This is a genomic window from Blattabacterium cuenoti, assembly GCF_014252335.1.
Taxonomy (GTDB): Bacteria; Bacteroidota; Bacteroidia; order Flavobacteriales; family Blattabacteriaceae; genus Blattabacterium; species Blattabacterium cuenoti_AL.
Map to the genome: position 1 here is coordinate 57,672 of NZ_CP059218.1, position 53,493 is coordinate 111,164.

Consider the following 53,493-nt stretch of genomic DNA (forward strand, 5'->3'; position numbering starts at 1 on the left):
TTATCTAATATTTATGGAATATGGTATTTTTTAATGCATATAGATATAAATAAAGGATATAAACCAATACAACCAATTTATTTTTCTCATAAAATACATTCTGGTATTAATAAGATTGATTGTCAATATTGTCATTCTTCAGCAAAATATGGAAAAGTTGCTGGAATTCCTTCTACAAATATATGTATGAATTGTCATAATATTATTCAAAAATATGAAGGAAATTATATTGAAAAAGGAAAAAGTCAACAAGAATATAATAACGAAATACAAAAAATTTATTCTTCAATAGGATGGAATCCAAATATAAGAAAATTTTATAAAAAATCCCAACCCATTAAATGGATTAGAATTCACAATATGCCTGATTTTGTCAATTTTGATCATTCTCAACATATTATTAGTGGAGAAAAAATGATTAAAAAATTTAAAAAAGTCAATATAACTTGTACCGCTTGTCATGGAGAAGTAAAAAATATGGATCAAATAGAAATGGCAAATGATTTTAGCATGGAATGGTGTATCTCTTGTCATCGAAAAATAGAAATTAATAAAAAAAATCAATATTATGATCAATATTTTACAAATTTTATACAACAAAATAAAAATATAACAGTTGATATGACTGGTGGGATAGAATGTGCTAAATGTCATTATTAATGACTGTTAAACAATATAATTATTATAATGATAAATAATAAAAAAAAGAAAAATAATTCTAAAAAAGAAGAAAAAAATATAATAAAAAATATTCTTAATCAAAAAACTTCTAGACGTGATTTTTTAAAATGGATAGGATTTAGTACAGCATCAGCAACATTAGCTGCATGTAAAGGACCAGTTATAAAATCCATACCTTATGTTGTTAAGCCAGATATTATTACTCCTGGTATTCCAACTTATTATGCATCTACTATGATGGATTCTTTTGATATTGGATGTGTATTAGTCAAAACAAGAGAAGGTAGACCAATAAAAATAGAACCAAATTTTACTTCTAAATATTTGAATACAACATCGGTTAGAATTCAATCTTCTATATTATCTTTATATGATGAAAAAAGATTAAAAAATCCATTTTTAATGGGAAAAGCATCATCATGGGACAAAATAGATGATTTTGTCATAAATCATATGAATAAAATTTCTCAACTTAATAAAGATATAGTTATACTTTCTTCATCTTATCCTAGCTATTCTACAAAAAAATTATTTAAATATTTTCAAAAAATTTATCCAACTACAAAATGGATTACTTATGATGCTATTTCTTATTCTATAGCTTTAGATGCAGCAGAACAAATATTTGGTATTAGAGCTTTTCCATACTTTGATTTATCAGAAATAGAATTAATTATTTCTTTTGATGCAGATTTTTTATCTAATTGGAGTCCTATTAGTCTTAGTAAATCTTATTCTATGAATAGAAGTCCAGGAAAACAAATGTCGCAACATATTCAACTAGAAAGTAATATGACATTATCTGGAGCTAATGCAGATATTAGAATGCCAAAAACTCCATCTGATATAAAACATATATTATTTGAAATTTATCAATCTATTTTTTTTAACATAAAAAGTAAAAATAATGTTTCAAAAACCATAATAGATTTAATTAAACAAAAAAAATCTAAAAGTGTTATTTTAGCAGATGGAGATAAAGAATCTTATATATTATCATTTTTAATTAATTCTAAAATTAATAGTAAAGCTTTAAAAACAAAAAAATTTATTTTTTCAAAAGAAAGTAATGATAAGAAATTTCAAAACTTCATCAATGATGTAAAAAACAACAAAATTGGTATTTTATTAATTCATAATACTAATCCATTTTATAGTTTTCCATTATTTAATAAAATTAAAAATAATATTCCAATATCTATTTATTTTACAATTACAAATAATGATACTAGTCAAAATACAGATATTTTACTTCCTATTCCACATTGGTTAGAAAGTTGGGGGGATTCACATCCAATAACAGATTATTACACATTAATGCAACCTACTATACATCCTATATTTAATACTAGACAATTTCAAGATTCATTATTAATATGGAGTAAAAATAAAAAATATAATAATTATTATAATTTTTTAAAAAAAATTTGGGAAAAAGATATTATTCCAAATTCTAATGTTTCATCATTTAATGAAGCATTATTTCATGGAATTGTGAAAAAAAAAGATGATTTTAATATAAAAAATAAATTTTATACATTTTCCTCTTCTTCACTAAATACGATGCCAATAATTAAATCTAATTTATTCGAACTTAGATTATATATTAAAATTGGAATTGGCGATGGGACTCAATATGATAATCCATGGTTACAAGAGTTTCCTGATCCTATTACTCGTACAACTTGGGAAAATTATTTAACCATTTCACCTTTTGATGCAAATAAATTAGATATTAAAAATTGGATTACTACATCTGGCGCTATGAATGGACATTGTGTTAACTTAATTAAAAATGATAAAATACTCCTTCATAATATTCCCGTTTATATACAACCAGGACAAAGTATAGGAACTATAGGATTATCTTTTGGATATGGACAAACAATAGGTAAATTGTCCAAAATTTGTACAGGAACAAATGCATATAAAATATATAAAAATTTTAATATTATACAATTAGATATACAAGTATTGAAATCAAGCAAAATACATAAATTTTCTTGCGTACAAGTTTACAATTATACAGAAGAAAGAAATATTATAAAGAATACTGATTTAAATACATTTTTAAATCAATCATCACATATATGGAATGAAAAAGAAAAAAATATAAAAACTTATGTAGAAAAACAAAATTATGAAAAAAATGGACATCATTTTCAATTGGCTATAGATTTAAATTCTTGTATTGGATGTGGATCATGTGTTATTGCATGTCATTCAGAAAATAATGTACCTATTGTAGGTAAACAAGAAATTAGAAAATCTAGAGATATGCATTGGATAAGAATAGATAGATATTATTCTTCTTATTATAATAAAAAAAAATCAAATTATTTATTTAATCCAAATGTTTCTTTTGTACCTTTAATGTGTCAACATTGTGAAAATGCACCTTGTGAAACCGTTTGTCCAGTTGGAGCCACTACTCATGGGACACAAGGCCAAAATATGATGACTTATAATCGTTGTGTAGGTACACGTTATTGTGCTAATAATTGTCCTTATAAAGTTAGAAGATTTAATTGGTTTAATTACGTCAATAATCACAATTTTGATTTTAATATGAATAATAGTTTAGGTAAAATGGTGATTAATCCTGATGTTGTAGTAAGAAGTAGAGGGGTAATGGAAAAATGTTCAATGTGTATACAAAGAACACAATATGTTATTGGAATGGCTAAAAAAGAAAATAGAACAATAAAAGATGAAGAATTTGAAACTGCATGTAGTATATCTTGTCCAACAAATGCTATTATTTTTGGTGACGTGAATGATCCAAATAGTAAAATTTCTAAAACTATAAAAGATAATAGAAATTATAAAATTTTAGAATTCTTAGGAATTAATCCAAATGTTTCTTATAATCTTAAAGTAAGGAATAAGTAAGAAATTTAAACTAAGTTATTAATATGTTAAATAATTATGAAAATGATAAACCAATTAAATCAGCATTAATTACAGGAAAAAAAAACTATCAAAATATTACAAATGATACCTTGAATCCTATTATAAATAAAGCTGGTAATTTATGGTGGATTTTTTTTATAATATCTTTATTATCTTTTTTATGGGGTCTAATTTGTATTTTATATACTATTGGAACAGGAATTGGAGTATGGGGTATTAATAAAACTATTAATTGGGCTTGGGATATTACAAATTTTGTGTGGTGGGTAGGTATTGGACATGCTGGTACATTAATATCAGCAGTTTTATTATTATTTCGTCAAAAATGGAGATTATCAATTAATAGATCAGCTGAAGCAATGACGATATTTGCAGTTATACAAGCAGGATTATTTCCAATAATTCATATGGGAAGACCATGGAATGCATATTGGGTTATACCAATCCCTAATCAATTTGGTAGTTTATGGCCTAATTTTAATTCTCCTCTTTTATGGGATGTATTTGCAATTAGTACTTATTTCTCTGTATCTACAGTGTTTTGGTTTATTGGATTAATTCCAGATTTTGCAATGATAAGAGATAGAATAACTAATCCAATACAAAAAAAAATTTATAGTATTCTTAGTTTTGGTTGGGGTGGAACATCAAGTGAGTGGCAAAGATTTGAAGAAATATCTCTTGTGTTAGCTGGATTATGTACACCATTAGTTTTTTCAGTTCATACTATTGTTTCTTTTGATTTTGCTACATCTATTATTAAAGGATGGCATAGTACAATTTTTCCTCCTTATTTTGTTTCAGGAGCTATATTTTCTGGATTTGCTATGGTACAAACCTTATTAGGAGTAACTAGAAAAGTTCTTTCTTTAGAAAATTATATTACTAGAGATCATATTGAATATATGAATAAAATTATTCTTTTAACTGGTGGAATTGTATCTTTAGCTTATATATCAGAATTTATTCTTTCTTGGTCATCAAAAGATCCTTTTGAAAAATTTATTTATTTTTCTTTAAAAGCTGCTACTGGGCCTTATTGGTGGGCTTTTTGGATTTTAATTTTATGTAATGTTATTATTCCACAATTATTATGGATTAAATTTATAAGAAGAAGTTTTTTTTGGTCATATATAATAGCTATTATTATTAATATTGGAATGTGGTTTGAAAGATTTGATATTATTGTTTTAAATTTAAGTCGTGATTATCTTCCATCATCATGGACTGGATTTGTTCCAACTTTTGTAGATGTTGGCATATTTATTGGAACAATTGGATTTTTTTTCTCTATTTATTTATTATATATACGAGTATTTCCAGTAATTTCGCAATCTGAATTAAAAACTTTAATTCCTTGTCAAGGAAGTAAAAAAAAATTATAAACAAAATGTTATCTAGTAATAGTCGATGTCGATGTAGAACACCTAATGTTATTCATGCATTATACAATAATAAATATTTAATGATTGATAGTATTAAATTACTTATTAAAAATAAAAATATAAAAATCAAAGAAGTATATTCACCTTTTCCAATACATAATTTAGACAAATTATTAAAACTTAAACCAACTAATTTATCGATTTATGCCTTTATATATGGATTATTTGGTTTTTGTTTTTCAAATTGGATGATTTGGTATATTATGATTTATGATTGGCCTCAAAATATTGGAGGTAAACCCTCTTTTTCATGGATTCAAAATTTACCTTCTTTTATACCTGTTATATTTGAATTATCTATTTATTTTTCTGCACATTTTATGTGTATTACATATATGTTTCAATGTAAATTATTTCCATGGAAAAACTCAAAAAATCCAGATCCTAGAACAACAGATCATCTTTTTTTGATAGAAATTGATTATTACAATAATAACAGATATTCTATACTTGATGTTTCGTATATATTACAAAAACAAGGTGCAATAGAAGTACATTTTAAATAAAAATATAGTAATGACCAAATATTATTATAGAATTTTAATAATTTTATTGTTTTCAATTACTTGTAATTCTTGTTGGTTCAATAAAAAATATCCTAATATCGTTTATATGCCTGATATGTATTATTCAGATGCATATGAACCATATTCTGATCCATATCCATATTATAAATCTTCTGTTAAGAAAATTAAAATTAATCCGTTTATAATGGATCAAACATCATCACTTACTTCTGTACAGGGGACTATTCCAAGAAATTATTATGAATCATTTTCAATATATACACAAAATAATACAAATAATGGATATATTAAATCAAAAAATATTATTGAATCTCCTTTAAATATAAATAATATAGATAATAAAGCTATGAATAATATATTACAAGATGGAAAAAAAATATATACAATTAATTGTGCTATTTGTCATGGAAATTTAGGAGATGGAGAAGGAACTTTAGTAAAGTCAGGCAAAATATTAGGTATTCCTAATTATAAAGATAGGGATATTACTGTTGGTAGTATTTATCATGTAGTTACATATGGAAAAAATAATATGAGTTCTTATGCATCTCAACTTAATAAGTTAGATAGATGGAAAGTTTCAGAATATGTTATGTTTTTAAAAACTAAATTAAATAAATAAAATGTATAATTATTCTAAAAAAAAAAAATTAATTATATTTTGTTTGATAATCGGTTTATTATTCATTGTTTTTGATCTCATTAAATATGATTATTCATTTCCTGAAAAATTACATTATATTATTATTATTACATATACAAATATTTTATATTTTACTTTAATTTCTTTAGGAATTTTATGTTTTTTAACAATTCAATATGTATCTAACTCAGTATGGTCTGTTATTATTTATCCTATTATGGAAATGTTATCATCATTTTTACCTTATGGATGTATATTAATTTTTATAATATTTGTTTTTAACTCTATTAATATAATACAATTATTTCCTTGGATGAATATAAACGTTTTTAATCAAAATTCTATATTATATGATCAAATTATTGTGAATAAAAAAGAATTTTTAAATATTCCATTTTTTTTAATTAGAAATATATTATACATGATTGTGTGGAATATTTTTTATTGGAAAATTACAACAACATCATTGATGTTAAATAAAAATTATTCTATTAAATTATATGATAAATTATATTTTTTATCCGTCAAATTTATTATATGTTTTGCGATTACTTCTATATTTATGGGATGGGATTGGATTATGTTTATAAATCCACATTGGATTAGTACAATATTTAGTTGGTATTTATTGAGTAGTTATTTATCTGCAGGAATTGGATTAATTATTATAGTTTCTATTTATTTAAATAAACTAGGATATTTATCATATTTTAATGAACATCATTTACATGATTTAAGTAAATATTTATTTTCAAGTAGTTTATTATGGACTTATTTTTGGTTTGCACAATTTCTTCTTTATTGGTATGGAAATATTCCAGAAGAAATGATTTTTTTTATAAAAAGAACTATTCTATATAAGAATATTTATATTTATATGTTAATGTTTAATTTTTTACTTCCTTTTTTTGGATTACTTAGTAGTAAAAATAAAAAAAATCCATTAATAGTATCAATTATTTCTATTATGATCTTTATAGGTCATTATTTAGATATGTATCATTTAATAATACCAGAAATAAGTTTATTTAAATATAATTTTATATTTTTTGATATAGGAGTATTATTAATTATAGGATCTATTTTTTTATATATTATATTTTATAATGTTAATAAAAATAAATTTCAATATCTTGGACATCCTTATTTTAAAGAAAGTCAAAATTATAAATATCCCTATATGTAATTATTAATATGAATATGATGGATGTATAATATTTTCTTGTTTTATAAAATGTATAATAGATTGTTTTTTACCAAAAATAGTTAATATATCTCCATTTTGTAATACTGTTTTTTCATTTACTAATCCAATAACTTGTTGAGTATCTATTTTATTTTGTTTATTAAATAATAAATTTAATTTTACATTTCTTATTATAGTAATCAATAAAATAGAATATTTTTGCATTAATTGTAACATTTGAACAGATTTTCCATTAAAAGATGATGGAGAAAATACTTCTGCAATAGAATATTGATTATCTATTTTAAAATAATTTAAAGTATAATTGAAGGATATTTGTTGAGTTAATCTAAAAGCTGCATCTTGTTCTGGATGAATAATTTCATTAATCCCCATAGCATTTAATATGGTATCATGTATTTGTGATAAAGATCTACTGATTATTCTAAGATTTTGATATTTTTTAAGTATAGCTGTTGTAACTATTGACGATCCTTCATTTTCTCCAATTGCAACAATTCCTAAATTTGCTTGTTGTATAGGAATAATTTTATAAGCTTCTTCATTATTTGCATCCATGCATATTACATTTTCTATATGATCTTTTAATAAATTTACTTTTTCCATTTTATTATCTATTCCAAAAACTTCATGCCCATTTTCTGTTAAATTTAAAGCTAAAGATCTGCCAAAATTTCCTAGTCCAATGATTATAATTTTCAAATTATATAAATATTTTTTATTTTAATTTATCATAATAAATCCATTTGGATATCTATAATAATCGTGAGAAATTATTTTATTTTTTTTAAACAAACCAAACATAATATTTAAACAACCTATCCTTCCTAAGAACATTAAAATAATTAATACTAATTTACTTCCATATGATAAACTTTGTGTAATACCTAAAGATAATCCTACTGTTGAAAATGCTGATACCACTTCAAAAATAATGTAAAATAATTTTTGTTTTGGATCTAAAAATAAAATAATTAAAATACTTAAATATGTAATAATAAAAGAAAAAATAATAATTGCAAAAGAAAGTTGAATACATTCATAAGATATTTCATTTTTTTGAATTTCTAATCTAGTTTTTCCTGTTGATAAAGAAAGAATATTCATTAATGCTAATACAAATGTACTGGTTTTAATACCTCCACCAGTAGATCCTGGAGATGCACCAATCCACATTAATAAAATAGTCACTAAAATAGTAATTGGAGTCCAATAATGCATATTTAGTACTTGAAATCCAGCTGTTCTTGATGTTACGGAAGAAAAAAATGAAGAAATTAATTTTCCAGTATAAGACCTATGTTCTAATAAAGAATGATTAAATTCAAAAGTAAAATAAAAAATAGTTCCAAAAAAAATTAAATATATTGTAGAGAATATGACAATTTTTGTATGCAAAGTTAAAATATGTGCTGGATTTATAATATTTTTATGTTTAAATTTTTTATAAACAAATTGTTTCATTGTTAACCAAATATATGTAAAGAAATTAAATGAACTATTAAATCCTATTCCACCCAAAATTATTAAACTTGCTATTATAATTTGTAATACATAATTATGTAAGACTGCTATAGAATATAATCCTTGGTTTAAAATAGAAAATCCTCCATTACAAAATGCCGAAATTGAATGAAAAATAGCGAAAAATAAAGGATGATCAGATACATGTTGTTTTCTAATGGATAAAAAAATTAAAATTGCACCTATAGATTCTATTATTAAAGTAAACAATACAACTTGTGCAGCTAAACTAAGAACATTGTTGGTTGTTGTTGTATTTAAAAAATTACTAATATAATTTCTTTCTCTAAAAGAGAATCCATCACTAAAAAAATAGCTTAAACAAGAAGTAATAGTTAATATTCCTAATCCACCAATTTCTATTAAAATTAATATTATCCATTGACCTAAATAAGTCAAATCTTTAGAAATATTTAATACTGATAGCCCAGTGACACATACTGCACTAGTAGAAGTAAATAATGCATCTATAAATGATATTTTTTTAACAGTAGAAGTAGGAATTAATAATAATAATGTACCAATGAAAGATAAAACAATAAAACTAATAATAAAAATAATCATTGGATTATGAATTTTAATATATATATTACGTATTAAATACGTAATTATAATTAATAAATATAGAGTTAAACTCACTAATAATGATATTGTGATTAATTCATTTTCTTTTTGAATTAAATAATTTACAATACAAAATATCAATGAAGAAATTAGAACAATAAAAGATAAAAATAAAACTGACTTATGACGTTTGTTTAAATGTTTTATTAATAATAAAGACGTACCATGTAATATAATTAATGTTATAACTAATCCAAGTAAGATAGTAATATTTATAATTGGATTTATTTTCGAACTCCATACTAATAAAAATATTAAATAAAAAACAACAAATGAAGTTAAAATAGATAATACGTATCGTAATATTTTGAATTTTTGTATCATATTACAAAATAAATTTTCAATCTAATAAAAAGGTATTAATTTTGTAATATTTTCAAATTTTTTATTACAAAATTGTATATAAGATAGATTGGACATTTCCATTGAAGATGGATAAATCATATATGGAATATATGGCATATAATGTAATGAATTAATTATACAATTAATATTATATCCAAAATAATATGCTTTATTTTTTTTTTTCATAAAATTTTTAAAAAAATTTATCATACAGTCGTTTTTATTTTTATAAATAGGAGTTATTCTTTTTTTTAATTTATTAAAAATAGATGTATAACAATAATTTGATTTTTGACATATAATAGGAATTAAAAATTCTGATTTTATATTGTTAATTTTATGACACATAATTGTTAAAGAGTCTAAAGATAATAATGGTATATCTAAGGAATTACACAATCCTTTCGCAGCTGACATACCTATTCTTAAAGAAGTATATAATCCAGGACCTGTACTGATACATATAGATTTTAATTGATGAATGCATATTTTAGATATATCTATAGCATATTGAATAAATAAATGTAATTTATCAGAATGTATTGGTGGATCTAAATATTCTTCTATCATAATTAAGCATTTTCCCTTATTTGCTATACTTATTGAACAATTATTAGTAGAAGTTTCTAAATTTAGAATTAAACTCATTGAGTGTTTTTAATTTTTTTATAAACAATCATATACATGATACATTCAAAACTCATAATTAATTATATTATTACTTGGTTGAAAAAGTACATAAAAAAATCCAAATCGAATGGATTTATTCTTGGAATATCCGGTGGAATTGATTCTGCATTAACTTCCACATTAGTTGCAATGACCAAAAAACCCACTTTAATCTTAGAAATGCCAATTTTAGATAAAAAAAATAATTTATCTAAACAACATATACAATTTTTAAAAAAAAAATTTGAAAATATTTATCACTTAGAAAAAAACTTATACCAATTATATATTTTATTTTCTGAAATAATGGATGAACCAAATCAAATTAAACAACAAAAATATTTATTAGCATTAGCTAATTTGCAATCCCGTTTAAGAATGATCACATTATATTATTACGCAAATATTCATAATTATTTAGTAGTAGGGACTGGAAATAAAATAGAAGATTTTGGAGTAGGATTTTTTACAAAATATGGAGATGGTGGTGTAGATATACTGCCTATTGGAGATTTGACTAAATCTGAAGTGAAAATATTATCTAAAGAACTTAATATTATTTCTTCTATACAAAATGCTATTCCTAAAGATGGATTATGGCAAGATCAAAGATCTGATGAAGATCAATTAAATGCTACTTATAAAGAATTAGAATGGGCAATGAAAAATGATAAAAATCATATTCGTATAACAAATAAAAAATATAATATTATTAATATATATAAAAATTTACATCAAAAAAATCAACATAAAATGATCTCTATTCCAATTTGTGTAATTCCTAATACTTTCAAATATTAAAATTAAATATTATACAAATTTATGTTTATACTACTATCTTTATAATATTTATTTTTATTAGTCTACTCTACACAAAATAATCAATACCATTCATGTGAATATAATAAATTATAGGCATCAACATAATATAAAAATTTATAATTCTTTAACTGGAACAAAAGAATTATTTATACCACTGAATAAAAAATATATTGGTATTTACGTTTGTGGACCTACAGTGTATAATTATATTCATTTAGGAAATTGTAGAACTTTTATATTATTTGATTTCATTGTAAGATATTTTAAACATTTAAATTATAAAATTCGTTATGTAAGAAATATTACAGATGTAGGTCATTTAGAAGAAAATGATGAAGATAAAATATCTATACGATCTAGAATTGAAGGGCTAGAACCTATGGAATTAGTTCAAAAATATACGATTTTTTTTCATAAAATTTTACAACTATTTAATTTATTGCCTCCAAATATAGAACCCATAGCAACTGGCCATATAATAGAACAAATTGATATAATAACACAATTACTCAATAACAACATAGCTTATGAAAAAAATGGTTCTGTGTATTTTAACATAGAAAAATATAATCAAGAATTTTCTGATTTATATGGTCCTTATGGATCATTAAGTAATAATGATATCAATCAATTAATTAATAAAAATTATCATTTTTTAACTGAAAAAAAAAAATTTCATGATTTTGCTCTTTGGAAAAAAGCAAAATATAATCATATTATGTATTGGAATTCTCCATGGGGGAAAGGATTTCCTGGATGGCATATAGAATGTACTACAATGAGTACGAAATATTTAGGAACACATTTTGATATTCATGGTGGAGGAATAGATTTAAAATTTCCTCATCATGAATGTGAAATAGCACAAGCAATAGGAATAAATAAAAAAATGTTATCTCGTTATTGGATTCATACTAATATTTTAACTTACCAAGGTAAAAAAATGAGTAAATCAAAAGGAAATGTGGTTGATATTAATAATTTATTAAATAATAACAAATTTCATCCTACAATCATACGATATTATCTTTTAACATATCATTATAGAAGTATTTTAAATTTTTCTGAACAAGGAATCAAAAATTCAGAAAAAGGATATTTGAAATTAATGCGCACAATTAACATAATTGATAAAATCTTACATACTACTACTACTACTACTACTACTACTACTACTCATACTCATCATACTATTCCTATTCATTCTAATAATAATACAAATACATTAAATTTTGATATTCTACAATGGATCAAAGATTGTTATTATGCTATTGATGATGATTTTAATACTCCTTTATTAATTTCTCATTTATTTAAAATATATAAAATTACACATTGTGATTATATTTATAATATAAAATTATCAGATATACATTTATTAAAAATGTATATGCATTATTTTTTATTCGATATTATGGGATTAGAAATGATGAATAAACAAAATCTTGATAAAACATCTAAAAATATACATAAAATTATAGAATTTTTAATAGAATTAAGAATAGAAGAAAGAATAAAAAAAAATTGGATAGTATCAGATAAAATACGTTATCTCTTATCTTTAATAGGAATTAAATTACAAGATAAAAAAATTAACTAATCAATTAAAGCATTATCAATATCCTCTATTAGATCATCTATATTTTCTATTCCAATAGATAATCTAATCAGAGACTCTTGAATCCCATTTTTAATTCTAATATCTAATGGAGTAGATTTATGTGTCATAGTAGATGGATGACAAATTAAGCTTTTTGTTCCTCCTAAACTTTCTGCTAGTTTAAATAATTTAGTAGAAGTTACTATTTTTTTTGCAGCATCTAATGTATCATTTTTTAAACTAAAAGATACAATACCACCAAAATATTTTTGTTGTTTTTTAGCTATATTATAATTTTTATGACTTATTAATCCAGGATAATAAATTTTATCAATAATTTTTTTGTTTTTTAAAAAATAAGCCATTTTCATAGCATTTTTAGATTGTTGTTTGATTCTAAGATATAAAGTCTGACAACCTCGAATAGTTAACCAAGAATCAATCGGGGATAATATTCCTCCAGTTGAATTTTGAATATATTTTAATGTATCATATAATTTTGGATTTTTCACGATAATTAATCCTGCTAATACATCTGAATGTCCAGCTAAATATTTTGTTGCACTGTGAATCACTATATCTGATCCTAAATTTAGTGGTTTTTGAATAATAGGAGTAGCAAATGTATTATCTACTACTATTAAAATATTTGAATTAATTTTTTTGACATTACAACTAATTTTTTGTATATCTGATATTTTTAATGTAGGGTTGGTTGGAGTTTCTAACCATATCATTTTTGTTTTTGAAGAAATATGTGGTAATATATTAGTTAAACAAGAAGTATCTACAAAATGAGTGTAAATGCCTAATTTTTTATATAAATTTAATAACCTAAATGTTCCACCATAAATATCATCAACAGCAATAATTTCATCTCCATTACTTAATAATTTGACTGTAGCATCTATAGCAGCTAATCCCGAAGCAAATGCTAATCCTGCATATCCTACTTCTAAATTTTTGATTATATTTTCTAATACTTTTCTAGTTGGATTATTAGTTCGTGTATAATCATATCCTTTATGAATACCTGGTTCTTGTTGAACAAAAGTAGAAGTTTGATATATGGGAGTGGAAATTGCCCCAGTAAGAGGATCTGATAAAATATTTTGAATTAATTGTGTTTCTTCCTTCATCATAACATTGTTTTAGCATAATTTTTATCAAATTGCAGATAAATAAAATGAATATTTATATGCAAAAATAAAATTTATTATATTATATATATCATTAAAAGTTAAATTAATTTGTTAAAAAAATTATTAAAAATTTTATTATCTCTTTTAATTATCATACCAATAACTTCTAATTGTTCCCATTACCATAATAATAATAGATTAGATATATCTAAAATTATTTTAGAACACATATTAGATTCTCACGATTGGCATATAGTAAATAATAAAATTATTTTACCACTACCAATTATTTTATTAAATAAAAATAAAAAATTAGAAATCTTTACATCAAATCAATTTTATAATGGAAAATTAGTGAAAGGAAAAAATAATTTTTATAAAATGTTTAAAGAACAAATATATATTACTAATTATAAAGGAGAATTAAAAATGAATAATAAAGGAAGTCCAATCAATGATATACCAATATTAGATTTATCTATTACCAAAAATATTGTATCTATAATATTATCTATTATAATATTATTTGTAATTTTTATAAAAATGGTATATAGTTATAAAAGTTTTCATAATACATGGTCTTTAGGCATTTTATTAGAATTTTTAATATTATTTATTAGAGATGAAATAGTTATTCCAAATATTGGAAATACAAAATATAGAAAATATTTACCTTTTTTATTAACTCTATTTTTTTTTATATTAATTAATAATTTAATTGGATTAATTCCTGGATTTCCAAATGTTACAGGAAATATTAATATAACCTTTGTACTTTCTGCAATAGTTTTTTTTATAATGAATTTATCTTCTAATAAACATTATTGGAAACATTTATTATGGATGCCTAATGTTCCAATTTTGATTAAAATAATATTGGCACCAATAGAATTTATAGGAATATTTATTCGTCCTATGACTTTATGTATTCGTTTATTTGCTAATATTACAGCAGGACATATTGTTATTTTAAGTTTTATTTGTTTAATTTTTATTTTTAAAAGTTTGTGGATTGCAAGTTTTTCTATTATTTTTGGTTTTTTCATATTTTTACTAGAAATAATGGTTTCTTTTTTACAAGCATTTATATTTACTAATATATCTGCATTATTAATAGGATCTGTTATTAATCATTCATCAAAAAAATAATAATTATCATATGATAGATTTAATTTATTCAGGATTAGCAGCTTTAGGAGCTGGATTAGCGGTACTAGGAGCTGGATTAGGAATTGGAAAAATTGGAAGTTCGGCTATGGATGCTATATCTAGACAGCCAGAATCTTCAGAAAAAATACAAAATGCCATGATTATAGCAGCTGCTTTGATTGAAGGTGCTGCTTTATTTGGAATAGTTACTGCCTTATTAGCTGTATTTAAATAGTTATCAATATGGTTGTGGATTTAATGTCTCCTTCTTTTGGATTAATTATATGGCATATTATCATATTTTTATGTACAATGTATTTTTTATCTAAATATGCATGGACTCCTATAATAAAATTTATAGATAATAGAGAAAAAACAATTCTAATTTCTATCAAAAATGCAAAAAAAATTCAAGAAGAATTAATATTATTGGATAAACAAAAACAACAAATTTTAAAAGAAGCAATCAATAAAAGAGATTCGATTATCAAAGAAGCAATGCAAATAAAAAATAATATACAACAACAAACAATCCAAGATAGCATATTAGAACAAAGAAAAATTATGCATGAAACAAAAAAAATGTTAAGAATAGAAAAAAAAATAGCTATTCAAGAAATAAAAAATAAAATAGCTTCTGTTTCTATTACAATAGCTGAAACTATACTAAAAAAACAACTTAATCAAAATGATTCTTATCAAGAAAAATTTATAGAAAATGTTATAAACAATTTATAAGAATTAGTGATTATATTAATTATGTTGAATCCAAAAATTATTAATAACTATGCTAAAGTGTTGTTTGAATATTCTATAAAACATGAAAAAAATAGTTGTTTATTTTATAAAAAAATAGAAAAATTATATAATTTTTTACTTATAAATTTTGAATTTCATCAAATGTTTATTTCTTCAATCATTTCAAAAAAAACCAAATTAAAAATTATAAAAAAAATTTATTATGATCATGAATTACTCATTTATAAATTTATAAAACTTTTAATTATACGAAATAGAGAATTCTTTCTGAAAAAAATAATTTATGAATATATAACTATATATAAAAAACACAAAGGATTAATTAATTGTTTATTTATATCATCCACTTATATTAATAAAAAAATACAACAATACGTACTTCAAAAAATATTGAATAAAACAACTTATAATATTATTAATAAAATTGATCCATATATTATAGGGGGATTTATACTTCAAATAGAATGGCAAGAATGGGATTTTAGTGTTAAAAGACAATTATTTAATATTAAAAATAAATTTATAAATAATAATATTGATTAATATCATCATATGTCAGATATAAAATATTCTGAAATTCCTTCTATTTTAAAAGAACAATTATCAGATTTTAAATATCAAAAACAATTATCAGAATTTGGAATTGTTATTCAAATAGGAGATGGAATTGTTAGAGCAATTGGATTGACTACAGTATTTTATGGAGAAATAGTAGAATTTCAAAATCAAACTATAGGAATTGTATTAAATTTAGAAGACTACTATGTTAGTATAGTTTTATTATCTTCTTCACAAAATATTAAAGAAGGAGATAAAGTGATTCGTACAGGAAATTTTTTTTCTATTAAAGTAGGTAAAAAAATGTTAGGAAGAGTTATTAATACACTAGGAAATCCTATTGATGGAGAAGGGCCTATATATGGAACATTATTGAATATGCCATTAGAAAGAAATGCTCCAGGAATTATATATAGAGAACCAGTAACAGAACCACTACAAACTGGAATTAAATTAATAGATGCAATGATTCCTATAGGTAAAGGACAAAGAGAATTGATTATTGGAGACAGACAAACAGGTAAAACTACAATAGCTCTTGATATTATTATTAATCAAAAAGAAACATATGAAACTAATCATCCAGTATATTGTATTTATGTTGCTATTGGACAAAAAGGATCTACTATAGCAAGAATTAAAACATTATTAAAAGAAAAAGGTGCATTATCATACACAATTATATTAGCTGCATCAGCATCAGAACCTGCTGCAATACAAGTATATGCACCATTTGCAGGGACCGCTATAGGAGAATATTTTAGAGATACTGGTCATTCTGCTGTTGTTATATATGATGATTTATCAAAACAAGCAGTAGCTTATAGAGAAATTTCATTATTATTAAGAAGACCACCTGGAAGAGAAGCATATCCAGGAGATATATTTTATCTACATTCACGTTTATTAGAAAGATCAGCTAAAATTATTACAGATCAAAATATTGCTAAAAATATTAATAATCTTCCAGAAGATTTAAAAGATAAAGTCAAAAGTGGAGGCTCATTGACTGCTATTCCTATTGTTGAAACTCAATCTGGAGATGTATCATCTTACATTCCAACTAATGTTATTTCTATTACTGATGGACAGATTTTTTTAGAAAAAGATTTATTTAATTCTGGTATACGTCCTGCAATTAATGAAGGAATATCGGTATCTCGAGTTGGAGGGGCAGCACAAATTAAATCAATGAGAAAAATTTCTGGGACTTTAAAACTCGATCAAGCACAATTTAGAGAATTAGAATCTTTTTCCAAATTTTCATCTGAATTAGATCCACATACCATGGCAATAATAGAAAAAGGAAAAAGAAATATGGAAATTTTAAAACAATCACCATATTCTCCATATAATATATCTGATCAAATAGCTATTATATATGCAGGTACTACAAATCTTTTAAAAAAAATTCCTATTGATAAAATTTCTTCTTTTGAAAAAGAGTATCTTTTTTATTTAAATGAACAATATAAAGATTTATTACACAAACTAAGATTAGGAATTATTAATGAAGACATTACGAATACATTAAAAAATGTTGTTACAGAATTAAGTACAAAATATTTATCATCTTAATCTAGAATGATTAATCAAAAAGAAATAAAAAAAAGAATTCAATCCATGAATTCTTTAATAAAAACAACAGACGCCATGAAAATGATTTCTGTTGTAAAATTAAGAAAATGCAAAACACAAAAAATACATATTAATATGTATTTTAATGAAATAAAAAATATTTTGAAAAATTTTATTATTACAAAATGTCAAAATTATAAATTACATTTTTTAAAAAACAAAAAATATTTTTTATTTGATCATAATAACAAAAATAAAAAAACATTATTTATTATAATAACTTCTGATCGTGGATTATGTGGATCGTTTAATTATTCAATATTTAATAAAATTAATACTATTATTGATACTAAATTTTATAAAGAAAATAAAGAAAAATGTTTATTTTTTTCTATAGGAAAAAAAGGAATAGATTTTTTGTTAAAAAAACAATATCATTTATATCATCATACTAAATTATATAGTAATAATTGTAATAATCACAATATATTATATTTAATACAAAAATTAATTAAAGATTTTATTAATAACCAAATTTATGCTATATATATAATTTATAATAAAATACAAAAACATATTTTTTATAAAACAAATTATGAATTATTTTTACCCATTATTGATTCTGATATTTTACAAATTAACGAAAAAAATTTATTTTCTATAAAAAATGATTTTATTTTAGAATGTTCTACAAAAAAATTTTTAAATTACCTGATACCAAATTTTTTAAAATTTAAATTGTTAACAAGGATATTAGATTCTTATACTTCAGAACATACATCTAGAATGATTTCAATGCATAAAGCAACAGAAAATGCTTATAAAATTAAAGAAGATCTTATATTAAATTATAACAAAGAAAGACAAACTGCTATTACAAAAGAAATACTTGAAATTATTAGTGGAATAGACACATTCTAATGAATCTTCAGCAAAAAAATTATATAATAATAATTATGAAAAAAAGAATATTAACTGGAATTCAAAGTACTGGTATTCCTCATTTAGGAAATATTTTAGGGGTTATTATTCCTTCTATAAAACTATTTCAAAAATATGTAAATACAAAACAATTTGTATTTATAGCTGATTTACATTCTTTAATACAAGAAAACGATTTAAAAAAAATTCAAAATAATACTTATTATATAGCAGCAGCATGGCTCTCTTTTGGATTAAATATAGAAAAAACTCTATTATATAGACAATCAGATGTTTCATCAGAAGTTACAGAGCTTGCTTGGTATATTAATTGTTGTTACCCATATAATAGATTAATTTTATCTCATTCTTTCAAAGAAAGAAATAAACAACATGATCAAACCAAAATTAATGTTGGATTACTGACTTATCCTATTTTAATGGCCGCTGATATATTGCTTTATAATGCTGAAATTATTCCTGTTGGCAAAGATCAATTACAACATATAGAAATTACAAGAAATGCAGCACATAAATTAAATAAAAAAATAGGTAAAAAACTCTTTTTATTACCGATACCATATTTTCATAAAACAACCATGTTAATTCCTGGAATAAATGGATATAAAATGAGTAAATCCAAAAATAATTATATTAATATTTTTTCTTCAGATGATAATTTAAAAAAACAAATAATGAGTATTAAAACCGATAATAAATTATTTAAAGATAAAAAAAATCCTGATCAAAGTATTATTATATCATTATATAAATTAATAGCTGATAAAAATCAAGTAGAAAAAATGAAAACAAAATATTTAGAAGGACAATATGGATATTTAGAAGCTAAATTAACGTTATATAAATGTTTGATAGAAACGTTTTCATTGGAAAGAAAAAAATTTGCATCTTTCATAAACAATAAAGCATTATTAGATAATATATTATATTCAGGTGCTAAACAAGCAAAAGTTATAGCTAATCAAAGATTAAATAAAATTAGAAAACATTTTAGATTCAAAAAAATTTTTAATATATAATATGTTACATAATATATAGCAAAAATTTTGCTTGATTATCATTATTAAATTATTCATTTTAAGATTAAAAATATTTTTTTGTTATGAATATAAAACAAGAAAATTCTGAAAAACAAAATTCTAAAAATATGAACAAATTATCTAATTGTTCATGTAAACCACAAACAAAACAAGACAATCATAATACCATAAATGTAAAATATAAAGAAGAATTTATTCTTCTACAAGAACAATTTAAAAAAGAAAAAGACAAATTTCTGCGAATTTTTGCAGAATTTGAAAATTATAAAAAAAGGATTCAAAAAGAAAGAATAGAACTATTTAGAATCACTAATCAACAAATGATGATAGATTTAATTCCTATATTAGATGATTTTGAACGAAGTATAAAAGAATTGAAAAAATATAAAGAAAATATTTTACTAAAAGGTGTTTTACTAATACAAGAAAAACTAATAAACATTTTAAATCAAAAAGGTCTTAGTAAAATTCAAATTAAACAAGGAGATGATTTCAATACAGATTTTCATAATGCAATTAACCAAACTACAGTTTTAAAAGATAATTTAAAAGGAAAAATTATAGAAATTGTGGAAGATGGTTATTTATTACAAGACAAAGTCATACGACATGCTAAAGTTATTACTGGAAAATAAAGTAAAAAATAAAAAAATTTTTTCATGGTAAAACGAGATTATTACGAAGTATTAGGAGTACCCAAACATGCTACTTTAAATGATATCAAAAAAGCCTATCGAAAATTAGCAATTAAATATCATCCTGATAAAAATCCAAAAAATCAAAAAAAAGCAGAAGAAAAATTTAAAGAAGCAGCAGAAGCCTACGAAGTATTAAGCAATGATAAGAAAAAACAACGCTATGATAAATTTGGACATACAGGTATGAAAGGATCTTATACCAATATGAATATGGACGATATTTTTACAAATTTCGGTGATATATTTGCAGATGCATTTGGTAGTGGATTTACTACTGGTAGTTTTAGTTTCGGAAAACATTCCAGAAATGAAACTATAATGAAAGGAAGCAATCTTAGAATTAGAGTAAAATTATCTTTAGAAGAAATAGCAACTGGAATATCAAAAACAATTAAGGTACTCAAAATGAAAATCGCTGATGGATTGAAATTTATTCAATGTAAATTTTGTAATGGAACAGGACAAAAAATTCGTATTACTAATACAATTTTAGGAAAAATGCAAACTGCTACTCAATGTAATATATGTGATGGAATTGGTAAACAAATTGAAAATATTCCATATGGAGCTAATAAATATGGCTTAATTCAAAAAGAAGAAGTAGTAAATATAAAAATTCCTGCTGGATTAACAGAAGGAATTCAATTAAAAGTGTCAGGAAAAGGTAATGATGCTCCATTTAATGGAATTTCTGGAGATTTAATAATATTAATTGAGGAATTACCTCATTCTAAATTTAAAAGAGAAGGTAGTAATCTTCATTATAATTTATATATATCTTTTTCTGATGCTGTATTAGGTGTGTATAAAGAAATCCCTACTCTTAACGGAAAAGCAAGAATTAAAATTGCATCTGGAACACAATCTGGAAAAACATTAAGATTAAAAAATAAAGGAATTCCAAAAATTGAAGGATATGGTATAGGTAGTCTATTTATTCATGTAAATGTTTGGACTCCAAAAAAAATGAATGAAGAACAAAAACAATTTTTTGAAAAAATGAGAAAAAATGAGAATTTTTTACCACCTACTAATAGTTCTGTAAAATCTTTTTTTGATTATGTAAGAGATATTTTTTCTTAAAATTTAGTTATCAACATTGTTAATGTATAAATATAAAGTAGTAGTAGCCCTGTCAGGTGGAGTAGATTCTAGTGTAGCAGCTTTAATCTTAAAAAAACAAGGATATAATGTAATTGGATTATTTATAAATACTTGGGATAATCATGATGATGATTGTAATATGTTGACATGTAATTGGAAAGAAGATAGTATATATGCAATGTTAGTAGCAAATAAATTAAATATTCCATTTCAAATAATAGAAATGAAAAATGAATATAAACAAAATATTATCAATTACATGTTTAAAGGATATAAATCAGGTATTACTCCTAATCCTGATATTATGTGTAATAGTAAAATAAAATTTGATTGTTTTTTAAAACAAGCTATGAATTTAGGAGCAGATTTTATTGCAACTGGACATTATGTAAATAAACAATATATTATCAAAAATAATAAAATTATTTATAGATTATTAATTGGAACAGATTCTAATAAAGATCAATCTTATTTTTTATGTCAACTAAAACAATATCAATTATCAAAATCTATTTTTCCTTTAGGTAAATTAACAAAAAAAGAAGTTAGACAAATAGCTAATAAAAGTGGATTATGTAATGCAGATAAAAAAGATTCTCAAGGTTTATGTTTTTTAGGAAAAATTAATTTATATCAATTTTTACAACAAAAAATACCAAAAAAAACAGGTGAAATCATCAATATTGATTCAAATGCTTCTTGTATTGATAATCATAATAACATTAATAGACAACCAAAATATTGTAAATCAGATGGAAAAATAATAGGATATCATAATGGATATCAATTTTTTACAAAAGGACAAAGAAAAGGATTATCTATAGGGGGATTGAAACATCCTATTTTTGTTATTGAAACAGATATAAAACACAATATTGTTTATACAGGAATGGGAAGACAACATCCTGGATTATATGATAAATCTTTATTTATTAAACAAAAAAATATTCATTGGATAAGAGATGATTATACTATGTTAGATGGAGATATAATGAAAGTTCTTTGTAGAACTCGTTATAGACAACCTTTACAACAAGCTATTCTAAACAAAATTCCAAATGGAATGTTAATCGAATTTAAAACTATGCAATTTGCTATTACTAAAGGACAATTTGCGGCATGGTATATAAACAAAGAATTAATAGGATCTGGTATCATATCATGAAAAAAAAATACAAAATTCTTTTATATCACCTATTTTTTTCATATTTTTATATACTTCTTCGTATTCGTATTTCTATTTATCTGTCTAATCTATATAGATTAGATTTATAAAATCTTTCATGGAACAAAAAATTAACAAGTTTAGCAAACAAATTACAGAAAGAGATGATTTACCTGCCTCTCATGCTATGTTATATGCTATTGGAATTAAAGATTCCGATTTTCACAAGGCACAGGTAGGAATTGTAACTAATTGGTATGATGGAAATCCTTGCAATATACATTTAGATAAATTAGGAAAAATTGTAAAAAAATCAATTAAAAATCATAATAATTTGAATGTATTTCAAATTACCACCATTGGTGTCAGTGACGGACTTACAATGGGAACATCAGGCATGAGGTATTCTCTTCCATCTCGAGAATTAATAGCAGATAGTATAGAAACTGTTATTAATTCGCACCATTATGATGGTGTTATAGCCATTCCAGGATGTGATAAAAATATTCCAGGAGTGATGATGGCATTATTAAGATTAAATAGACCATCTATGATTATTTATGGTGGTAGTATATCTTCTGGATTATACAATAAAAAAAAATTGGATATTGTGTCTGCTTTTGAAGCGTTTGGAGAAAAAAATATTGGTAAAATATCTCAAGAAGAATATATACAAATTATTAAACATTCATGTCCAGGTGCTGGATCTTGTGGGGGAATGTATACTGCAAATACTATGGCTGCCGCTATGGAAACTATAGGTATGACATTGCCATCTTCATCATCATATCCTGCAACAAGTCAAAATAAAAAAATCGAATGTCAACATTCAGAAAAATATATTTATAATTTATTGAAAAATAATATTAAACCTAAAGATATTGTTACACCTACTTCTATAGAAAATGGAATTAAATTAGCAATATCTTTGGGAGGATCTACAAATTTAATTATTCATTTTCTAGCTATTGCAAAATGTGCAAATATTAAATTAGAATTAAAAGATTTTCAATATTTAAGCTCTACAATTCCTGTAATTGGTAATTTAAAACCTAGTGGTAAATATTTGATGGAAGATATACATAAATATATTGGAGGTATGCCAGTAATTATTAAATATTTAATTAATGAAGGTATACTCAATGGAAATTGTTTAACTGTTACTGGAAAATCATTATATGAAAATGTAAAAAATATTCCAAACATAAATTTTAACAATCAAAAAATTATTTATCCTGTAGACAATCCTATTAAAAAAAATGGTCATATCAAAATTTTATATGGTAATCTAGCTACAAAAGGTTCAGTGGCAAAAATAAGTGGAAAAGAAGGATTATATTTTCGTGGTAGAGCAAAAGTATTTAATTCGGAACAAGAAGCAAATATTGCTATATTAAATAATAAAATAACAAAGGGTGAAGTAATAGTAATTAGATATGTTGGTCCTGCTGGTGGACCAGGTATGCCAGAAATGTTAAAACCAACATCTTATATTATGGGAGCAGGATTAAGTAAATATGTAGCACTTATTACAGATGGTAGATTCTCTGGTGGATCACATGGATTTGTAGTTGGACATATTACTCCAGAAGCATATTATGGAGGAGTTATAGCTTTCATTCAAAATGGTGATGTCATTAAAATAGATTCAGAAAATAATACACTAACTTTAGAAGTTGAAGAAAACGAAATACAAAAAAGAAAAAAAATTTGGAAGCCTTATAAATCTAAAATACAAAAAGGATATTTATATAAATATATGAAAACTGTTTCTTCTGCTTCTGAAGGATGTATAACTGATCAATAATAATGTTTTTTGATGTTTGGGTTCTATAATTTATATGATAATAAAAAAACAAGAAAAAAAACTATTAGGCTCTGAAATTGTAATAAAAACGTTGTTACATGAGAAAGTCAAATATATATTTGGTTATCCGGGTGGAGCAATTATGCCTATTTATGATTCACTTCATAATTATTTAAATGTGGTATCACATATTTTAATGCGTCATGAACAAGGAGCTATACATGCGGCACAAGGATATGCTAGAGCTACTGGTAAAACAGGAGTTTGTTTTACTACATCTGGTCCAGGTGCTACTAATTTAATTACTGGACTAGCAGATGCATTAATAGATAGTACACCTATTGTTTGTATTACTGGCCAAGTAACTTCTTCATTATTAGGAACAGATGCATTTCAGGAAACTAATATTATAGATATATCTGTACCAGTCACTAAATGGAATACTCAAATTTTGGATGCTAAAGAAATTTTTGCATCTATTAAAAAAGGATTTTTTATTGCAAAAAAAGGAAGACCTGGTCCAGTTTTAATAGAAATAACTAAAGACGCACAATTTCAAAAATATATTTTTAACACAAAAAATATATTTTATTATAACAACATTAAAAATTTTAGACCGTATCCATATATAGAAGAAAAAAATATACAACAAGCAGCAAATTTAATAAATACTGCTAAAAAACCGTTAGTACTTGTTGGACAAGGAATTATTTTAGCCAAAGCTGAACATGAATTTAAACAATTTATTGAAAAGACTGGCATGCCCACAGCAAGTACTTTATTAGGATTGAGTATATTAGAAAGTAGTCATCCTTTATATGTTGGAATGTTAGGTATGCATGGTAATTATGCCCCAAATATATTAACAAATCAATGTGATTTATTAATAGCTATTGGAATGAGATTTGATGATCGTGTTACCGGTAATGTCCAAAAATATGCTACACAAGCTAAAATTATACATTTAGACATAGATCCTTATGAAATTAATAAAAATATATTATGTCATATACCTATTTTAGGAGATTGTAAAGTTTCTTTACAAAAATTAATATTTTATGTGAAAAAATCTTCTCATAAAATATGGATAAATCAATTTTATAAATTAAGAAAAAAAGAAGAACTTTATGTTATACAAGAAGATTTAAATCCTTTAAAAACAGGAATTACAATGGGAGAAGTAATTAAATGGATAAATAAATATAAGCAAAAAAATTCTATTTTAGTAACTGATGTAGGGCAACATCAAATGATTGCTTCTAGATATTTTAATTTTTCTTGTATAAGAAGTAATATAACATCAGGTGGATTGGGAACTATGGGATTTGCTTTACCAGCATCTATTGGGGCTAAATTAGGTTATAAAAATAGACAAGTAATATGTATTGTAGGAGATGGTGGCATACAAATGACCATTCAAGAAATGGGAACTATTTTACAAAATGAAATTTCTATTAGTATAATTTTATTAAATAATAATTTTTTAGGTATGGTTAGACAATGGCAACAATTATTTTTTCAAAAACGTTATTCATGTACAAAATTAATTAATCCAGATTTTATACAACTTGCAAATGCTTATCATATAAAAGCAAAAAAAATAGACAAAAGGGATAAATTAGAATATGCTGTAAAAGAAGCATTAAATTATAAAAAATCTTATTTATTAGAAATAATTATAGAAAGAGAAAATAATGTGTTTCCTATGATTCCATCTGGTGCAGCAGTTGATGAAATTCGTTTAACATAATAATAAATATATTATTATTGATACATTTTATGTATGAAACAGGATTTTAGAATTATCATTTTTGGACATAATGAAAACAGATTATTAATAAGAATATTAATTATATTAGAAAAAAGAAATTTAAAACTAACTTATATACAAGTTAGTTATAAAGACGATAATAAGCATATTGGGCAATCAATAATTATTGATATAAAATGTTTAGAGGAACAATTAATAAAAATAATAAAATTAATTAAAAATTTAATTGGTATTATTCATGTTGATATTAAAAATAATTCAAAAAAATCATGGAAATTAGTCAATCTTAATATTCCATTAATAATATAATAAAATTATGAAAATGACATTTGGATCTTTTAAAGAGAATATTATTACAAGAAAAGAGTTTTCATTGAAAACTGCTCAAAGAATATTACAAAAAGAAACTATATCTGTATTAGGATACGGAGTTCAGGGCCCTGGACAATCATTAAATTTAAGAGATAATGGTTTTTCAGTGATAGTTGGACAAAGAAAAAATTCTATTTCATGGGATAAAGCTTTGAAAGATGGCTGGATACAAGGAAAAAATTTATTTTCTTTAGAAGAAGCATCCGAACGAGGTTCTATATTAATGTATTTATTATCAGATGCTGGACAAATATCTTTTTGGCCTACTTTAAAAAAGTATTTAAATGATGGAAATTCATTATATTTTTCTCATGGTTTTGGACTAACTTTTAATAAACAAACTAAAATTTTACCACCTAAAAATATAGATATATTTTTAGTCGCTCCTAAAGGATCTGGAACAAGTCTTCGAAGATTATTTCAAGATGGACAAGGTGTAAATTCCAGTTATGCTATTTATCAAGATTTTAGTGGACAATCTTTAGAAAAAGTTTTATCGCTAGGAATAGGTATAGGATCTGGATATTTATTTGAAACAACTTTTAAAAATGAAGTATATTCTGATTTAGTTGGAGAAAGAGGAACTTTAATGGGAGCTATACAAGGTATTTTTGCTGCTCAATATCAAGTATTAAGAGAACATGGACATTCCCCTTCCGAATCCTTTAATGAAACAGTAGAAGAATTAACTCAAAGTTTAATGCCTTTAGTATCAGAAAATGGTATGGATTGGATGTATGAAAATTGTTCTACTACAGCACAAAGAGGAGCTTTAGATTGGTGGAAAAAATTTAGAGATTTAAATTTACCTATATTTAGAAAATTATATCAGGAGGTATCTTCTGGAAATGAAGCAAAAAACGTGATTGAGAAAAATAGTCATCCAGATTATAGAATACAATTACAAAAAGAATTAAATCAACTCAAAAATAGTGAATTATGGAAAATTGGAGAACTTATTCGTAAGTTACGACCAAAAAAATAATTTTTAAACTTGCGAATTGACAAAAAATAAAAACAAAATTTATTTTCCTGATTATAAACTGGTTAAACAAGCTGAATTAATTTTAAAAAATATTATATATCAGACGCCATTACAAAAAAATTATATTCTTTCTGAAAAATATAATGCAAATATTCTTTTAAAAAGAGAAGATTTACAAATTATAAGATCTTATAAAATAAGAGGTGCATATAATAAAATAAAAAGTTTATCAAAAAAAGAATTAATAAATGGACTAGTTTGTGCTAGTGCTGGAAATCATGCACAAGGTGTAGCATATTCTTGTAATTTATTGAAATCTCATGTTAAAATTTATATGCCCAATACTACTCCAAAACAAAAAGTAGAAAGAGTCAAAATGTTTGGGAAAGAATATGTTGAAATTATTTTACGAGGGGATACTTATGATTCTGTAAGTTATGACGCTATTAAAGATTGTAAAAAAAATAATAAAATATTTATTCATCCTTTTGATGATAAAAAAATTATTGAAGGTCAAGCTACAGTAGGATTAGAAATTTTAGAACAGTCTAATAATCTAAAAATAGATTATATTTTTATTCCTATTGGAGGAGGTGGATTAGCTTCTGGAGTAGGAAGTATATTTCAACAAATAAGCCCAAAAACAAAAATTATAGGGGTAGAACCATTAGGAGCACCATCTATGAGTTATTCATTAAAAAAAGGAAAAATTATAGAATTAAACAATATTGATAGATTTATTGATGGTGCTTCGGTTAAAAAAGTTGGTCAATTAACTTTTGATATATGTAAACAAGTATTATATGAATTAAAACTGGTTCATGAAGGTAAAGTATGTACAACAATGTTAGATTTATATAATTTAGAAGCTATAGTAGCTGAACCCGCAGGAGCTTTATCCATAGCGGCATTGGATTGTTATTATGAAAAAATAAAAGGCAAAACCATTGTGTGTATTTTAAGTGGAGGTAATAATGATATCACTAGAACAGAAGAAATACGTGAAAGATCTCTGTTATATGAGGGTAAAAAACACTATTTTATTGTTAATTTTCCTCAAAGATCAGGGGCTTTAAAAGAATTTGTTAATAATATTTTAGGAAAACAAGATGATATAGTATATTTTGAATATTATAAAAAAACATCTAAAGAAGAAGGCCCAGCTGTAATAGGAATTGAATTATCTGATAAAAATGATTTTTCTGAATTAATAAAAAATATGAAAACATATAACGTACATTATCAATATTTGAATAAAAATCCAGATTTATTTCGTGTATTAGTATAATATAAAGTAAGTATAATAATAAATAATTATTTTTGTACCCACGACTGGATTTGAACCAGCACATCCATAATTGGATACCACTACCTCAAAGTGGTGTGTCTACCTATTTCACCACGTGGGCATTTTATTAAATATTAACTTTTTTTTACATAATTAAAAATTAATAACATTATAAAATATGAATATAGCAATCATAGGATATGGTAAAATGGGGCAATATATAGAGAAAATAGCAATTAATCGAAATCATAAAATTTCTTTTTGCTCGGATAATACTCCAAATTCTGTTTCTATTGCACTAAAAAAAATAGATGTAGCAATAGAATTTAGCACTCCTAATTCTGCGTTTAACAATGTAAAAATGTGCATTGAAAATAATATTTCTGTTGTATGTGGCACAACTGGATGGTTACATCAAATTCATTTAATTAAAGAATTATGTTGTAAAAAAAAAACATTTTCATTTTTATATTCTTCAAATTTTAGTATAGGAATGAATATTGTTTACATGATAAATAAAAAATTATCTAAACTTTTATATCATAATAAATATCAAAATTATAATATAGAAATAGATGAAATTCATCATAAAAATAAAAAAGATATTCCTAGTGGAACTGCCATACAATTATCACAGATAATAATTAATAATAAACTTAAAAAATATTGGACTGTGGAACATTCAAAAAATGATAAAAATAATATTTTAATTAGATCAACAAGATTGGGAAATGAAATAGGAACACATCAAATAAAATACATATCCAAAATAGATGATATAGAAATTATGCATAAAGCTCACAGTAGATATTGTTTTGCATTTGGAGCCGTTATTGCAGCTGAATGGCTAAAAAATAAAAATGGATTTTTTTCTATGGAAGATGTTTTATCTTTATAATTAATATATGTATGTATTCATATATTTTTTTTAGTATCATTTTTTTGCTTATAGAACACCTCATTTATGTATTAGGAACATGGAGATTGTATACATTAATAGGATTTTCTTTTTTAGAATTAATAATTCCTATATATAATATATTTATACTTTTAAAATTTTTTAAAAAATCTTGTTTATGGATATTGTGTATGTGCTTTCCTATAACTAGTATATTTTTAATAGTATATTTATGGATGAAGTTGATTCGTTTATTTATAAAAATAAACATAAAACATATTTTTTATTTATTTTTTTCTTGTGGTCTATATATATATTATATTAATTATTATTATATTATCCATAATAATAAAATCAAAAATATTAATTTACAACAGAATTTAACCCCACCATTATTAAAAAATAATAAAGAATATCATCATATGTTATTTGCTATAATTTTGTCTTTTTTAATTCATACTTATGTCATTCAACCTTATTTAATTCCTACTTCTTCTATGGAAAAAACTTTATTAGTGGGAGATTTTATTTTAGTAAGTAAAATACATTATGGATTACGATTACCTATGACGCCACTATCAATTCCTTTTATACATAATACAATTTTTGGTTTTATTAAATCTTATTTACCAATTCAATGGCCTTATTGTCGTATTAACAATAATACAAAACAATTTATTACAAAAAATGATATTATTGTGTTTAATTATCCTAAAGATAAATATCATAGAATAATTGATAAAAAAGATAATTATATTAAACGTTGTGTTGGATTACCAGGGGATATAATTTACATAAACGATGGTGTTTTATTTATTAATCATAAACCTGAAAAATCTAAAGAATTAAAATATAAACAACAATGTTATATTATAAAAACAGAATATATTCCATTAAATATTAAATTTATTAAAGAAAATATTTCTATTAAAGAAATAGATATTATAGGTAAACAAAATAATAAATATTTTTATTACGCAATGTTAACAAAAGAAAATATTTTATCTATCAAAAAGTTATGTAATAATGTGATTTTTATAAAACCAATTTTATTTTCAAAAACTATTGAAGACAAATCAATTTATTTTCCCTGGAATATTGATTATTTTGGTCCATTATATATTCCTAAAAAAGGCGATATCATTAGATTAAATAGAAGTAATTTGTATATTTATAATGATATTATTAAATATGAAACACATCATCATAATATTAAAATAAATACTTTGTGGCAAGTAAAAAATAACTATTATTTTATGATGGGAGACAATAGACATAATTCTTTTGATTCTCGTCATTGGGGTTTAGTTCCAGAAGATCATATAATTGGAAAACCAATTTTAATATGGATGAGTATCGATTGGGATAGACAACATCCTTTGAATGTATTTAAATGGAAAATTCGTTGGAGACGAACTATGAAAATAATAGATTGTAATCATTATTCTTTATCTATTTTGTTAACTAGTTTATTTGTATGTGTTTTGATTTATTTTTTATTTTCTTTATAATATGAATTTAATCATTATGTATTTCAATATTATCTTTTTTGGCTACATAAGATCCAATTATATATCCAGATAATATTCCACCAATATGAGCAAAATGTGCAATTCCAGGAGATAAATCTAACAATGATGAAATTATACTACCTAATATAAAAATAATTAATGCTTGTCGTACAGCAAGAGGAAAAGGAAAAGGTAAAAGAAATATTTTATGTTTTGGAAAAAATCGAGCAAAAGCACCAACAATTCCACTCACAGCACCAGAAGCACCCATCATAGGAGAATATACAATACTATATAATTGTAATCCATTATCTTCATTAACATTGTTTAACATCATTTGAACCTGATTCATATCTAAACTATGAACTAATGAATATAAAATACTAGTATTAAATATTAATTGTAATACTGCTGCTGAAATTCCAGATAAAAAATAGATCATTAAAAATCTTTTCATTCCTAACAGATTTTCTAACAGTCCACCAAACATAAATAAAGCTAACATATTGAAAACAATATGTAAAAAAAATCGTTTAGAATGAATAAACATATGAGTTAACAGCTGATATACTTCAAATCTATCATCCATTATATGATATAATGAAAATACATTTTCTAATTTATATTGTGCAAATACAAAAGTTGCTGCGTAAACTAAAATATTGATACTAATTAAATGTTTTACAGCATCTGAACCAAAATGAAAATTTGATATATATAAATTCACTTAAATAATTGTTTGTTGTAAAATATTCTTTTTAAGAATAAAAAAAATAGGATAATTTGATTTGATTATATTTTGACAAGTAAAAAAATCTTTAATTAAAGATTTCATTTGATAAGAGTTCAATAAAGTTCCATATTGAATAGCAGCAAATTTAGATATATATTTGATGATCATATTTTTATTATTTTTATTTCCTTTTTGAAACGAATATGTTAAAATCTTTTTAAAAATATTAATTATCATATTTTGATGTATTTTGTAAGGAATTGCATAAAAATAAGCAGAATTATTCAAAAAATATAAATGAAATCCAATTTCCATTAATTCATGATAAATATTGCTTAATGAGATATATTCTTGTTTTAATAAATTAATTTGAATTGGAAACAGAAATGTTTGACTTATGAAATTGTTTTTTTGTTTTGATGAAAAAAATTCAAATAAAATATTTTGATGAGCTTTATGTTGATCTACAAATATTAAATATTTGTTTTGCCATGAAAAAATGACATATTTATCATTAATTTGAAATGTATTTATTGTATAATTCAATACATAATTAGATACTTGTTTCATAATATTAATATTATTAATCCAATATTTATCCAATATATCAACATTATGAATACAATTTTGTAAATGAATAATTTTTTCCGTATCAGAAAGTTTTTTTAAAGAAGTAAAAAAAATTTTTTCTTTATAATACATAGAATGACAATTCTCAGATTTTTCAAATTTGTCCTTTTGTTCCTTATTTATTATATATTTATGATATAATAATTGTTTCATTTTGTTATTAATTAAATTAGAAATAATATGTAATTCTTCTAACGCCACTTCTTTTTTAGATGGATGTATATTACAATTTATTAATATTGGATTTGTATAAATAAAAATAAAATAAGAAATTGATCTAAAATTCTTTATTATGCCTTTATAAGCAGATATAATTATTTTATGTAAAAAAATATTATTAATACAACGATTGTTAACAAATAAAAATTGATGTCCTTTTATTTTAGATAAATTTGGGATACTAATAAATCCATTAATAAAAATATTATTATTTTTAATATTAATAGGAATTAATTTATATGTTTTTTTGTAAAAAATTTCTTCTATTCTTTCTTTTAAAGAAATATTGTTTTTAAAACATAATAAAATGTGATCATTATGATAAAAACGATATGTAATATTTCTATGAGCAATCACAATTTTATATAATTCATAAATTATATGATTAAATTCTATGCTATGAGATTTTAAAAATTTTTTTCTAGCTGGAGTATTATAAAAAATATTTTTAACTGATACTCTTGTTCCTTTTAACATGCTAATAGTATTTTCTTTTTGAATGATTCCATTTTCTATAATTATTTCTAATCCTAAAAAATTATTATTATTTGTAGTTTGTATTTCGAGTTGTCCTATAGCGGATATTGCAGCTAATGCTTCTCCACGAAATCCTTTAGTTGTAATTTTCAAAATATCTTGATGAGTTCTTATCTTAGAAGTAGTATGTTGTTTAAAACTATTTTTTGCATCATTATAACTCATACCATATCCATTATCCACTACTTGAATTAAACTATTTCCATAATTTTTTATGTAAATATCAATTTGATTTGAATTTGCGTCTATTGAATTTTCTAATAATTCTCTAACTACAGATGCTGGTCTATCGATTACTTCTCCAGCCGCAATTTGATTAATTAATTGTTTTGGTAAAAATTTAATATAATCTTGATTTTTATTCATAAATAATAAGTGGATAGTGTTGTGTGATTGGTGGGTTGTGAGGTGTCAAGGTATTAATAATAAAACAATGTTTTATATTTTATTTGCAATAAACATAAGATACTTTTCTACATTATCATAATAAAAAAAAGAAGGATACTCAATGACGATTTTATCAAATAGTAATTTAGATGCTTTATATTGTTTTATTTCAAAATTTAATATAGCCGATTTATAATAATAAAGTGGTGTAGTAAATGTATTGTTACTGATATTAGATGCTTTGAGATAATTTTTGATAGCTTCATTATTATTATTCAGTTGTGCAAAGGAATCCCCGATGAATCCATATTTCATAGACAATAATAATTCATCTTTGGAATCAAAAGATTTCATTATATGTATAGACTTTTCATACTGTCCTAATTTATAATAACAAATTCCAGCATAAAATTTAGATATATTTCCAGCTTGGGTATCTGGATATTTATTTAATATACCGATCAATCCTAATGAATGATGTTTCATATTATAGTTTAAAGCTTGATCCATTAATCCATGTGAAAGATATGATTCGGCATATGATAATTCTTGAATAGCTTGTTTTTCTTTTAATGTTGTATCTAAAAAATAATTTTGATACAACCAATATATTATAGAAATACTGATACAAATACTCATTAGAATAATAAATACTAATTTATTAATAAATTTGAATTTGAAAAACATTTAATGTTAATATTTTAAACTAAAAAATATCAATGGGTTTAACATGTAACAAGTAAAAAATAATTATTTTGTTTAGCAATATATTATTGGACAAATTTATCCATTTTTCTGTATATTTTCATATTAATAGGTTTGTTTCAACCAAAAAAACGTAATAAAATTATTATATATGTATAATATTATTTTTTACACAATTGGTATGATAATGAATTTTCTTACATTAAAATTAATATTGTGTATTTGAAATGTATTTTTATTTATATAATAAATGCCATAACATCCATAATTGTAGGACAATTTTATAAAAAATTGGTATATTTAGAACATACAAAATTTTGTTATTCGATATATAATGATTGATTAAACATGACAAAAGCAGATATAATAACAGAAATCATATCAGAAACTGGATCTGAAAGAATTGACACAAAAAAGATAATCGAAACATTTATGAAAAAAATTAAAGAAAGTCTTACATCAGGAGAAAATGTATATCTCAGAGGATTTGGATCATTTATTATTAAATATAGAGCAAAAAAACTTGGTCGTCATATTTCAAAAGATAAATCTATTGTAATTCCTGCACATAATATTCCTGCATTTAAACCATCAAAATCTTTTGTTGAACTCGTTAAAGAAAAAGTTCCTATAACAACAAATTAGGTTAAAAAAAAATATATCAACTACGATTAATATGCCAAACGGAAAAAAAAGAAAACGAAAAAAAATAGCTACTCATAAAAGAAAAAAAAGAAACAGAAAAAATAGACATAAAAAGAAAAAATAACAATAAATATTAGTTTTATTGATTATTGATGATTTCTTGTTTTTTTTTTGTATATGATAAAAAAGTTAGTTATCCATGCAGATGAACAAAACGTTAACATAGCATTTTTAGAAAATGATAATTTATTAGAAATTCATAGCGAAAATTATAAAACAGAATTTTCTGTAGGAAATATATATTTAGGTATAGTCAAAAAAATATCTTATGGATTAAATGCAGCAATTATTGATATTGGACATTCAAAAGGAGCATTTCTACATTATAAAGATATATTATTTCAATCGAACATTATTATTAATAAAAAAATACAACTAATAGAATATTTTCATAATTATTTTTTTATTAATCAAAACATAGAAGAACAACAAGAAAATAAAAATTTTTATTCTATCGAAAATCTATTACAAATTGGACAAAAAATTTTAGTACAAATATCAAAAGAAGCTATTTCTAATAAAGGGCCTAAATTAACTACCAAAATTTGTATTCCAGGAAAAAATTTAATTTTAATTCCTTTTTCTGAAAAAATTTATGTTTCACATAAAATAAATAATTATAAAGAAAAACTTAGATTGGTTTCAATTATTCAAAAAATTAAACCCAAAAATTATGGAATTATTATTCGTACGGCATCCTATAATATAGAGCATGATATTTTAAAAAGAGAATTATTCTTTTTAAGAAGTAAATGGACATCTATTTTAAATCAATTAATTACTACATGTTCATTACCAATTAAAGTATTTAGTGAATGTAGTAAAACTTATAGTTTATTAAGAGATATTTTAGATAATGATTTCAAATATATTTATTGCAATAATTATTTCTTATGCAAAGAAATACATTCATACTTATCGTGGATTTTACCACAAGATAAAATAATTATTAAATATTATGAAGGAAAATTGCCAATATTTAAAAAATATGGAATCACAAAACAAATGCAAAATTCTCTAGGTAAACACGTACCATTAAAAAATGGAGCTTACTTAGTTATTGAACATACTGAAGCATTACATGTCATAGATGTCAATAGTGGAATGATTAATCATATACAAGATAATTATATAGAAGAATCATACAGGCTTGAAAATATCATTTTAAAAGTAAACCTTTCAGCAGCTACAGAAATTGCTAGACAACTGAGATTAAGAGATATGGGTGGCATTATTATTGTCGATTTTATAGATATGTCAGATCCTTTTTTAAAACAAATACTTTATGATCATTTAAAACAAGAAATGAAAAATGATAAAGCAAAACATAAAATTTTACCACCAAATGAATTTGGAATAGTACAATTTACTCGTCATAGAGTAAAACCGGAATTAAAATATATAACAAAAAATAATAATTTAATAGAGTTAGAATATTCACCTATGTTTTATATACATCATATAGAATTTATTATAGAAACTATGATAAAAAATAAATTCAATAAGGGAATACAATTACATATACATCCTTTTGTAGCAGCTTATCTTAAAAAAGGATTTCCTTCTATTCAACAAAAATGGTTTTTTAAATATAAAACATGGATCAAAATTATTTCTAATACAATGTTAAAATATACAGAATATCAAATACTTAATCAACAACATAAAATTATTTTATCTTCTTTTAAAAGAAATTAATTAATTTTATATATATGTTTATAACATACGTATAACATATATACGTATCATATACGACGTAAGTAAGTGGGTATTAAGTGGGTGTGGTGGAATCGGTATACACGTCAGACTTAGAATCTGATGCTAATTATAGCATAAGGGTTCAAATCCCTTCGCCCGCACAATACACAAATAAGATAAATACAAAATCTATATAAAATAACAAATATCTAAACTATATTTCTTTTTCTATATCCTACATAAATTTGTCTTGGTCTAACTAATGGTTCATTATTTAATCTCATTTCTTTCCAATGAGCTATCCATCCAGGTAATCTACCTAATGCAAACATAACAGTAAACATATCTTTTGGTATTCCTATGGCTTTATAAATAATACCAGAATAAAAATCTATATTTGGATATAATTTTTTTTCTATAAAATAAGAATCGTGAATAGCTACTTCTTCTAATTCTTTTGCTAATTTTAAAATAGGATTATTAAATTTTAATTTATTGATAATATTTTCTGCTACTTGTTTAATAATTATTGCTCTTGGATCAAAATTTTTATAAATTCTATGTCCAAATCCCATTAATCTAAATGGATCTTTTTTATTTTTTGCTTTTTCAATCCATTTATGAATATTTCCACCATTTTGTAAAATATTTTCTAACATCTCAATAACAGCTTGATTAGCACCTCCATGTAATCTACCCCATAGTGCACTAATTCCAGCAGATATAGACGCATATATACTAACATGTGCAGAGCTCAATAACCGTACCGTAGTTGTAGAACAATTTTGTTCATGATCAGCATGCAAAATTAATAATTTATCTAATGCATCTACTATAATAGGATTTTGTTGATAATTATTTGTTTTTTTAGCAAAAAACATATTTAAAATATTTGAAGTATAACACAAATTATTATCATATTTAACAGGAAATAATCCATTTTTTGTTCTATAAATTAAAGCAGCTAATATAGGAAGTGTGGCTAATAAATGAATATAATTGTTATTATTTTCTTCTTGCATAAACTCAAGTATACATGATAATGAAGATAAAATACCCATAGGATGAGAATTGATAGGATAGTTTTTACATATTTGTAAAATTTTTGTATTATTATTAAGATTACATTGATTTATCATTTCTGAAAAATGATCCAATTGATTGTCATTAGGCAGTTCACCATTTAAAAGTAAATAACTAGTTTCTAAAAATGTACATTTTTGAATAATTTGTTCTATAGGATATCCTCTATATAATAATATTCCTCTTTCTCCATCTACAAAACTAATTGAGCTTTTAGCAATACCTGTATTTTTAAATCCTGGATCCAATGTAATATATCCAGTTTGTTCTCTAAGAGTAGAAATATTAATAGCTTTTTCATGTAAAGTACCATAAACAACTGGAAATGTTTTTACTACTCCATTCATATTAAAATTCACTATGCTACACATAATAATTAACTTTTAATTGAATTAAAAATATTCATAATATCATTTTTTCAAATGAAATAATTGTATTAAATCCTTTTTTGTAAAAATATTTTTTCATTCCACTTCTAAAACTTATTAAAACAAAATCACCACCCCAAGTTCCTAAACTTTTTACTAATCCTAAATAATCTGGAAAAAATTTTTCTTTCACAGTAGGAATTTCTAATATATCAGAAATAATTTTTTCATGTTGGAATAATAATTTTTCAAATTCTTTTAATGTCTTACAAAAGAGTATTTTATTAGTTATATAAGATATATGATCTATAATTAATTTAGAAATCCTTTTTTTTTTATTAATAAAAAATTTAATTCCTGTAACAGTATTTTGTTTTTTATTAAGATATAGAAAAAAAAGTTGTTTTTTAAATGATGGATTAAATTTAATAGGCGTAATTATTGGTATATTATGTTGTAATTTAAATATAATAGCTTGTTGATAAAAACTACACGCTATATCATATCCACTACCTATGCCTTGAATTTTATGTTTTAATAATATCCAAAAATCATTTATAGACGCCCATTCTGCTATATTTTTGATTAACGTAGAACTACTACCTAATCCCCAATTTATAGGAAAGTCTAATTTAGTTTTCACATAAATTGTTACACATGGTTGTTGCAAAAAATGTTTTTGTATACTTTTAAATTGTAATATATAATTTCTTAAATGAATAGCTATTTGTCTATGATTAGAATAACATATACCAATATTTGGTATGCTAAAAATTCCTTGAAACCAATATTTATTATGATGAGTAACACTACTCCAATATAAATATGATTTATAATCTATATTTCTTTTATAAAGAACAGTCAATGACTGACCTTGTTTTGTAGGTAATGCTATACTACTAGCTCCATATAAAATAATATATTCTCCTGTTAATAATAATTTACCATGACTAAAAAAATAATTATAATACATATTCATATTAAATAATTTTTTAAAATGTTTTTTAATAATCCTTGTAAAATATTTTTTGGGCCTATCTCAAAAAATTTTACAGCTCCATGATTAATCATATTAATTATTGATTGTTTCCATTTTACTGGAGATGTCAATTGTTCAATAAGATTGTGTTTAATTTCTAATGATTGTATAACTGGACTAGCATTAATATTTTGATAAATTGGACATCTTGAATATTTAAAATTAATTTTATTTATAACTTTTGTTAATTTTTTTTTACCATACTCCATTATAGGAGAATGAAATGCTCCATTTATAGGAAGAGTTAATATTTTACTACCTTTCAATTGTTTTATAAGATTACTAACTCTCATAAGTGCATGTATTTCTCCAGAAATAACTATTTGTTCAGGACTATTATAATTAGATGGTACTACAATACCAGGATCCTTTTTGCAAATTTTTTCGACAATACTATCTTGTAAACCAAAAATAGCTAACATACCACCACTATAAGATGTACAAATATCTTGCATTATAGATCCTCTTTTATTTACTAATCTTAATCCATCTTCAAAAGATAATACATTAATTGCTGTTAATGCAGAAATCTCTCCTAATGAATGTCCAGCTACCATATCAGGATCAAAATTTGTTAAAATTTTTGATTTTATTACTGAATAAATAAAAATAGCTAACTGGGTATATTTAGTATTATTCATAATTTTTATTGATCCTTCTAACATAATTTTAGTCATATTAAATCCTAAAATTTCATCAGCATATTTAAATAATTTTTTTGCAATACTTGAATTGCTATAAATATCTTTTCCCATACCAATAAATTGTGATCCTTGACCAGGGAATATATATGCTTTCATCAAAAAAATTTTTTTAATTTAAGTAAAATTAATAATGATTTATGATAAATATTACAGATACTCATGCTCATTTATATATGAATGAATTTGATAAAGATAGAAACTTAGTTATAAACAAAGCTATTTCTAATGGAATTAAAAGATTTTTTATTCCATCTATAGACATTTTAGATATTCCAAAAATATTAAAATTATCAAACAATTATCCTAATATTTGTTTCCCCATGATAGGATTACATCCTAATAAAGTAAATTTAGATTATAAAATAACATTAGACAAACTTAAAAAATATTTAGACTTATATTCATTCATTTCTATTGGAGAAATAGGATTAGACTTATATTCACACAATAAATTGTTAATATCAGAACAAATCAAAGCATTTAAAATTCAACTTAACTTAGCACAAAATTATAAATTACCTATTATAATTCATTGTAGAAACGCTTTTGATATAATTTTCGATATTATAAAAACATATTATCCTATAAAAGGAATTTTTCATTGTTTTTGCGGAACATTAAAACAAGCAAATAAAATTATAGATCTTGGAATGAAATTAGGAATAGGTGGAATGATTACATTTAAAAATAATCATATTATATCTTTTTTAAATAAAATTAGTTTAGAACATATTATATTGGAAACTGATTCACCATATTTAGCTCCTACTCCTTTTAGAGGAACAAGAAATGAACCAATATATTTAAGAATAATTTTAAAAAAATTATCAAAAATTTATTCTATATCAGAAAGAAGAATATCAAATATTATTAATCTAAATATAGATAATATATTCTCAAAGATTTTATTGTAATAAGCAGTACTATCTATACGTAATATACCACAGCATATAAGACCATATAAGAAAGACATACATATACTATACTATACCATTTTATCAGGTTGAACTAATGCATCAAATTCTTCACTTGTAAGATATCCTAATTTAATTGATTCTTCTTTTAATGTTGTATTATTATTATAAGCATTTTTTGCAATTTCTGCAGATTTTTCGTATCCAATATGAGGATTTAATGCTGTAATTAACATTAATGATCTTTCTAAATTTTCTTTAATTTTAATAAAATTAGGATACAGACCATTTATACATAAATTAGAAAATGAAATACATACATCTGATAAAAGATTTGCAGATTGCAAAAAATTATAAGCCATTAAAGGTTTATACACATTTAATTCATAATTTCCAGAAGATCCAGCTATAGAAATTACAAAATCATTACCAATAACTTGAGTGCATACCATTAATAATGATTCACATTGCGTAGGATTTATTTTTCCAGGCATAATAGAAGATCCAGGTTCATTTTCAGGTAAACATAATTCTCCTATTCCAGCGCGTGGACCAGAAGATAGACATCTAATATCATTTGAGATTTTTATTAATGAAATTGCTATTTGTTTAAGTGCTGCATGAGATTCAACTATGGCATCATGAGATGCAATAGCTTCATATTTGTTATTTGCTACTATAAATGGATATCCAGTATATTGTTTTATATATTCAACAGAAAGAGAATCAAAATTTTTTGGAGCGTTAAGTCCTGTTCCAACAGCAGTTCCACCAATAGCTAATTCTGATAAATGATATAAAGTATGTTTAAGTGATGTTAATCCATGATTTAATTGAGAAACATACCCAGAAAATTCTTGACCTAAAGTTATAGGAATTGCATCCATTAAATGTGTTCTTCCAATTTTGATAATATTATAAAATTTTTTTTCTTTCTTTTTTAATTCATCTCTTAATTGTTTAATGGCAGGTATAGTTTTAGTTACTAAGGTTGTATATGATGCTATGTGCATTGCAGTCGAATAAGTATCATTCGAGGATTGAGACATATTTACATCATCATTTGGATGTATAAAAGATTTTTCAATTCCTAATTTTTTACCAAGTAAAATCTGAGATCTATTAGAAATCACTTCATTTACATTCATATTAGAATGTGTTCCTGAACCAGTTTGCCAAATAACTAATGGAAATTGATCATCTAATTTTTTTTCCAAAATTTCATCACAAACCATAGAAATTAATTTTCTTTTTTTCTCTGATAAGAATCCACATTTATAATTAACATATGCCGCAGCTTTTTTTAAAATAGCAAATGCATAAATAATTTCTATTGGCATAGATTGTGGTGGACCTATTTGAAAATTTTTTTTAGATCTCTCAGTTTGTGCACCCCAATATTTATCTGATGGAACTTTGACTGATCCTAAGGAATCTTTTTCAATTCTAAAAATCATTTTATTTTAATTAATTAATTAAATAAATTAATTATAAATTTTTATTTAATAAAAAAAAGAAATTATTATTAGTATTAGTATGATTAAATTTATTGGATTTTTATTATTTATTATAATTACATTATCTGGTTTTTGGTGTATATTATTTTTATTATTATTTATTGTATTTTGGATATTTATTAAATTATTTGAAATTTTTTGTTTTAATGAAAAAAAATAATATCACATTGAAAATATTAAAAAATAAATATATTTGGAGTAGTTTATTATTCATAATATGGATGTTATTTTTTGATACAAATTCATTAATATTACATTGGAAATTTCATCAAAATAAACATCAATTAATTACTGATAGAGATTATTTAAAAAAAAAAATTTTGATAGAAAAAAATCATTTAAAACAATTAATTACCAATCCTAAATTTTTAGAAAAAGTTGCAAGAGAAAAGTTGTTTATGAAAAAAAATGATGAAGATTTATTTATAGTAAAAAAGAAAATTAATTATTAATATAAATTAACAAAATACTTAGATCTGATGGAGTAACTCCACTAATTCTAGATGCATGTGCTAAAGATACTGGACGATAAAACATTAATTTTTCTATTGATTCTTTGGAAAGAGATTGTATTTTATAATAATTAAAATTTTTTGGTATCATAATGTTTTCAAGATTAGATAATTTTTTAGCATTTTGTATTTCTTTATCAAGATATCCTTTATATTTAATACGAATAGACACTTGTTCTAATACTTCTTGACTAAAATTTTTATTTTCTATAATTTTTTTTAAATATGGAATATAATTAATTAATTTATTTATATTGATTTCTGGACGAGATAAAATATTATATATTTTTTTATCATTTTGAATAATAGAAGATTTCATTTTTTTTAATATATTATTTATTACTATTGGTTTAACATTAAAATGTTGAAAAATATCCATACATTCTTTTATATGTTTTTTTTTTTGATTTACTGTATCCATTTGAGATGTTGAAATTAAACCAAGTTTATATCCTAAATAAGTTAACCTGACATCCGCATTATCTTGACGTAATAACATTCTATATTCTGCTCTAGAAGTAAACATTCTATAAGGTTCATCTGTCCCTTTAGTAATTAAATCATCAATTAAAACTCCTATATAAGCTTGATTTCTTTTAAGAATAAATTGATTTTTTTCCTTAATTTTAAGATGTGCATTAATTCCAGCAATTAAACCTTGTGCTGCTGCTTCTTCATATCCAGTTGTTCCATTAATTTGTCCAGCAAAAAAAAGATTATTAATTATTTTACTTTCTAAAGTCAGTTTCAATTGTGTTGGATAAAAATAATCATATTCTACTGCATATCCAGGTTTTAAAATTTTTATATTTTCAAATCCAGATATTTTTTTTAATACTGTATATTGTATGTTGACTGGTAAAGACGTAGAAAATCCATTTAAATACATTTCTGATGTATTCAATCCTTCTGGTTCTACAAAAATTTGATGTTGTTCTCTATTTTTAAATCTATCAATTTTTTCTTCAATAGAAGGACAATATCTAGGACTTTTTCCATGAATATATCCTAAAGACATTGGAGAATATTGTAGATTTTGTTGAATATAATTATGAACTTCTACATTCGTAAATGTAATATAACAATTTAATTGTTTATTTAATGATTGTTTTTTATAAAAAAAAGAAAATTGTTTAGGTGGAATATCGCCTGATTGAGATACCATTTTATTGTACTTTAGTGAAGTACCATCTATTCTTGGTGATGTTCCAGTTTTCATTCTTCCATATTTAAATCCAAAATTTATTAATTGTTCACTAAGTCCTTTGATGTTATTTTCTGAAATTCTACCTCCATTCACTATATTTTTACCAATAAAAATTTTACCATTTAAAAAAGTACCATTTGTAAGAATGATAGATTTTCCATAAATTTTAATACCAAAAGTAGTTATAATTCCTTCTACTTTATAATTTTTAATAATTAAAGACGTAACAGTATCTTGATATAGATCTAATAAATTATGTTTTTCTAAAATAAATCTCCACGTATTAGAAAAACATTTTCTATCACATTGTGCTCTTGGACTCCACATAGCCGGTCCTTTAGATTTATTTAACATTCTAAATTGAATCATACTATTATCTGCTATTATCCCAGAACAACCTCCTAATGCATCAATTTCTCTAACAATTTGTCCTTTTGCAATACCACCAATTGCAGGATTACATGACATTTGTCCTATAGTATATAAATTACTAGTAATTAATAATGTTCTAGATCCCATTTTAGATGATGCACAAGCAGCTTCAGAACCAGCATGTCCACCACCTACAACAATAACATCATAACTTTTTGTAAACATAATTAAAATAAAATTAAATAAAATTCTTCTTTTTTATGCATATATATTTGATCAGTTATTTTTTTATCATTATATCCTACCAAATGTAATATAGCATGAATTATTACTCTATATAATTCTTGTTGAAAAAGTTCATGCCATGTGTTAGCATTATCCCGTACTCTATCGATACTGATAAATATATCACCTGAGACCATATAAGGTTCTAACATTTTGTCATTATCACTATTACTATCAAAAGATAGTACATCAGTATAATAATTCTTGTTTAAATATTTTTGATTCATTTTTAATATGTAACTATCATCACAAAAAATATAATTAATAGTTCCAATTTCTTTTCCTTCATTATTCAATATCATTTCTATACATTGAATATAATGTAATTCGTTTTTAATAAAAAAATTAGAAACTGTATAAAAAAAATTCATCATAATTTTTTAAATTTATTTAAAATTATGATCATGAAAAAGATTATACATTGGCTACCCAACATAATAACGTTATTGAACTTATTTTTTGGATGTATTTCAATTATTTTATTACAAAAACAATATTGTATTGAATCTTTTATGTTTAACTTATTTTCAATTTTTTTTGATTATATAGATGGATTATTATCAAGATTCATTAAAAATGAAAATCAATTTGGAAAAGAACTAGATTCTATGGCAGATTTAATTTCTTTTGGATTTTATCCATCCATAATTGTTTTTATGTTGTTTCAAACAAATACAATGTATGCATGGTGTGCATTTTTAATTTTAATTTGTTCTTCATTACGTTTAGCCAGATGTAATCTTTATCAAAATAAATATAATTATGGATTAAAAACACCAATCAATGCTTTATTTTTTTCTTCTTTATATGTTATTATATTTATGTCAAATAACAATACAGGATTCATGAATAAAGTAATTATTTTATCCAATATTCAAATTTTGATTATGATTTTTTTATCTTGTTATTTATTAATTTCTAAAATACATATGTTTTCTTTAAAATTTAAAGGAAAATCCTGGAAAAAAAATAATGGACGTTACATTTTTATATTTATTAGCATCATTTTTTTATTAACTTTACATTTAATAGCTATTCCATGTATGATACTTCTTTATATTATATATTCCATTTTTTATCAATTTTATCCAAAAAAAATACATTATAAAGAAAACACTGATTTATGCAATTAAAAATTAATCGTCCTATTTGTTTCTTCGATATTGAAGCAACTGGTATAAATATTGGAAAAGACAGAATTATAGAAATTTCTATATTAAAAATCTTTCCAAATGAAAATCAAGAAGATAAAACTTGGCTAATATTTCCAGAAATTCCCATACCACCAGAATCTACTGCAATTCATGGAATTAAAGATGAAGATGTAAAAGGAAAATTAACTTTTAAAGAAATCGCTACATCAATTTTCAATATGATTGATAACACAGATTTAGCAGGTTATAATTCTAATCGATTTGATATTCCTATTTTAGCTGAAGAAATGCTTAGAGCGGGTATATCATTTGATATAAAAAAACATAAAACAATAGATGTTCAAGTAATTTTTCATAAAATGGAACCTAGAACACTTTCTGCTGCCTATCAATATTATTGTAATAAAAATTTAAAAAAAGCACATAGTTCAAAAGCTGATACATTTGCTACATATGAAATATTATTAGCACAATTAGAAAAATATAAAAATCTTAAACAAGATGTCAATAGTTTAAATGTATTTTCAAATCATAATAAAATAGCTGATCTTGCTGGATTTGTTAAAATAGATTCATATGGTAATGAAATATTCAATTTTGGAAAATATAAAGGACAAAAAGTAATCGATATTTTTGAAAAGGATCCAAAATATTATACATGGATACAAAATTCTAATTTTCCACTTTATACTAAAAAAATATTTACAAAAATAAAATTCAAAACATTTAATAAAAATTAATTATTATTGTTGTGAAACAATATCTTTAAATTTTTGCAATATAAAAGAAGTTAGATTTTTTCCACGTAATAAATTTTTTGATAAAAGAGTTAACATCAAAGATTCTGTAAGAATATGAATTTTGTGGTTATTATTTGATTCTTTTAATATTTTATATATGATAGGATGATTGGTATTTATAATTAATTGATGTAATTTATCTTTATCATTTTGTTTTTGATAATTCATTTCTTTTATTCTTCTTGAATATTCAGGAATTATTATTAAAAATGGATAATCTTTTTGAGAAAGATGTTCTAATTTTATAGATAGATGATATTCTTTTATTAATGATATACTATTAACTAATGTTTTAATCGTTTCTTGTTCTTTTTCAGATAATTGAGATGTATATTGAATTGTATTTGTTTTGTGAATTAATTTATCAATATGATCTGAATCTACACGAATAAACAAAATATCTCTATATTCTAATTCTATTTTTTGTATTAAATGAATAGTTAATGGACTATCAAAAATTAATACTTCATAAGAACGTTCTGTTGCTAATTTAATTTGACTATCTTGTTTATCTTTATCGGTAGTATATAAAAAAATAATTTTACCGTCTTTATTTGTTTGTTTATGTTTGACTTTATTTTTATATTCTTCTAATAAGAAGAAATCTTCATTAACTGTTGGATAAAGAAAAAATTTATTTGCTTTTTCAAAAAAATTTTGTTCAGTTATTATACCATATTCTATAATAATTTTTATGTATTTCCAATTATGTTGAAAACTTGTTCTATCTTTTTTAAATAAAAAAAATAATTTATCTGCGACTTTTCTAGTAATATATTTTGAAATATTTTTTACAGATTTATCATATTGTAAATGAGATCTTGATACATTCAGTGGAATATCTGGAGAATCTATAACTCCTTTTAAAAAACTTAAAAAATCTGGTACTATTCCTTTTAAATTTTTAGTAATATAGACTTGATTTTTATACAAATGGATTTGATCTCTTTGTATTTCCATTGTACTTATTGATTTTGGAAAATATAATACACCTGTTAAATGAAAAGGATGATCAATATTTAAATGTACCCAAAATAATACATCAGTAAATGATTGATGTTGATATAATTCACAATAAAAATCTAAATAATCTTGATTTTTTAAATTAGAAGGTGTTTTATTCCAAATAGGATGAATATTATTCACCATAATTTGTTTATCTTTTTTATTTTCATTTTTATGAAAATAAATAGGTACAGGCATAAATTTACAATACTTGTTGAATAATTCTATAATTCTATAATTATCCAAAAATTCTTTGCTATCATCATTAATAAATAAAATAATTTCTGTTCCTCTTATTTTTTTTTTTTGTAATATTTTGATATCTATTTCTGGTGAACCTTCACATGTCCAACAAACAGTAGGATATTTATCCTGATATGATTGAGTGATAATCATAACTTTTTTTGATACCATAAAAGCAGAATAAAAACCTAATCCAAAATGTCCAATTATAGCTTTATTTGAATTATATTTATATGTTTTTATAAATTCTTCAGCACCAGAAAATGCTATTTGATTAATATATTTCGCTATTTCTTCTTCAGTCATTCCAATTCCATTATCCAAAATATGAATAGTATTATCTTCTGTATTTATACTGATATCTATTTTTAAATATCCTAAATTAATATCTATTTTTCCTAATTTTGATAAAGTTTCTAATTTTAAAATTGCATCAGTTGCATTAGCAATTAATTCTCGTAAAAAAATTTCTTTATCAGAATAAAGAAATCTCTTAATAATTGGAAAAATATTTTTCGAAGTTACACTAATTTTTTTCTTCATTATAGTTGTTTTATACAAAAAAAAAGTCTATAAATTCTTTTTTATTAAATTTTTTTAAATCATTTATTTTTTCGCCTATTCCTATATATTGAATTGGTATATTAAACTGATCTATGATACCAATAAGAACACCACCTTTCGCAGTTCCATCTAATTTTGTTATTATTATTGAAGATATTTTAACAAAAGAAGAAAAAGATTTTACTTGTTCAAAAGTATTTTGTCCTATACTTGCATCTAAAATTAATATAATTTCATGAGGTGCATTGGGTATCACTTTTTTCATAACTCGATTAATTTTAGATAATTCTTCCATTAAACCAATTTTATTTTGTAATCTACCTGCTGTATCAATTAATACAGCATCTATTTTGTGAGATATAGCAGATTGTAAAGTATCATATGCAACAGAAGCTGGATCAGAAGTAATTTTTTTGATTATAGGTATTCCTATGTGTTTAGTCCATATTTCAAGTTGATTAATAGCTGCAGCTCGAAAAGTATCTGCTGCTCCTATCATTAATTGAAATCCTTGTTGTTTCAACATAAAAGCTAATTTTCCAAGTGTTGTAGTTTTTCCAACACCATTAACTCCAATCATCATAATTACATATGGTTGATTACTCATTTCAATTTTTTGATATATAGGAATAATATCATATTGTTTTTTTATAATAATTTTATTTATTTCTTCTTTTAAAACAGTATATAAATCTTCTATTTTATTTATAGTTATATTATTTTTATTAATTCTGTGTTCAAGATTATTAATAATTTTAATAGTTGTTTTTGTTCCAATATCTGCAGATAATAATAGATCTTCTAAATTATCTAATAATGTATCTAAATTTTCTTGTTTTTTTGAAAAAATAGTTTGCATTTTTGAAAAAAACTTCATTCTAGTTTTTTCCAAATATTTTTTATTTAAAAAAAACATGTATTAAAAAATTTAATTTTTAAAAAAAAATGATTGTATTTCATTATTATGTATCATTTTTTTTTCAAAAGAATAACAACCATATTTTGATTTAATAATTCTAATAGCTAAAATCATTTTTTTTACATTTTTATTTGTTGCTATATATTTTTTATTATTCATATTATTATTTCATTTATTTTATTTCTTTATGAATAGTATATTTTTTTAAAATTGGATTATACTTTTTTAATTCCATTCTATTAGGAAATGTTTTTTTATTTTTTGTTGTAATATATCTAGAACAACCTGGAATTCCAATCTTTTTTTGTTCAATACATTCTAATATAACCTGAATTCTATTATTTTTTTTTACCATAACCATACCAATTTAATATATTTTATATTTAAAACGTTGTAATGCTTTTTCTATTCCAATTTTATTAATGATTCTAATAGCATATGTAGATACTTTTACAGTAATCCATTTTTTTTTGGTTGTTATAAAAAAACGTTTTTTACATAAATTAATTTTAAAAAATCTCTTATTTCTATTATTAGAATGAGATACTTTATTTCCTATCATGACTTTTTTACCAGTTAATTCGCAAACGTTGGACATATTATATATTTTTTTGTATTAAATTAAATATAGATAAATTATATATATATAAATAAAATTTCATGTCTGGACATAGTAAATGGTCTAATATACAACATAGAAAAATACATCAAGATTGCATAAAATCTAAAAAATTTTCAAAAATAATAAAAGAGATCTTTATTGCTGTAAAACATTTGGAATCAAAAAATTATTCTTTTCAATTAAAAAAACTTATATCCAATGCAAAATCTATGAATATACCTAAACATACTATAGAAAAAACAATACAAAAAGCGTTAAATATACAAAATTCACAGAATATAAAAACTTTTAATATAGAAGGTAAAATATTAGGTGTTAGTATGATTATAGAATGTATGACTGATAATTACAATCGTATGATGTCTAAATTAAAAAATTGTTTTAATAAAATAGGAGGTAGATTATGTAAAAATGGTGAACTAATTCATTTATTTAATCATATAGGAATCTTTTATGTAAATACAAAAAATATTAATTGTCCAATAGAAGAATTTGAATTAATGTCTATAGATTTTGGAGCAAAAGATTTCTTTATAAAAAAAAATATAATATACATATATACAGATTTTAAATCTTTTGGATTCATGAAAAATAATTTAGAAAAATTTAATATTTATTATAAATCTGAAATTCAATGGCAGGCAAAATATTTACAAAAAATCTCAAAAAATATTAAAAATAAAATAATATATTTTATTGAAACACTCAAAATGAATGAAGATATAAAACAAATTTATTGTAATATATAATAACAAGTAATATATCCTATCGCATTTAATCTTTTATAAAATTAAATGAGGAAAGTCCGGACACCAAAGAGCAGTACAATGGGTAATACCCATCCATCGAAAGATGAGGACAAGTGCAACAGAAAGGAAGTACAATTATTTTTAATAAGCTGTAGTGAAATCATGTAAACTCTGTACGGTGAAATGTCATATATACCAGAATATTTGCTCGATTGATACTGGGGGGTAGACAGATAGAGATAATAGGTAACTATTATCCTAGATAAATGATAGGAATGGATACAGAATCCGGCTTATCATATTGCTTAGTTTTTGGTAGGAGAGATGGCCGAGTGGCTGAAGGCGCACGTTTGGAAAGCGTGTACACAATTAAATAGTGTCAAGGGTTCGAATCCCTTTCTCTCCGCAATATGCAATTTTTAAGAAGAATTTTCTAAATTTTTTAATTTTTTTTCTACTAAATTTTTTCTTACTACCATAACTTTTTCTATATCTGAAGATGCAGATTCTAATTTTTTTTTAGCTTGATTTAATAAAAATCCAAATTTATTAAATTCTTGTTTAACAATTTCTAACATTTTCCACACTTCTGAGCTTTTTTTCTGAATAGCTAAAGTACGAAATCCAATTTGTAAACTATTTAACATAGCAGCTAATGTAGACGGACCAGCAAGCACTATTTTATACTTTCTTTGTAATTCTTCTAATAAATGAGAATTTTTAATAATTTCTGCATATATACCTTCAAATGGTAAAAATAATATAGCAAAATCTGTTGTATATGGAGGAGCAATATACTTTTCATTAATACTTTTAGACATTGTTTTTAAGACAGATTCCATATTTTTTTTAGCAAATTCTAATTTTTTTCTGTCACCCATTTCATACGCTATTTGAATTTTTTCATAAGTTTCTTTCGGAAATTTAACATCTATAGGTAACCAAATCATATTGCCATCTTTTAATCCTGGAAGTTTAATAGCAAATTCAACAACAAAATTAGTATTAGGGTTAGTAATAACATTACAAGCATATTGATCAGGAGATAATATTTGTTGTAAAAGCATTGATAATTGCATTTCACTAAAACTACCACATATTTTAACATGATTTAATGTTCTTTTTAATGCATTAACATCTTTTGAAAGATTTTTTACATCACTTAATCCTTGTTGTAAAGAATAAAATTGATTTTCAATAATTTCAAATGATTTTCCTAAATTAGAATTGAGAGAATTTTGCAATTTATCACTAACATTTTGTCTTATTTCTTCAAGTTTATCTTCAGTTTTTTTCACTAATTTTTCTTGTACTTGATGAAACATCATTAATTTTTCTGATTGATTACTGATATAAAAATTAATTTTTTGATCTATAAAATTTTGAAAATCTTTTATTGTTTGTGTTGTGTCGTTTTTTACTTCTTTTAAAGAATTAAAAAATGCAATTTTATCATATTGATAATTTGTTTGATGTTGAATATTTTTTAATTCAGTTTTTTTAATAAAATTCAATATAACAACAATCAACACAATAAATATTGAAGAAAATACAAAAATAACCCAATTAAACATGATTATATATTTTTCAATACAAAAATATAATAAATAAATGGATTAATGATATTATAAATAGCGGGAATAGGACTCGAACCTATGACCTTCGGGTTATGAGCCCGACGAGCTACCAACTGCTCCATCCCGCGATTATATTGAATATAATATTTTTTTTTTATAACACAAAAAAAAACCATACTATTTATCTTATCCATTCATAGATATTAAAAATTCCTCATTATTTTTTGTTTTCAACATACGCAATCTCAAAAATTCCATTGCTTCTATTGGATTCATATCAGAAAGATGTTTTCTTAAAATCCACATTCTATGCAAAGTTTTGGTATCTAATAATAAATCATCCTTTCTAGTACTAGATGAAACTAAATCAATAGCAGGATAAATACGTTTATTAGCAATTTTTCTATCTAATTGAAGTTCTTTATTTCCTGTTCCTTTAAATTCTTCAAAAATAACTTCATCCATTTTTGATCCAGTA

51 protein-coding genes, 4 tRNA genes, 1 other RNA gene and 1 pseudogene (1 of these 57 cut by a window edge) are annotated in these 53,493 nt (G+C 23.0%); 35 read left to right on the forward strand and 22 right to left on the reverse strand.

Annotated features, from left to right (window positions below; all coding sequences use genetic code 11):
* From H0H37_RS00250 to H0H37_RS00275, 6 genes are all read left to right on the forward strand, one after another.
* On the forward strand, positions 1–660 hold the 3' portion of the coding sequence (locus tag H0H37_RS00250) for a c-type cytochrome (protein ID WP_185882458.1). Its footprint begins 663 nt before the window's first position; 660 of the gene's 1,323 nt are visible here — the last part of the coding sequence; the start codon falls outside the window, past its left edge; the stop codon is at positions 658–660.
* Positions 661–687: 27 nt separating this feature from the next.
* A complete protein-coding gene (locus H0H37_RS00255) occupies positions 688–3,573 on the forward strand; it encodes a 4Fe-4S dicluster domain-containing protein (protein WP_185882459.1) in 2,886 nt (961 codons plus the stop codon).
* 23 nt (positions 3,574–3,596) lie between these two features.
* The gene (gene nrfD, locus H0H37_RS00260) at positions 3,597–4,979 is read left to right on the forward strand and encodes an NrfD/PsrC family molybdoenzyme membrane anchor subunit (protein WP_185882460.1); all 1,383 of its coding nucleotides are present in this window, start codon (positions 3,597–3,599) and stop codon (positions 4,977–4,979) included.
* A gap of 5 nt (positions 4,980–4,984) precedes the next feature.
* On the forward strand, positions 4,985–5,545 hold the full coding sequence (locus tag H0H37_RS00265) for a DUF3341 domain-containing protein (RefSeq protein ID WP_185882461.1): 561 nt from the start codon (positions 4,985–4,987) through the stop codon (positions 5,543–5,545).
* A gap of 106 nt (positions 5,546–5,651) precedes the next feature.
* Positions 5,652–6,188, forward strand: a complete 537-nt coding sequence (locus H0H37_RS00270; RefSeq protein WP_456318674.1) for a c-type cytochrome — start codon at positions 5,652–5,654, stop codon at positions 6,186–6,188.
* Between the two features lie 43 nt (positions 6,189–6,231).
* Complete coding sequence (locus H0H37_RS00275; RefSeq protein WP_238785496.1) at positions 6,232–7,395, forward strand: hypothetical protein; 1,164 nt, start codon at positions 6,232–6,234, stop codon at positions 7,393–7,395.
* A gap of 3 nt (positions 7,396–7,398) precedes the next feature.
* Here H0H37_RS00275 and H0H37_RS00280 read toward each other — a convergent pair whose 3' ends face one another.
* The 3 genes from H0H37_RS00280 to tsaB are packed head-to-tail and all read right to left on the reverse strand — an operon-like array spanning position 7,399 to position 10,557.
* Entirely contained in the window at positions 7,399–8,118 is a 720-nt protein-coding gene (locus tag H0H37_RS00280; protein ID WP_185882464.1) for a potassium channel family protein, read from the reverse strand.
* A 21-nt stretch (positions 8,119–8,139) separates the two neighbouring features.
* Entirely contained in the window at positions 8,140–9,888 is a 1,749-nt protein-coding gene (locus H0H37_RS00285) for a TrkH family potassium uptake protein (protein ID WP_185882465.1), read from the reverse strand.
* A gap of 21 nt (positions 9,889–9,909) precedes the next feature.
* A complete protein-coding gene (gene tsaB, locus H0H37_RS00290) occupies positions 9,910–10,557 on the reverse strand; it encodes a tRNA (adenosine(37)-N6)-threonylcarbamoyltransferase complex dimerization subunit type 1 TsaB (RefSeq protein WP_185882466.1) in 648 nt (215 codons plus the stop codon).
* A 36-nt stretch (positions 10,558–10,593) separates the two neighbouring features.
* Between tsaB and nadE the strand changes: the two genes are divergently transcribed.
* Both nadE and cysS read left to right on the forward strand, forming a co-directional pair.
* Complete coding sequence (nadE, locus tag H0H37_RS00295) at positions 10,594–11,379, forward strand: NAD(+) synthase (RefSeq protein WP_185882467.1); 786 nt, start codon at positions 10,594–10,596, stop codon at positions 11,377–11,379.
* A gap of 94 nt (positions 11,380–11,473) precedes the next feature.
* A complete protein-coding gene (cysS, locus tag H0H37_RS00300) occupies positions 11,474–13,000 on the forward strand; it encodes a cysteine--tRNA ligase (protein WP_185882468.1) in 1,527 nt (508 codons plus the stop codon).
* Here the strand turns inward: cysS and H0H37_RS00305 are convergent.
* A complete protein-coding gene (locus H0H37_RS00305; RefSeq protein ID WP_185882641.1) occupies positions 12,997–14,139 on the reverse strand; it encodes a trans-sulfuration enzyme family protein in 1,143 nt (380 codons plus the stop codon). The genes cysS and H0H37_RS00305 overlap by 4 nt on opposite strands.
* Before the next feature lie 105 nt (positions 14,140–14,244).
* On the opposite strand from H0H37_RS00305, the gene atpB reads away from it, so the two are divergent.
* From atpB to ilvA, 15 genes are all read left to right on the forward strand, one after another.
* Positions 14,245–15,291: a F0F1 ATP synthase subunit A gene (gene atpB, locus H0H37_RS00310; protein ID WP_456318675.1), complete on the forward strand. Its 1,047-nt coding sequence runs from the start codon at positions 14,245–14,247 to the stop codon at positions 15,289–15,291.
* Between the two features lie 10 nt (positions 15,292–15,301).
* The gene (atpE, locus tag H0H37_RS00315) at positions 15,302–15,526 is read left to right on the forward strand and encodes an ATP synthase F0 subunit C (protein ID WP_185882470.1); all 225 of its coding nucleotides are present in this window, start codon (positions 15,302–15,304) and stop codon (positions 15,524–15,526) included.
* 8 nt (positions 15,527–15,534) lie between these two features.
* On the forward strand, positions 15,535–16,029 hold the full coding sequence (gene atpF, locus H0H37_RS00320) for a F0F1 ATP synthase subunit B (RefSeq protein WP_238785497.1): 495 nt from the start codon (positions 15,535–15,537) through the stop codon (positions 16,027–16,029).
* 21 nt (positions 16,030–16,050) lie between these two features.
* On the forward strand, positions 16,051–16,593 hold the full coding sequence (gene atpH, locus H0H37_RS00325; RefSeq protein WP_185882471.1) for an ATP synthase F1 subunit delta: 543 nt from the start codon (positions 16,051–16,053) through the stop codon (positions 16,591–16,593).
* A 9-nt stretch (positions 16,594–16,602) separates the two neighbouring features.
* Positions 16,603–18,186 (forward strand): F0F1 ATP synthase subunit alpha, encoded by a 1,584-nt coding sequence (gene atpA, locus H0H37_RS00330; RefSeq protein ID WP_185882472.1) that lies wholly within the window; start codon positions 16,603–16,605, stop codon positions 18,184–18,186.
* Positions 18,187–18,192: 6 nt separating this feature from the next.
* Positions 18,193–19,107 carry an ATP synthase F1 subunit gamma gene (atpG, locus tag H0H37_RS00335; RefSeq protein ID WP_185882473.1) on the forward strand — a complete coding sequence of 305 codons (915 nt, stop codon included), beginning with the start codon at positions 18,193–18,195 and terminating at the stop codon, positions 19,105–19,107.
* Positions 19,108–19,142: 35 nt separating this feature from the next.
* Positions 19,143–20,147 (forward strand): tryptophan--tRNA ligase, encoded by a 1,005-nt coding sequence (trpS, locus tag H0H37_RS00340; protein WP_185882474.1) that lies wholly within the window; start codon positions 19,143–19,145, stop codon positions 20,145–20,147.
* Between the two features lie 83 nt (positions 20,148–20,230).
* Entirely contained in the window at positions 20,231–20,803 is a 573-nt protein-coding gene (locus H0H37_RS00345) for a nucleotide exchange factor GrpE (protein WP_185882475.1), read from the forward strand.
* 24 nt (positions 20,804–20,827) lie between these two features.
* Positions 20,828–21,949 carry a DnaJ C-terminal domain-containing protein gene (locus tag H0H37_RS00350; RefSeq protein ID WP_185882476.1) on the forward strand — a complete coding sequence of 374 codons (1,122 nt, stop codon included), beginning with the start codon at positions 20,828–20,830 and terminating at the stop codon, positions 21,947–21,949.
* Between the two features lie 22 nt (positions 21,950–21,971).
* Positions 21,972–23,135 carry a tRNA 2-thiouridine(34) synthase MnmA gene (gene mnmA, locus H0H37_RS00355; protein WP_185882477.1) on the forward strand — a complete coding sequence of 388 codons (1,164 nt, stop codon included), beginning with the start codon at positions 21,972–21,974 and terminating at the stop codon, positions 23,133–23,135.
* Between the two features lie 118 nt (positions 23,136–23,253).
* The gene (gene ilvD, locus H0H37_RS00360; RefSeq protein WP_185882478.1) at positions 23,254–24,942 is read left to right on the forward strand and encodes a dihydroxy-acid dehydratase; all 1,689 of its coding nucleotides are present in this window, start codon (positions 23,254–23,256) and stop codon (positions 24,940–24,942) included.
* Positions 24,943–24,976: 34 nt separating this feature from the next.
* Positions 24,977–26,692, forward strand: a complete 1,716-nt coding sequence (gene ilvB, locus H0H37_RS00365; RefSeq protein ID WP_185882479.1) for a biosynthetic-type acetolactate synthase large subunit — start codon at positions 24,977–24,979, stop codon at positions 26,690–26,692.
* A gap of 33 nt (positions 26,693–26,725) precedes the next feature.
* Positions 26,726–27,022, forward strand: a complete 297-nt coding sequence (locus H0H37_RS00370) for an acetolactate synthase (RefSeq protein ID WP_185882480.1) — start codon at positions 26,726–26,728, stop codon at positions 27,020–27,022.
* Positions 27,023–27,029: 7 nt separating this feature from the next.
* Positions 27,030–28,070 carry a ketol-acid reductoisomerase gene (ilvC, locus tag H0H37_RS00375; RefSeq protein ID WP_185882481.1) on the forward strand — a complete coding sequence of 347 codons (1,041 nt, stop codon included), beginning with the start codon at positions 27,030–27,032 and terminating at the stop codon, positions 28,068–28,070.
* A gap of 16 nt (positions 28,071–28,086) precedes the next feature.
* Positions 28,087–29,358: a threonine ammonia-lyase gene (gene ilvA, locus H0H37_RS00380; RefSeq protein ID WP_185882482.1), complete on the forward strand. Its 1,272-nt coding sequence runs from the start codon at positions 28,087–28,089 to the stop codon at positions 29,356–29,358.
* A 35-nt stretch (positions 29,359–29,393) separates the two neighbouring features.
* On the opposite strand, the gene H0H37_RS00385 is transcribed toward ilvA, so the two are convergent.
* Positions 29,394–29,479, reverse strand: a tRNA-Leu gene (locus tag H0H37_RS00385).
* A 57-nt stretch (positions 29,480–29,536) separates the two neighbouring features.
* Between H0H37_RS00385 and dapB the strand changes: the two genes are divergently transcribed.
* Positions 29,537–30,256 carry a 4-hydroxy-tetrahydrodipicolinate reductase gene (gene dapB, locus H0H37_RS00390; protein WP_185882483.1) on the forward strand — a complete coding sequence of 240 codons (720 nt, stop codon included), beginning with the start codon at positions 29,537–29,539 and terminating at the stop codon, positions 30,254–30,256.
* A gap of 11 nt (positions 30,257–30,267) precedes the next feature.
* Positions 30,268–31,767, forward strand: coding sequence for a signal peptidase I (gene lepB, locus H0H37_RS00395; RefSeq protein WP_185882484.1), 1,500 nt, complete (start codon positions 30,268–30,270; stop codon positions 31,765–31,767).
* Between the two features lie 7 nt (positions 31,768–31,774).
* Here lepB and H0H37_RS00400 read toward each other — a convergent pair whose 3' ends face one another.
* From H0H37_RS00400 to H0H37_RS00410, 3 genes are all read right to left on the reverse strand, one after another.
* A complete protein-coding gene (locus H0H37_RS00400; RefSeq protein WP_185882485.1) occupies positions 31,775–32,494 on the reverse strand; it encodes a rhomboid family intramembrane serine protease in 720 nt (239 codons plus the stop codon).
* Complete coding sequence (gene mutL, locus H0H37_RS00405; RefSeq protein ID WP_185882486.1) at positions 32,495–34,252, reverse strand: DNA mismatch repair endonuclease MutL; 1,758 nt, start codon at positions 34,250–34,252, stop codon at positions 32,495–32,497.
* Between the two features lie 72 nt (positions 34,253–34,324).
* Positions 34,325–34,912 carry a tetratricopeptide repeat protein gene (locus tag H0H37_RS00410; protein ID WP_238785498.1) on the reverse strand — a complete coding sequence of 196 codons (588 nt, stop codon included), beginning with the start codon at positions 34,910–34,912 and terminating at the stop codon, positions 34,325–34,327.
* Positions 34,913–35,326: 414 nt separating this feature from the next.
* Here H0H37_RS00410 and H0H37_RS00415 point away from each other — a divergent pair, with 414 nt between their 5' ends.
* From H0H37_RS00415 to H0H37_RS00425, 3 genes are all read left to right on the forward strand, one after another.
* Positions 35,327–35,623 (forward strand): HU family DNA-binding protein, encoded by a 297-nt coding sequence (locus tag H0H37_RS00415; RefSeq protein WP_185882488.1) that lies wholly within the window; start codon positions 35,327–35,329, stop codon positions 35,621–35,623.
* A 177-nt stretch (positions 35,624–35,800) separates the two neighbouring features.
* Positions 35,801–37,381, forward strand: a complete 1,581-nt coding sequence (locus H0H37_RS00420; protein WP_185882489.1) for an Rne/Rng family ribonuclease — start codon at positions 35,801–35,803, stop codon at positions 37,379–37,381.
* 77 nt (positions 37,382–37,458) lie between these two features.
* Positions 37,459–37,542: transfer RNA gene (locus H0H37_RS00425), tRNA-Leu, on the forward strand.
* Between the two features lie 48 nt (positions 37,543–37,590).
* On the opposite strand, the gene H0H37_RS00430 is transcribed toward H0H37_RS00425, so the two are convergent.
* Genes H0H37_RS00430 through fabD form a run of 3 tightly spaced genes read right to left on the reverse strand, consistent with a single transcriptional unit; the run spans position 37,591 to position 40,671 of the window.
* Entirely contained in the window at positions 37,591–38,835 is a 1,245-nt protein-coding gene (locus H0H37_RS00430) for a citrate synthase (RefSeq protein ID WP_185882490.1), read from the reverse strand.
* A 31-nt stretch (positions 38,836–38,866) separates the two neighbouring features.
* Positions 38,867–39,811: a GYDIA family GHMP kinase gene (locus H0H37_RS00435; protein WP_185882491.1), complete on the reverse strand. Its 945-nt coding sequence runs from the start codon at positions 39,809–39,811 to the stop codon at positions 38,867–38,869.
* Positions 39,808–40,671, reverse strand: coding sequence for an ACP S-malonyltransferase (gene fabD, locus H0H37_RS00440; protein ID WP_185882492.1), 864 nt, complete (start codon positions 40,669–40,671; stop codon positions 39,808–39,810). The genes H0H37_RS00435 and fabD overlap by 4 nt, the downstream gene beginning before the upstream one ends.
* Before the next feature lie 41 nt (positions 40,672–40,712).
* On the opposite strand from fabD, the gene H0H37_RS00445 reads away from it, so the two are divergent.
* Positions 40,713–41,489, forward strand: coding sequence for a TatD family hydrolase (locus H0H37_RS00445; protein WP_394798456.1), 777 nt, complete (start codon positions 40,713–40,715; stop codon positions 41,487–41,489).
* Positions 41,490–41,560: 71 nt separating this feature from the next.
* Here the strand turns inward: H0H37_RS00445 and fumC are convergent, their stop codons facing one another.
* A complete protein-coding gene (gene fumC / locus H0H37_RS00450) occupies positions 41,561–42,946 on the reverse strand; it encodes a class II fumarate hydratase (protein ID WP_185882493.1) in 1,386 nt (461 codons plus the stop codon).
* A 206-nt stretch (positions 42,947–43,152) separates the two neighbouring features.
* Between fumC and H0H37_RS00455 the strand changes: the two genes are divergently transcribed.
* Positions 43,153–43,458: an FtsB family cell division protein gene (locus H0H37_RS00455; RefSeq protein ID WP_185882494.1), complete on the forward strand. Its 306-nt coding sequence runs from the start codon at positions 43,153–43,155 to the stop codon at positions 43,456–43,458.
* On the opposite strand, the gene mnmG is transcribed toward H0H37_RS00455, so the two are convergent.
* Complete coding sequence (mnmG, locus tag H0H37_RS00460) at positions 43,448–45,322, reverse strand: tRNA uridine-5-carboxymethylaminomethyl(34) synthesis enzyme MnmG (RefSeq protein ID WP_185882495.1); 1,875 nt, start codon at positions 45,320–45,322, stop codon at positions 43,448–43,450. The genes H0H37_RS00455 and mnmG overlap by 11 nt on opposite strands.
* Positions 45,323–45,324: 2 nt before the next feature.
* Complete coding sequence (ybeY, locus tag H0H37_RS00465; protein WP_185882496.1) at positions 45,325–45,756, reverse strand: rRNA maturation RNase YbeY; 432 nt, start codon at positions 45,754–45,756, stop codon at positions 45,325–45,327.
* Positions 45,757–45,780: 24 nt separating this feature from the next.
* Between ybeY and H0H37_RS00470 the strand changes: the two genes are divergently transcribed.
* Positions 45,781–46,515, forward strand: a complete 735-nt coding sequence (locus H0H37_RS00470) for a CDP-alcohol phosphatidyltransferase family protein (RefSeq protein WP_317168508.1) — start codon at positions 45,781–45,783, stop codon at positions 46,513–46,515.
* Positions 46,506–47,276: a 3'-5' exonuclease gene (locus H0H37_RS00475; protein WP_185882497.1), complete on the forward strand. Its 771-nt coding sequence runs from the start codon at positions 46,506–46,508 to the stop codon at positions 47,274–47,276. The genes H0H37_RS00470 and H0H37_RS00475 overlap by 10 nt, the downstream gene beginning before the upstream one ends.
* A 3-nt stretch (positions 47,277–47,279) precedes the next feature.
* Here H0H37_RS00475 and htpG read toward each other — a convergent pair whose 3' ends face one another.
* From htpG to rpmB, 5 genes are read right to left on the reverse strand one after another with little or no spacing between them, the layout of a single operon-like run.
* Positions 47,280–49,127: a molecular chaperone HtpG gene (htpG, locus tag H0H37_RS00480; protein WP_317168509.1), complete on the reverse strand. Its 1,848-nt coding sequence runs from the start codon at positions 49,125–49,127 to the stop codon at positions 47,280–47,282.
* Positions 49,128–49,137: 10 nt separating this feature from the next.
* The gene (gene ftsY / locus H0H37_RS00485; RefSeq protein ID WP_185882498.1) at positions 49,138–50,064 is read right to left on the reverse strand and encodes a signal recognition particle-docking protein FtsY; all 927 of its coding nucleotides are present in this window, start codon (positions 50,062–50,064) and stop codon (positions 49,138–49,140) included.
* Positions 50,065–50,076: 12 nt separating this feature from the next.
* The gene (locus tag H0H37_RS00490) at positions 50,077–50,226 is read right to left on the reverse strand and encodes a DUF4295 family protein (RefSeq protein ID WP_185882499.1); all 150 of its coding nucleotides are present in this window, start codon (positions 50,224–50,226) and stop codon (positions 50,077–50,079) included.
* Positions 50,227–50,239: 13 nt separating this feature from the next.
* Positions 50,240–50,422, reverse strand: coding sequence for a 50S ribosomal protein L33 (gene rpmG, locus H0H37_RS00495; protein ID WP_185882500.1), 183 nt, complete (start codon positions 50,420–50,422; stop codon positions 50,240–50,242).
* A gap of 12 nt (positions 50,423–50,434) precedes the next feature.
* Positions 50,435–50,665 (reverse strand): 50S ribosomal protein L28, encoded by a 231-nt coding sequence (rpmB, locus tag H0H37_RS00500; protein ID WP_185882501.1) that lies wholly within the window; start codon positions 50,663–50,665, stop codon positions 50,435–50,437.
* Positions 50,666–50,727: 62 nt separating this feature from the next.
* Here rpmB and H0H37_RS00505 point away from each other — a divergent pair, with 62 nt between their 5' ends.
* From H0H37_RS00505 to H0H37_RS00515, 3 genes are all read left to right on the forward strand, one after another.
* Complete coding sequence (locus H0H37_RS00505; protein ID WP_185882502.1) at positions 50,728–51,438, forward strand: YebC/PmpR family DNA-binding transcriptional regulator; 711 nt, start codon at positions 50,728–50,730, stop codon at positions 51,436–51,438.
* 3 nt (positions 51,439–51,441) lie between these two features.
* Positions 51,442–51,750, forward strand: an RNA gene (gene rnpB, locus H0H37_RS00510) — RNase P RNA component class A.
* A gap of 6 nt (positions 51,751–51,756) precedes the next feature.
* Positions 51,757–51,844: transfer RNA gene (locus tag H0H37_RS00515), tRNA-Ser, on the forward strand.
* Between the two features lie 13 nt (positions 51,845–51,857).
* On the opposite strand, the gene H0H37_RS00520 is transcribed toward H0H37_RS00515, so the two are convergent.
* The 3 genes and pseudogenes from H0H37_RS00520 to H0H37_RS00530 form a co-directional block, all read right to left on the reverse strand.
* Entirely contained in the window at positions 51,858–53,012 is a 1,155-nt protein-coding gene (locus H0H37_RS00520; protein ID WP_185882503.1) for a DNA recombination protein RmuC, read from the reverse strand.
* Positions 53,013–53,070: 58 nt separating this feature from the next.
* Positions 53,071–53,143 (reverse strand) — tRNA-Met (locus H0H37_RS00525).
* Between the two features lie 58 nt (positions 53,144–53,201).
* A pseudogene (locus tag H0H37_RS00530) lies at positions 53,202–53,493 on the reverse strand (transcription termination factor Rho); the annotation flags it as partial.

Coding starts and splice junctions, on each gene's coding strand:
- H0H37_RS00505 (WP_185882502.1), top strand. CDS start 50,728: ATGTCTGGACATAGTAAATGGTCTAATATACAACATAGAAAAATACAT.
- H0H37_RS00285 (WP_185882465.1), bottom strand. CDS start 9,888: ATGATACAAAAATTCAAAATATTACGATACGTATTATCTATTTTAACT.
- ilvB (WP_185882479.1), top strand. CDS start 24,977: ATGATAATAAAAAAACAAGAAAAAAAACTATTAGGCTCTGAAATTGTA.
- nadE (WP_185882467.1), top strand. CDS start 10,594: ATGATACATTCAAAACTCATAATTAATTATATTATTACTTGGTTGAAA.
- ilvD (WP_185882478.1), top strand. CDS start 23,254: ATGGAACAAAAAATTAACAAGTTTAGCAAACAAATTACAGAAAGAGAT.
- fumC (WP_185882493.1), bottom strand. CDS start 42,946: ATGATTTTTAGAATTGAAAAAGATTCCTTAGGATCAGTCAAAGTTCCA.
- dapB (WP_185882483.1), top strand. CDS start 29,537: ATGAATATAGCAATCATAGGATATGGTAAAATGGGGCAATATATAGAG.
- ftsY (WP_185882498.1), bottom strand. CDS start 50,064: ATGTTTTTTTTAAATAAAAAATATTTGGAAAAAACTAGAATGAAGTTT.
- H0H37_RS00520 (WP_185882503.1), bottom strand. CDS start 53,012: ATGTTTAATTGGGTTATTTTTGTATTTTCTTCAATATTTATTGTGTTG.
- H0H37_RS00445 (WP_394798456.1), top strand. CDS start 40,713: ATGATAAATATTACAGATACTCATGCTCATTTATATATGAATGAATTT.
- H0H37_RS00415 (WP_185882488.1), top strand. CDS start 35,327: ATGACAAAAGCAGATATAATAACAGAAATCATATCAGAAACTGGATCT.
- H0H37_RS00455 (WP_185882494.1), top strand. CDS start 43,153: ATGAAAAAAAATAATATCACATTGAAAATATTAAAAAATAAATATATT.
- H0H37_RS00370 (WP_185882480.1), top strand. CDS start 26,726: ATGAAACAGGATTTTAGAATTATCATTTTTGGACATAATGAAAACAGA.
- H0H37_RS00475 (WP_185882497.1), top strand. CDS start 46,506: ATGCAATTAAAAATTAATCGTCCTATTTGTTTCTTCGATATTGAAGCA.
- rpmB (WP_185882501.1), bottom strand. CDS start 50,665: ATGTCCAACGTTTGCGAATTAACTGGTAAAAAAGTCATGATAGGAAAT.
- H0H37_RS00435 (WP_185882491.1), bottom strand. CDS start 39,811: ATGAATATGTATTATAATTATTTTTTTAGTCATGGTAAATTATTATTA.
- rpmG (WP_185882500.1), bottom strand. CDS start 50,422: ATGGTAAAAAAAAATAATAGAATTCAGGTTATATTAGAATGTATTGAA.
- htpG (WP_317168509.1), bottom strand. CDS start 49,127: ATGAAGAAAAAAATTAGTGTAACTTCGAAAAATATTTTTCCAATTATT.
- trpS (WP_185882474.1), top strand. CDS start 19,143: ATGAAAAAAAGAATATTAACTGGAATTCAAAGTACTGGTATTCCTCAT.
- H0H37_RS00430 (WP_185882490.1), bottom strand. CDS start 38,835: ATGTGTAGCATAGTGAATTTTAATATGAATGGAGTAGTAAAAACATTT.
- H0H37_RS00345 (WP_185882475.1), top strand. CDS start 20,231: ATGAATATAAAACAAGAAAATTCTGAAAAACAAAATTCTAAAAATATG.
- atpA (WP_185882472.1), top strand. CDS start 16,603: ATGTCAGATATAAAATATTCTGAAATTCCTTCTATTTTAAAAGAACAA.
- ilvC (WP_185882481.1), top strand. CDS start 27,030: ATGAAAATGACATTTGGATCTTTTAAAGAGAATATTATTACAAGAAAA.
- lepB (WP_185882484.1), top strand. CDS start 30,268: ATGTATTCATATATTTTTTTTAGTATCATTTTTTTGCTTATAGAACAC.
- nrfD (WP_185882460.1), top strand. CDS start 3,597: ATGTTAAATAATTATGAAAATGATAAACCAATTAAATCAGCATTAATT.
- H0H37_RS00350 (WP_185882476.1), top strand. CDS start 20,828: ATGGTAAAACGAGATTATTACGAAGTATTAGGAGTACCCAAACATGCT.
- H0H37_RS00255 (WP_185882459.1), top strand. CDS start 688: ATGATAAATAATAAAAAAAAGAAAAATAATTCTAAAAAAGAAGAAAAA.
- H0H37_RS00410 (WP_238785498.1), bottom strand. CDS start 34,912: ATGAGTATTTGTATCAGTATTTCTATAATATATTGGTTGTATCAAAAT.
- H0H37_RS00490 (WP_185882499.1), bottom strand. CDS start 50,226: ATGAATAATAAAAAATATATAGCAACAAATAAAAATGTAAAAAAAATG.
- H0H37_RS00470 (WP_317168508.1), top strand. CDS start 45,781: ATGATCATGAAAAAGATTATACATTGGCTACCCAACATAATAACGTTA.
- atpF (WP_238785497.1), top strand. CDS start 15,535: ATGGTTGTGGATTTAATGTCTCCTTCTTTTGGATTAATTATATGGCAT.
- tsaB (WP_185882466.1), bottom strand. CDS start 10,557: ATGAGTTTAATTCTAAATTTAGAAACTTCTACTAATAATTGTTCAATA.
- H0H37_RS00305 (WP_185882641.1), bottom strand. CDS start 14,139: ATGAAGGAAGAAACACAATTAATTCAAAATATTTTATCAGATCCTCTT.
- H0H37_RS00420 (WP_185882489.1), top strand. CDS start 35,801: ATGATAAAAAAGTTAGTTATCCATGCAGATGAACAAAACGTTAACATA.
- H0H37_RS00270 (WP_456318674.1), top strand. CDS start 5,652: ATGCCTGATATGTATTATTCAGATGCATATGAACCATATTCTGATCCA.
- H0H37_RS00265 (WP_185882461.1), top strand. CDS start 4,985: ATGTTATCTAGTAATAGTCGATGTCGATGTAGAACACCTAATGTTATT.
- mnmG (WP_185882495.1), bottom strand. CDS start 45,322: ATGTTTACAAAAAGTTATGATGTTATTGTTGTAGGTGGTGGACATGCT.
- mutL (WP_185882486.1), bottom strand. CDS start 34,252: ATGAATAAAAATCAAGATTATATTAAATTTTTACCAAAACAATTAATT.
- fabD (WP_185882492.1), bottom strand. CDS start 40,671: ATGAAAGCATATATATTCCCTGGTCAAGGATCACAATTTATTGGTATG.
- atpE (WP_185882470.1), top strand. CDS start 15,302: ATGATAGATTTAATTTATTCAGGATTAGCAGCTTTAGGAGCTGGATTA.
- ybeY (WP_185882496.1), bottom strand. CDS start 45,756: ATGATGAATTTTTTTTATACAGTTTCTAATTTTTTTATTAAAAACGAA.
- atpG (WP_185882473.1), top strand. CDS start 18,193: ATGATTAATCAAAAAGAAATAAAAAAAAGAATTCAATCCATGAATTCT.
- mnmA (WP_185882477.1), top strand. CDS start 21,972: ATGTATAAATATAAAGTAGTAGTAGCCCTGTCAGGTGGAGTAGATTCT.
- atpH (WP_185882471.1), top strand. CDS start 16,051: ATGTTGAATCCAAAAATTATTAATAACTATGCTAAAGTGTTGTTTGAA.